Annotated in this window: 49 protein-coding genes and 2 pseudogenes (2 of these 51 running past the window's edge); 20 read left to right on the forward strand and 31 right to left on the reverse strand. The window is 71.7% G+C overall.

Translation table 11 applies throughout. The annotated features are described in order from the left end of the window. The 3 genes from pyk to V4Y04_RS08340 form a co-directional block, all read right to left on the reverse strand. A protein-coding gene (pyk, locus tag V4Y04_RS08330) for a pyruvate kinase (RefSeq protein ID WP_332426704.1) crosses the window boundary here: on the reverse strand, positions 1–168 show its 5' portion. It extends 1,269 nt beyond the left edge of the window; only the first 168 of its 1,437 coding nucleotides appear in the window; its start codon is at positions 166–168; its stop codon lies beyond the left edge, outside the window. Positions 169–383: 215 nt separating this feature from the next. Next, positions 384–2,927, reverse strand: coding sequence for an aminopeptidase N (gene pepN / locus V4Y04_RS08335; RefSeq protein WP_332426706.1), 2,544 nt, complete (start codon positions 2,925–2,927; stop codon positions 384–386). Positions 2,928–3,115: 188 nt separating this feature from the next. Further along, positions 3,116–3,490, reverse strand: a complete 375-nt coding sequence (locus tag V4Y04_RS08340; RefSeq protein WP_332426707.1) for a chorismate mutase — start codon at positions 3,488–3,490, stop codon at positions 3,116–3,118. A gap of 114 nt (positions 3,491–3,604) precedes the next feature. Between V4Y04_RS08340 and V4Y04_RS08345 the strand changes: the two genes are divergently transcribed. Beyond that, entirely contained in the window at positions 3,605–4,519 is a 915-nt protein-coding gene (locus V4Y04_RS08345; RefSeq protein ID WP_332426708.1) for a hypothetical protein, read from the forward strand. A gap of 251 nt (positions 4,520–4,770) precedes the next feature. On the opposite strand, the gene V4Y04_RS08350 is transcribed toward V4Y04_RS08345, so the two are convergent. Next, entirely contained in the window at positions 4,771–5,547 is a 777-nt protein-coding gene (locus V4Y04_RS08350; RefSeq protein WP_332426710.1) for a vWA domain-containing protein, read from the reverse strand. A 187-nt stretch (positions 5,548–5,734) separates the two neighbouring features. Here V4Y04_RS08350 and V4Y04_RS08355 point away from each other — a divergent pair, with 187 nt between their 5' ends. Continuing rightward, the gene (locus V4Y04_RS08355) at positions 5,735–6,664 is read left to right on the forward strand and encodes a rhomboid family intramembrane serine protease (RefSeq protein WP_332426711.1); all 930 of its coding nucleotides are present in this window, start codon (positions 5,735–5,737) and stop codon (positions 6,662–6,664) included. After that, entirely contained in the window at positions 6,661–7,566 is a 906-nt protein-coding gene (locus V4Y04_RS08360) for a chitosanase (RefSeq protein ID WP_332426712.1), read from the forward strand. Before V4Y04_RS08355 ends, V4Y04_RS08360 begins: the two co-directional genes overlap by 4 nt. Positions 7,567–7,744: 178 nt before the next feature. On the opposite strand, the gene V4Y04_RS08365 is transcribed toward V4Y04_RS08360, so the two are convergent. The 3 genes from V4Y04_RS08365 to V4Y04_RS08375 form a co-directional block, all read right to left on the reverse strand. Beyond that, complete coding sequence (locus tag V4Y04_RS08365; RefSeq protein ID WP_332426713.1) at positions 7,745–9,208, reverse strand: glutamate synthase subunit beta; 1,464 nt, start codon at positions 9,206–9,208, stop codon at positions 7,745–7,747. Continuing rightward, a complete protein-coding gene (gltB, locus tag V4Y04_RS08370) occupies positions 9,201–13,922 on the reverse strand; it encodes a glutamate synthase large subunit (protein WP_332426715.1) in 4,722 nt (1,573 codons plus the stop codon). Before gltB ends, V4Y04_RS08365 begins: the two co-directional genes overlap by 8 nt. A gap of 472 nt (positions 13,923–14,394) precedes the next feature. Then, positions 14,395–15,126, reverse strand: coding sequence for a VIT1/CCC1 transporter family protein (locus V4Y04_RS08375; RefSeq protein ID WP_332426716.1), 732 nt, complete (start codon positions 15,124–15,126; stop codon positions 14,395–14,397). Positions 15,127–15,435: 309 nt separating this feature from the next. Here V4Y04_RS08375 and V4Y04_RS08380 point away from each other — a divergent pair, with 309 nt between their 5' ends. The 6 genes from V4Y04_RS08380 to V4Y04_RS08405 are packed head-to-tail and all read left to right on the forward strand — an operon-like array spanning position 15,436 to position 22,710. Beyond that, positions 15,436–16,461: an ADP-ribosylglycohydrolase family protein gene (locus V4Y04_RS08380; protein WP_332426718.1), complete on the forward strand. Its 1,026-nt coding sequence runs from the start codon at positions 15,436–15,438 to the stop codon at positions 16,459–16,461. Beyond that, positions 16,458–17,933, forward strand: coding sequence for an ADP-ribosylglycohydrolase family protein (locus tag V4Y04_RS08385; RefSeq protein ID WP_332426719.1), 1,476 nt, complete (start codon positions 16,458–16,460; stop codon positions 17,931–17,933). Before V4Y04_RS08380 ends, V4Y04_RS08385 begins: the two co-directional genes overlap by 4 nt. A 7-nt stretch (positions 17,934–17,940) precedes the next feature. Beyond that, positions 17,941–19,122, forward strand: a complete 1,182-nt coding sequence (locus V4Y04_RS08390; RefSeq protein ID WP_332426720.1) for an ADP-ribosylglycohydrolase family protein — start codon at positions 17,941–17,943, stop codon at positions 19,120–19,122. Then, on the forward strand, positions 19,110–20,633 hold the full coding sequence (locus V4Y04_RS08395) for an ADP-ribosylglycohydrolase family protein (RefSeq protein WP_332426721.1): 1,524 nt from the start codon (positions 19,110–19,112) through the stop codon (positions 20,631–20,633). The genes V4Y04_RS08390 and V4Y04_RS08395 overlap by 13 nt, the downstream gene beginning before the upstream one ends. Continuing rightward, a complete protein-coding gene (locus V4Y04_RS08400) occupies positions 20,630–21,871 on the forward strand; it encodes a CaiB/BaiF CoA transferase family protein (protein WP_332426723.1) in 1,242 nt (413 codons plus the stop codon). The genes V4Y04_RS08395 and V4Y04_RS08400 overlap by 4 nt, the downstream gene beginning before the upstream one ends. Continuing rightward, positions 21,868–22,710, forward strand: a complete 843-nt coding sequence (locus tag V4Y04_RS08405) for an HpcH/HpaI aldolase/citrate lyase family protein (protein ID WP_332426725.1) — start codon at positions 21,868–21,870, stop codon at positions 22,708–22,710. The genes V4Y04_RS08400 and V4Y04_RS08405 overlap by 4 nt, the downstream gene beginning before the upstream one ends. A 249-nt stretch (positions 22,711–22,959) precedes the next feature. On the opposite strand, the pseudogene lgt reads toward V4Y04_RS08405, so the two are convergent. The 11 genes and pseudogenes from lgt to hisI form a co-directional block, all read right to left on the reverse strand. Then, positions 22,960–24,024: pseudogene (lgt, locus tag V4Y04_RS08410) on the reverse strand (prolipoprotein diacylglyceryl transferase); the annotation flags it as partial. 81 nt (positions 24,025–24,105) lie between these two features. Beyond that, positions 24,106–24,885 (reverse strand): DsbA family protein, encoded by a 780-nt coding sequence (locus V4Y04_RS08415; RefSeq protein ID WP_332426726.1) that lies wholly within the window; start codon positions 24,883–24,885, stop codon positions 24,106–24,108. Positions 24,886–25,061: 176 nt separating this feature from the next. Continuing rightward, positions 25,062–25,880 (reverse strand): tryptophan synthase subunit alpha, encoded by an 819-nt coding sequence (gene trpA / locus V4Y04_RS08420; protein WP_332426727.1) that lies wholly within the window; start codon positions 25,878–25,880, stop codon positions 25,062–25,064. Continuing rightward, a complete protein-coding gene (gene trpB / locus V4Y04_RS08425) occupies positions 25,877–27,163 on the reverse strand; it encodes a tryptophan synthase subunit beta (protein ID WP_332426729.1) in 1,287 nt (428 codons plus the stop codon). The genes trpA and trpB overlap by 4 nt, the downstream gene beginning before the upstream one ends. Before the next feature lie 134 nt (positions 27,164–27,297). Next, entirely contained in the window at positions 27,298–27,468 is a 171-nt protein-coding gene (gene trpM / locus V4Y04_RS08430; RefSeq protein ID WP_332426731.1) for a tryptophan biosynthesis modulator TrpM, read from the reverse strand. 20 nt (positions 27,469–27,488) lie between these two features. Continuing rightward, positions 27,489–28,298 (reverse strand): indole-3-glycerol phosphate synthase TrpC, encoded by an 810-nt coding sequence (gene trpC, locus V4Y04_RS08435; protein ID WP_332426733.1) that lies wholly within the window; start codon positions 28,296–28,298, stop codon positions 27,489–27,491. Between the two features lie 182 nt (positions 28,299–28,480). After that, complete coding sequence (locus tag V4Y04_RS08440) at positions 28,481–28,906, reverse strand: DUF2752 domain-containing protein (protein WP_332426735.1); 426 nt, start codon at positions 28,904–28,906, stop codon at positions 28,481–28,483. Between the two features lie 84 nt (positions 28,907–28,990). Beyond that, positions 28,991–29,242, reverse strand: coding sequence for an HGxxPAAW family protein (locus V4Y04_RS08445; protein WP_332426736.1), 252 nt, complete (start codon positions 29,240–29,242; stop codon positions 28,991–28,993). Between the two features lie 169 nt (positions 29,243–29,411). Next, positions 29,412–30,053 carry a TIGR02234 family membrane protein gene (locus tag V4Y04_RS08450; protein WP_332432757.1) on the reverse strand — a complete coding sequence of 214 codons (642 nt, stop codon included), beginning with the start codon at positions 30,051–30,053 and terminating at the stop codon, positions 29,412–29,414. A gap of 129 nt (positions 30,054–30,182) precedes the next feature. Continuing rightward, positions 30,183–31,676 carry an anthranilate synthase component I gene (locus tag V4Y04_RS08455; RefSeq protein ID WP_332426737.1) on the reverse strand — a complete coding sequence of 498 codons (1,494 nt, stop codon included), beginning with the start codon at positions 31,674–31,676 and terminating at the stop codon, positions 30,183–30,185. An 11-nt stretch (positions 31,677–31,687) separates the two neighbouring features. Further along, positions 31,688–32,098 (reverse strand): phosphoribosyl-AMP cyclohydrolase, encoded by a 411-nt coding sequence (gene hisI / locus V4Y04_RS08460; RefSeq protein WP_332426738.1) that lies wholly within the window; start codon positions 32,096–32,098, stop codon positions 31,688–31,690. A gap of 164 nt (positions 32,099–32,262) precedes the next feature. Here hisI and V4Y04_RS08465 point away from each other — a divergent pair, with 164 nt between their 5' ends. Both V4Y04_RS08465 and V4Y04_RS08470 read left to right on the forward strand, forming a co-directional pair. Further along, entirely contained in the window at positions 32,263–32,898 is a 636-nt protein-coding gene (locus V4Y04_RS08465) for a TIGR03085 family metal-binding protein (protein ID WP_332426739.1), read from the forward strand. Between the two features lie 95 nt (positions 32,899–32,993). Further along, entirely contained in the window at positions 32,994–33,392 is a 399-nt protein-coding gene (locus tag V4Y04_RS08470; protein ID WP_332426740.1) for a VOC family protein, read from the forward strand. Positions 33,393–33,444: 52 nt separating this feature from the next. Here the strand turns inward: V4Y04_RS08470 and hisF are convergent, their stop codons facing one another. From hisF to hisD, 8 genes and pseudogenes are all read right to left on the reverse strand, one after another. Further along, positions 33,445–34,203 (reverse strand): imidazole glycerol phosphate synthase subunit HisF, encoded by a 759-nt coding sequence (hisF, locus tag V4Y04_RS08475; RefSeq protein WP_332426741.1) that lies wholly within the window; start codon positions 34,201–34,203, stop codon positions 33,445–33,447. Between the two features lie 122 nt (positions 34,204–34,325). After that, positions 34,326–34,709 (reverse strand): annotated as a pseudogene (locus V4Y04_RS08480) (Rid family hydrolase); the annotation flags it as partial. Beyond that, positions 34,706–35,431, reverse strand: coding sequence for a bifunctional 1-(5-phosphoribosyl)-5-((5-phosphoribosylamino)methylideneamino)imidazole-4-carboxamide isomerase/phosphoribosylanthranilate isomerase PriA (priA, locus tag V4Y04_RS08485; RefSeq protein WP_332426742.1), 726 nt, complete (start codon positions 35,429–35,431; stop codon positions 34,706–34,708). The pseudogene V4Y04_RS08480 and the gene priA, both read right to left, overlap by 4 nt. Before the next feature lie 4 nt (positions 35,432–35,435). Next, entirely contained in the window at positions 35,436–36,083 is a 648-nt protein-coding gene (hisH, locus tag V4Y04_RS08490) for an imidazole glycerol phosphate synthase subunit HisH (RefSeq protein ID WP_332426743.1), read from the reverse strand. Continuing rightward, the gene (locus V4Y04_RS08495; RefSeq protein ID WP_332426744.1) at positions 36,080–36,238 is read right to left on the reverse strand and encodes a hypothetical protein; all 159 of its coding nucleotides are present in this window, start codon (positions 36,236–36,238) and stop codon (positions 36,080–36,082) included. The genes hisH and V4Y04_RS08495 overlap by 4 nt, the downstream gene beginning before the upstream one ends. Before the next feature lie 2 nt (positions 36,239–36,240). After that, the gene (gene hisB, locus V4Y04_RS08500; protein ID WP_332426745.1) at positions 36,241–36,834 is read right to left on the reverse strand and encodes an imidazoleglycerol-phosphate dehydratase HisB; all 594 of its coding nucleotides are present in this window, start codon (positions 36,832–36,834) and stop codon (positions 36,241–36,243) included. Continuing rightward, positions 36,831–37,970, reverse strand: a complete 1,140-nt coding sequence (locus tag V4Y04_RS08505) for a histidinol-phosphate transaminase (RefSeq protein ID WP_332432758.1) — start codon at positions 37,968–37,970, stop codon at positions 36,831–36,833. The genes hisB and V4Y04_RS08505 overlap by 4 nt, the downstream gene beginning before the upstream one ends. Before the next feature lie 23 nt (positions 37,971–37,993). After that, positions 37,994–39,316, reverse strand: a complete 1,323-nt coding sequence (hisD, locus tag V4Y04_RS08510; RefSeq protein WP_332432759.1) for a histidinol dehydrogenase — start codon at positions 39,314–39,316, stop codon at positions 37,994–37,996. A gap of 225 nt (positions 39,317–39,541) precedes the next feature. On the opposite strand from hisD, the gene V4Y04_RS08515 reads away from it, so the two are divergent. From V4Y04_RS08515 to ybaK, 4 genes are all read left to right on the forward strand, one after another. Beyond that, positions 39,542–41,119 carry an oxidoreductase gene (locus V4Y04_RS08515; protein ID WP_332426747.1) on the forward strand — a complete coding sequence of 526 codons (1,578 nt, stop codon included), beginning with the start codon at positions 39,542–39,544 and terminating at the stop codon, positions 41,117–41,119. Positions 41,120–41,282: 163 nt separating this feature from the next. Continuing rightward, positions 41,283–42,335, forward strand: a complete 1,053-nt coding sequence (locus tag V4Y04_RS08520) for a hypothetical protein (RefSeq protein ID WP_332426748.1) — start codon at positions 41,283–41,285, stop codon at positions 42,333–42,335. Positions 42,336–42,346: 11 nt separating this feature from the next. Next, positions 42,347–43,087, forward strand: coding sequence for an LON peptidase substrate-binding domain-containing protein (locus V4Y04_RS08525; protein ID WP_332426750.1), 741 nt, complete (start codon positions 42,347–42,349; stop codon positions 43,085–43,087). 70 nt (positions 43,088–43,157) lie between these two features. Then, positions 43,158–43,658, forward strand: a complete 501-nt coding sequence (ybaK, locus tag V4Y04_RS08530) for a Cys-tRNA(Pro) deacylase (RefSeq protein WP_332426752.1) — start codon at positions 43,158–43,160, stop codon at positions 43,656–43,658. A gap of 793 nt (positions 43,659–44,451) precedes the next feature. On the opposite strand, the gene V4Y04_RS08535 is transcribed toward ybaK, so the two are convergent. The 4 genes from V4Y04_RS08535 to V4Y04_RS08550 all read right to left on the reverse strand — a co-directional run bounded on the left by V4Y04_RS08535 (position 44,452) and on the right by V4Y04_RS08550 (position 48,619). Further along, the gene (locus V4Y04_RS08535) at positions 44,452–45,219 is read right to left on the reverse strand and encodes an AAA family ATPase (RefSeq protein ID WP_332426754.1); all 768 of its coding nucleotides are present in this window, start codon (positions 45,217–45,219) and stop codon (positions 44,452–44,454) included. An 80-nt stretch (positions 45,220–45,299) separates the two neighbouring features. Further along, positions 45,300–46,121 (reverse strand): ABC transporter permease, encoded by an 822-nt coding sequence (locus tag V4Y04_RS08540; RefSeq protein WP_332426755.1) that lies wholly within the window; start codon positions 46,119–46,121, stop codon positions 45,300–45,302. Between the two features lie 101 nt (positions 46,122–46,222). Then, positions 46,223–47,197, reverse strand: coding sequence for an ABC transporter ATP-binding protein (locus tag V4Y04_RS08545; protein WP_332432760.1), 975 nt, complete (start codon positions 47,195–47,197; stop codon positions 46,223–46,225). Between the two features lie 210 nt (positions 47,198–47,407). Further along, positions 47,408–48,619: an NYN domain-containing protein gene (locus V4Y04_RS08550; protein ID WP_332426756.1), complete on the reverse strand. Its 1,212-nt coding sequence runs from the start codon at positions 48,617–48,619 to the stop codon at positions 47,408–47,410. Between the two features lie 283 nt (positions 48,620–48,902). On the opposite strand from V4Y04_RS08550, the gene V4Y04_RS08555 reads away from it, so the two are divergent. Beyond that, positions 48,903–49,067 carry a hypothetical protein gene (locus V4Y04_RS08555; protein WP_095534346.1) on the forward strand — a complete coding sequence of 55 codons (165 nt, stop codon included), beginning with the start codon at positions 48,903–48,905 and terminating at the stop codon, positions 49,065–49,067. Between the two features lie 132 nt (positions 49,068–49,199). On the opposite strand, the gene dnaE is transcribed toward V4Y04_RS08555, so the two are convergent. Next, positions 49,200–52,739, reverse strand: a complete 3,540-nt coding sequence (gene dnaE / locus V4Y04_RS08560; protein ID WP_332426759.1) for a DNA polymerase III subunit alpha — start codon at positions 52,737–52,739, stop codon at positions 49,200–49,202. A 258-nt stretch (positions 52,740–52,997) separates the two neighbouring features. On the opposite strand from dnaE, the gene V4Y04_RS08565 reads away from it, so the two are divergent. The 4 genes from V4Y04_RS08565 to V4Y04_RS08580 all read left to right on the forward strand — a co-directional run. Beyond that, on the forward strand, positions 52,998–54,323 hold the full coding sequence (locus V4Y04_RS08565) for a DUF2252 domain-containing protein (RefSeq protein ID WP_332426761.1): 1,326 nt from the start codon (positions 52,998–53,000) through the stop codon (positions 54,321–54,323). A 101-nt stretch (positions 54,324–54,424) separates the two neighbouring features. After that, positions 54,425–55,135 carry a hypothetical protein gene (locus tag V4Y04_RS08570; RefSeq protein WP_332426763.1) on the forward strand — a complete coding sequence of 237 codons (711 nt, stop codon included), beginning with the start codon at positions 54,425–54,427 and terminating at the stop codon, positions 55,133–55,135. Positions 55,136–55,236: 101 nt separating this feature from the next. Next, positions 55,237–56,049, forward strand: coding sequence for a thioredoxin domain-containing protein (locus V4Y04_RS08575; RefSeq protein ID WP_332426765.1), 813 nt, complete (start codon positions 55,237–55,239; stop codon positions 56,047–56,049). Positions 56,050–56,189: 140 nt separating this feature from the next. Then, positions 56,190–57,671: the 5' portion of an alkaline phosphatase D family protein gene (locus V4Y04_RS08580; protein WP_332426766.1), read on the forward strand. Its footprint extends 204 nt past the window's final position; 1,482 of the gene's 1,686 nt are visible here — the first part of the coding sequence; the start codon lies at positions 56,190–56,192; its stop codon lies off the right edge, out of view.

A 57,671-nucleotide genomic window follows, 5' to 3' on the forward strand; every position in this document is an offset into this window, starting at 1 on the left:
TTCGTCGGCTGCTTTTCGGACCCGGCGGTATCGCTCCTCGTGTTCGGCGTGGCTGCCGTGGCTGAGGTTGAATCGGGCGATGTCCATTCCGGCGTCGACCAGGTCTTTGATCTGGTCGTATGTGTCGGTGGCGGGCCCCAGCGTGCAGACGATTTTTGCTCGGCGCATGGTGTGAGCCTAGGGCTTACCGACGGGTAGGGATTAGGTCACATGTGACCATTCGGCGGACTGGGTATGAATGCTTATTAACGAGTGTTGAATTGCGCGGTGAGGCGCTCCGATGAGCACACCGGATCGCCGGCTACGGCTTCTGTGCCGGGGCGCCGCGTGGTGGTGCGGCGCCCCCGGTTGTGTGGTGTGTCCGCCGGTTCGTTCCTGCCGGTTTACGCCTGCTGCTGTATGCGCAGTGCTCGGGCCAGGTCGTCGAGCTGGTCGACGAGTTTGCGGCGCAGGGCGGGGGTGGGGCCGGCCTTGCGGAGGCATTTCTGGCCGAGGCGGAGGGTTTCGGGGTCGACGGCGTGGGCGGGGAAGGCCCAGTGGCCGGCGGCTTCGGCGATGGCGGGGCCGCGGCGGGCGGCGAGGGTGACGGCGTCCTTGTAGTAGCGGGCGACGTAGGGGTGTACGAGGTCGGCTTGTTCGGGTTGCCAGAAGCCTTGGGCTGTGGCGGTGAACAGGTAGTTCGACAGGTCGTCGGTGTGGAACATGGTGTCCCAGGCGCGGGCCTTGGCGTCTTTGTGGGGCAGGGCGGCGCGGCAGCGGGCGGCGCCTTCCCGGCCGGTGGCGCTGGGGTCGTCGGCGAGTTCGGCGGCGATGGTGGTTTCGTCGATGGCGTCGAGGACGGCGAGGCGGGTGAGGATGCGCCAGCGCAGTTCGGGGTCGAGTTCGGGGCCGCCGGGGACGGTGCCTTCGGTGAGCCAGGCGGCGATGGTGTCGGGGTGGGCTGCGGTGTCGATGCGGTGGCGTACGGCGATGAGGCGCAGGCCGGGGTTGTCGCCGTCCTCGGTGCGGCGGATGAGGTCGCGGCACAGGTCGGTGAGGGTGGCGAGGGCGGCGGGCCGCTCGTCGGGGGTGATGTAGCGGTTGGTGATGTGGGTGCTGGCGAAGGCGAGGACGCCCCCGGCGAGGGCGAGGTCGGTTTCGTGGGGGAGGTGGGTGCGGGCGGTGTCGAGGTAGGTGGTGGGGGGGAGTTCGCCGTCGCGGACGGCGTCGCGCAGGGCGTTCCAGACGACGGCGCGGGTGAGGGGGTCGGGGAGTCCGGAGAGGCGGGTGCGGAGGGTGTGGGCGGACTCGTCGTCGAAGCGGATTTTGGCGTAGGTGAGGTCGCCGTCGTTGAGGACGAGGAGGGCGGGGCGGGGGCCGGGGGCGCTGAGGGTGGTGGTGCCGTGGGTGGTGGTGCCGTGGGTGGGGAGGTCGGCTTCCAAGCGGGTGCGGAGGGTCAGGCCGCGTGTGTCGTCGAGGTCGTGGTCGTAGAGGCCGAGGGTGATGCGGTGGGGGCGGCCGGTGGTGTCGCCGGTGGGGGGTGGGTTGTGGATGGTGAGGTGCCAGTGGCCGTTGTCGGTGTGGAGTTCGGGGGTGAGGGTGTCGACGCCGGTGGTGCGCAGCCAGGCGTTGGCCCAGGCGTGGACGTCGCGGTCGGTGGCGGAGGCGAGGGAGTCGATGAAGTCGGCGAGGGTGGCGTTGGCGAATTTGTGCCGGTCGATGTGGGTGTTGATGCCGGTGAGGAAGTCGTCCTCGCCGAGCCAGGTGACGAGCTGGCGCAGGGCGGAGGCGCCCTTGGCGTAGGAGATGCCGTCGAAGTTGAGGAGGGCGGAGGCGGTGTCCTGGACGTCTTCGGGGGCGACGGGGTGGGTGGAGGGGCGTTGGTCGGCGTCGTAGCCCCAGGGTTTGCGGGTGATGCCGAAGTCGGTCCAGGTGTCGGTGAAGCGGGTGGCTTCGGCGGTGGTCTGGTAGCCCATGTATTCGGCGAAGGACTCGTTGAGCCAGATGTCGTCCCACCAGGTGAGGGTGACGAGGTCGCCGAACCACATGTGGGCCATTTCGTGGGCGATGACCATGGCGCGGGTCTGCCGTTGGGTGTCGGTGACGGCGGACCGGAAGACGAATTCGTCGCGGAAGGTGACGAGGCCGGGGTTTTCCATGGCGCCGGCGTTGAATTCGGGGACGAATGCCTGGTCGTAGGAGTCGAAGGGGTAGGGCTGGGTGAATTTTTCGTGGTAGCGGTCGAAGCAGGCGCGGGTGATGTCGAGGAGTTCGTCGGCGTCGGTGTCGAGGTGGGGGGCGAGGGAGCGGCGGCAGTGGATGCCGAAGGGGAGGCCACGGTGTTCGGTGCGTACGGAGTGCCAGGGTCCGGCGGCGACGGCGACGAGGTAGGTGGGGATGAGGGGGGTGGTGGCTGCTTTCCAGTGGCCGTCGCCGAGGTGTTCGGTGATGCCGTTGGCGAGGACGGTCCAGGTGCGGGGGGCGGTGACGGTGAGGTCGAAGGCGGCCTTGAGGTCGGGTTGGTCGAAGGCCGCGAAGACGCGTTGGACGTCGTCGAGGAAGAGCTGGGTGTAGATGTAGGTTTCGCCGTCGGCGGGGTCGGTGAAGCGGTGCATGCCTTCGCCGGTGCGGGAGTAGTGCATGGCGGCGTCGATGTGGAGTTCGTGTTCGCCGGGGGTGAGGCCCTTGAGCGGCAGTCGGTTGCCGTTGAGGGTCTCGGGGTCCAGTGGGTGTCCGTCGAGGGTGACGGAGCGCAGCTCGGCGGGCTTGATCTCGACGAAGGTGTCCGTGTCATCCTGGTCCGCGAGGACGGTGAAGCGGATCAGGGTGCGGGAGTCGAAGGTGTCGTCACCGGTGGTGAGGTCGAGTTCGATCGCGTAGCGGTGGACGTCGAGGAGCTGTGCTCGGTTCTGCGCTTCGTCGCGCGTGAGTACGGACATGCGGGCCATGCTGCCTGATGCCGTTGGTGGGGCACAGAGGCGGATCGGTACATGGCTTATGTCCGGTCCGGTGCGGGCTCCCGGGTGTGCGCCCCTGTGTGTGGGGTGCGGGGTGTGCGTGCCGTCGCGTGGGGGCGGTGCCGGTGGGGTGTGGTGCCGGTCGTGGGTGTCCGTGCCCCCCGGAGGGGGCGGGGGGATCAGTCCGTGGTGGGTGTGGGGGTGCCGGTGGGAGCGCCGGTGGGGCTCTCGGTGGTGCCGTCGGCGATGTGTTCGTGGTGGCGGATGACCTCGGCGATGATGAAGTTCAGGAACTTCTCGGCGAAGGCCGGGTCGAGTCTGGCGTTCTCGGCGAGGGTGCGCAGCCGGGTGATCTGGCGGGCTTCGCGGGCCGGGTCGGCGGGGGGCAGCCGGTGTTCGGCTTTGAGGCGGCCGACCTGCTGGGTGCATTTGAAGCGTTCGGCGAGCATGTGGACGACGGCCGCGTCGATGTTGTCGATGCTGTCGCGCAGCCTGGCGAGTTCCTCACGGACCGCGGGGTCGACGTCACCGGTACCGGTGCTGCTGGTGGTCATGGGAAGTCAGCCTACGGGGCGGTGGCGGGGTGCCGGGTGTCCGCGGTCGGGAACAGGTGGTGGGGTGGGCTCGTACAGTGGAACCGGTTGTGGGGCGTCTTGGGGGGGTGAGGCGTGACGAGTGATGGGGCGGTGGAGCGGGGCTTTCCGCATCTGGAGACGGTGCGGTCGGCTGTGACCGCGCTGTACCGGCGTTTGTCGTACGACACGGTGCAGGCGTTCTCGGTGAGTGTGGCGCCTGTCGATGTGGCGTTCCGCGATACGGATGATCTTCATATGGGGGCGCAGCGGGTGGCGCGGGAGATGGTGCGGCACTATCGGTTGCCGGATGCGCGGTTGATCGTCAGTTTTCGCGATATGAAGTATGCGGCGCATGTCGAGCTGGCGGCGGGTCCTGAGTACTTCGTGGAGCTGAACGACCGGTTCCGGACGCATCGGCGGGATATAGGGGCGGCGCTGGCTCACGAGGTGATGCATGTCTATCTGCATCGTCTGGGGTTGTCGTTTCCCGGTACGCGCGACAACGAGCTGCTGACCGATACGGCGGCGACGTATCTGGGGGCGGGGTGGCTGCTGCTGGACGCGTTCCGTCAGGACGAGGTGTCGTCGCAGAAGCTGGGGTATCTCACGCCGGAGGAGTTCGGCTATGTGCTGGCGAAGCGGTCGCTGGTGTTCGGTGAGGACCCGTCGGTGTGGTTCACCAGCGAGCAGGCTCACAGCGCGTATGTGAGCGGGATGGAGTTGGCCCGGCTCGACGAACGGCAGCCGCCGCTGGCGGCCGCCGGCTGGACGGGGCGCCGGCGGTACGCACGGGAGCGTCGGCATGCCCAGGGGCAGCGCGGGCTTCTCTCCTTCCCGTCGGCCCGGACGGATGTGCCGTACAGCTTCACTCGGGGTGGTGGCCGTGAGGAGCCGCTGCGGGTGTCGTTCCCGTGTCCTACGTGTCATCAGCGGATCAGGGTCCCGGTGCGGGGGCGGGTGCGGGCGCGGTGCGCGTTGTGCCGGACGGTGCTGGAGTGCGACACGTAGGGGGTTCGGGGTGGGGGCAGGGAATCGGTGGTGGGCGTTCGGCGGCCCCTGCCGGGCTCCGTTCCCGGGCCCCCGGGCCCTCAGGGCCGTCGTTCAGGGCCGTCGTTTCGAAGTCGGAGGCGAGGTGCGGCGTCTCCCGTTCGGATCGGGCCGGGCTTGCGGGTTCTGTCCTGTCCGTGCGAAGGGTCCTGGAAGCGTTCTGAAGATCTTGACATCACGCTCGTCCTGCGCCGGTTCACGCCGATTGGCGTTTACTGGCAATCCGGCGTGAACCGGGCGGCCCGAGCAGGATCTTCAGCGGTCTTCCAGGGCCGCACGATGCCCCGCGCCCGCGCGTCCACGAGCCACTTGGGGAACTCGTCCAGCAGCCGGTCGTACAGCTCGGTGTCCGGCACCTTGCGGGGGTCTGCGCCCGCGTGGAAGAACCCCGCGTTGTCGACGATCCTCTTGTCCGGTACGGCCAGGTCGTCCAGCTTGCGCAGGTAGTCGAACTGCCGGCTGCCGGGGTCGCCGAAGCCGATGAACTGCCAGAACAGTGGCAGCCTCGCCGCCTTGCACAGGTATCGTTCCGCGGCGAGCCGGTTGATGGGGCCGCCGTCGGTCTGGAAGACGACGAGGGCCGGTTCGGTCGATCCGCTGTCGAGGTAGTGGTCGATGACGGCGTCCATGGCCAGGTGGTAGCTGGTTTTCCCCATGTGCCCGAGTCCGGCCGCGATCCGCTCGACGCGCCCTTCGTGGTCGGCGAGGGCGATGTCGGTGACGGCGTCGATGTCCGTGGAGAAGAACACCATCGGCACGATGCCGTCGTCGTCGAGGTGGGCGGACAGGCCCAGTACCCGGTCGGCGAGCGCCTGCACGCTGCCGTCCCTGTAGTACGGCTTCATGGAGCCGGAGTAGTCGATCACCAGGTAGACCGCGGCGCGCAGGCCGTCCAGTCCGTGTCCGGACAGCGCGTGTCCTGCGGTCTTGTACAGGCTGACCAGCTTGGGTGCGGTCTCCTCGATCTTGGTCAGGCTGATCGCGGCCACGCGCACTCCTCCCTCGGTAACCAGGACCGGCTGCCCGGTCACCGAAACCGGTCGTTCGGTCACCGAAACCGGTCCTGAGCGTACGGCACGCGCACCCCGCCTCCTCAACCCTCCACCGCCGTTCGCTATTTTGTTCGCCGCGGCCCTCAGCGGCTCGTCCGTCCTGTCCCTCGCAAGGAGCCGGCTCGTGGATTCCGAGGCCACCGTCACCACCTGTTACCGTCACCCCAAGGTGGAGTGCCATGTCCGCTGCGTGCGCTGCGACCGGTACATCTGCCCGGACTGCATGCGGGAGGCGGCCGTGGGCCACCAGTGCCCCGACTGCGTGAAGGAGGGCATGCGGTCGATACGGCAGGCCCGCACCGTGGTCGGCGGTCACGTCCGGGCGGTGCCGGTGGTGACATACGTACTGATCGCCGTCAGCGTGCTGGTGTATCTGGCGGAGCTGGCGCTGCCGGAGATCGTGGACCGGTTCGCGATGCTGGGCGCGGGGCTGGTCGGGCCGGACGGTGGTCACTACGTGTGGGTCGAGGGCGCGCACTTCGGGGAGTTCCGCCAGGAGGGTCTGGTGAACGGGGAGTGGTACCGGCTGCTGACCGGTGCCTTCCTGCATCTTCCGCCGACCGAGGGCACGTTCGGACTTCTGCACATCGTGATGAACATGATGGTGCTGTGGAACCTGGGCCGGGCCGTCGAGCCGATGCTGGGCCGTGTCCACTATCTCGCCCTGTACCTGTTGTCGGCGCTGGGCGGCTCGGTGCTGGTGCTGCTGCTGGCGCCGCAGGAAGCCGTGGTCGGCGCGTCCGGGGCGATCTTCGGGCTGGGTGCCGCGTACTACGTGGTGGCCCGTCGGATCGGTGCCGACATGCAAGCGGTCAACCGGTTCATGGCCGGGCTGCTGCTGTGGCTGGTGATCTCCGCGGTGGTGACGTCCTGGGAGGGGCATCTGGGCGGGCTGCTGGCGGGCGGTGCGGTGGCGGTGGCGTTCGCGTACGTGCCCAGGGGCAGGCGCCGGACGTTGCTGCAGGCGGGGGCTTGTCTGGCGCTGCTCGCACTGCTCGTCGTCCTGGCGGTGGCCAAGGTGTCGGAACTGACCGGTGGAGGAGTTTCCCAGTGAAACGTTCAGCCCTGCTGCTCGCGGCCGTGCCCGTGGTGGCGACGGCCGTGTACATGCTGATGCCCGCGGGGCCCGAGGGCGCGGCCGCCGGCGACGGACCGTCCGTGTCCGCCTCACCTAACGCGCGTGAGCAGACCAAGGAGCGCGCCGAGTCGCAGTCGGCCGAGGACGACGCGCTGGTGGCGAGCCGGCCTGCGGGCCTGGCCGACCCGGCGAAGAAGGAGCTCGCCCAGCAGATCCTGGCGAGCGCCGAGAACGCGACGCCGCGCTGGCGCGAGACCTACGGCTCCATCGAGGACGCCGGGGACGGCGACGGTTACACGGCCGGCATCGTCGGCTTCACCACCGGCACCCACGACCTGCTCACCCTCGTCGAACGCTATACGCGCAAGCACCCGGACAACGGCCTGGCGGGGTATCTGCCGGCGCTGCGCGAGGTCGACGGTACGGACTCGCACGAGGGCCTGGACCCGGGCTTCCCGGCCGCCTGGCAGGCCGAGGCGAGGACACCGGAGTTCCGTGCGGCGCAGGAGGCCGAGCGCGACCGGGTCTACTTCGATCCGGCGGTGCGCGTGGCCAAGCTCGACGGCCTCGGCACGTTCGGCCAGTTCGTGTACTACGACGCGATGGTCCGGCGTGGTCCCGACACCGGCCCCGACGGCTTCTACGGCCTGCGGGAGCAGGCCATGCGCAAGGCGAGGACGCCGGGTCAGGGCGGTGGCGAGAAGGAGTTCCTGGAGGCGTTCCTCGACGTGCGCCGCGCGGCCGTGCTGGCGAAGAAGCCGGATGCCGACACGTCCCGGATCGACACCGTCCAGCGCCGGTTCCTGCGGGAGGGGAACCTGGAGCTGTCCACGCCGCTGACGTGGCAGGTGCACGGGGAGACCTTCCGCGTTCCCTGAGGGTGTGAGCGTATGTGGCAGCGCCTGCCCGATTCGTCCGGTCGGGGACTGGCGGGCAGGCGCCACCTCTTGTTCCGTACGCCGTTGTACGGGACCTCTGTGGGGGACCTTCAGGTCCCGTTGTGTCCGGTCCTGACCGGCGGGGTCCGGACCGCGTGATGCTTTCCGGGGCGTCCGCTCACACCATCAGTGAGCGGTCGGTCGGGCGGACCGGTGCGGGCAGGTCGCTCGCGCCGGTGAGCCGGCGGTCGCAGCCGCGTGCCGCGGAGCGGCCCTCGGCGATCGCCCACACGATGAGCGACTGGCCGCGCCCGGCGTCTCCGGCGACGAAGACGCCGGGCACGCTGGTGTGGAAGTCGGCGTCGCGGGCGATGTTACCGCGTGCGTCGAGTTCCAGGCCGAACTGCTCGACCAGTCCGTTGTCGCGGTCGGTACCGGTGAAGCCCATGGCGAGGGTGACCAGCTGGGCCGGGATCCTGCGCTCGGTGCCGGGCTTCTGGGTGAGCCTGCCGTCGGTGAACTCGACCTCGGTCAGGTGCAGCCACTGCACGGTGCCGTCCTCGTCGCCCTCGAAGTGGGTGGTGGAGACGGAGTAGACCCGCTCGCCGCCCTCCTCGTGCGCGGAGGTGACCTTGTAGAGCATGGGGAAGGTCGGCCACGGCTGGGAGAGGGTGTCCCGGTCCTCGTTCGGGCGGGGCATGATCTCGAGCTGGGTGACGGAGGCGGCGCCCTGCCGGTGGGCGGTGCCCACGCAGTCGGCACCGGTGTCGCCGCCGCCGATCACGACGACGTGCTTGCCCTCGGCCGAGATGGGCGGGGCGACGTAGTCGCCCTCCTGCACCTTGTTGGCCAGTGGCAGGTACTCCATGGCCTGGTGGATGCCCTTGAGGTCGCGGCCGGGCACGGGCAGGTCGCGCGCGGTCGTCGCGCCGACGGCGAGGACGACGGCGTCGTAGCGCTTGCGCAGTGCGGTGGCCGGCATGTCCCGGCCGATCTCGATGCCGGTGCGGAACTTGGTGCCCTCCGCGCGCATCTGCTCGATACGGCGGTTGATGTGCCGCTTCTCCATCTTGAACTCGGGGATGCCGTAGCGCAGGAGGCCGCCGATGCGGTCGGCCCGTTCGTAGACGGCGACCGTGTGGCCGGCGCGGGTCAGCTGCTGGGCGGCGGCGAGGCCGGCCGGGCCGGAGCCGACGACGGCGACGGTCTTGCCGGACAGGCGTTCGGGGATCTGCGGGGCGACGTCGCCGGTCGCCCACGCCTTGTCGATGATGGAGACCTCGACGTTCTTGATGGTGACCGGCGGCTGGTTGATGCCGAGCACGCATGCCGACTCGCACGGTGCGGGGCACAGGCGGCCGGTGAACTCCGGGAAGTTGTTGGTGGCGTGCAGGCGCTCGCTCGCCGCCGACCAGTCCTCGCGGTAGGCGTAGTCGTTCCACTCGGGGATGAGGTTGCCCAGCGGGCAGCCGTTGTGGCAGAACGGGATGCCGCAGTCCATGCACCGGCCGGCCTGCTTGCTGATGATCGGCAGCAGCGAGCCGGGGACGTGGACCTCGTTCCAGTCCTTGACGCGTTCGGTGACCGGGCGGGAGGTGGCGACCTCGCGGCCGTGGTTCAGAAAGCCCTTCGGATCAGCCATGGGTCGCCGCCTCCATCATCTTCCGGTGGGTGTCGGGCTCGGAGAGCCCGGCTCGCTCGGCGGCGTCCTTGGCGGCGAGCACTGCCTGGTACGTGCTGGGGGTGATCTTGCTGAAGCGGGCGGCGCCTCCGTCGGGGCTGTCCCACTCGGCCAGCAGCTTGGCGGCGACGGTGGAGCCCGTCTCCTCCTGGTGCCGGCGCACCACGTCGTGCAGCCAGGCGCGGTCGGTGTCGTCGAGTTCGTGGACGGCGTCCAGGTGGCCGGGGTTGACGTTGTCCCGGTCGAGGTCGATGACGTAGGCGGTGCCGCCGGACATGCCGGCCGCGAAGTTGCGGCCGGTCTCGCCGAGGACGACCGCGTGACCGCCGGTCATGTACTCGCAGCCGTGGTCGCCGACGCCCTCGGAGACGACCAGCGCGCCGGAGTTGCGGACGCAGAACCGTTCGCCGACCTTGCCGCGCAGGAACATCTCGCCGCCGGTGGCGCCGTAGGCGAGGGTGTTGCCCGCGATGACGCTGTACTCGGCGAGGTGGTCGGCGCCCCGGTCGGGGCGGACGACGATCCGGCCGCCGGAGAGGCCCTTGCCGACGTAGTCGTTGGCGTCGCCCTCCAGGCGCAGCGTGATGCCGCGCGGGACGAAGGCGCCGAAGGACTGGCCGGCGGAGCCGGTGAAGGTGATGTCGACGGTGTCGTCGGGCAGGCCCGCGCCGCCGAACTTCTTGGTCACCTCGTGGCCGAGCATGGTGCCGACCGTGCGGTTGATGTTGCGGATGGCGACCTGGGCGCGTACGGGCTGGGCCTCGGTCGCGCCGTCGGCGGCGAGTGCGTCGGCGGCGAGCTTGATCAGCTCGTTGTCGAGGGCCTTCGCCAGGCCGTGGTCCTGGGGGACGGTGTGGTGGCGGGCGGCGCCCTCGGGCAGTTCGGGCACGTGGAAGAGGGGGGCCAGGTCGAGGCCCTGTGCCTTCCAGTGGGTGACCGCGCGGGTGACGTCGAGGGCCTCGGCGTGGCCGACGGCCTCCTCGATGGAGCGGAAGCCGAGTTCGGCGAGGAGTTCGCGGACCTCTTCGGCGATGAACCGGAAGAAGTTCACGACGTGCTCGGCCTTGCCGGCGAACCGGTCGCGCAGGACCGGGTTCTGCGTGGCGATGCCGACCGGGCAGGTGTCCAGGTGGCAGACGCGCATCATGACGCAGCCGGAGACGACCAGCGGGGCGGTGGCGAAGCCGAACTCCTCGGCTCCGAGGAGGGCGGCGATCACCACGTCGCGGCCGGTCTTGAGCTGGCCGTCGGTCTGGACGACGATGCGGTCGCGCAGGCCGTTGAGCAGCAGGGTCTGCTGGGTCTCGGCGAGGCCGAGCTCCCAGGGTCCGCCGGCGTGCTTGAGCGAGGTCAGCGGGGAGGCGCCGGTGCCGCCGTCGTGGCCGGAGATGAGTACGACGTCGGCGTGGGCCTTGGAGACGCCCGCGGCGACGGTGCCGACGCCGACCTCGGAGACCAGCTTGACGTGGATGCGCGCCTCGGGGTTGGCGTTCTTCAGGTCGTGGATGAGCTGGGCGAGGTCCTCGATGGAGTAGATGTCGTGGTGCGGCGGCGGGGAGATGAGGCCCACACCGGGTGTCGAGTGACGCGTCCTGGCGATCCACGGGTAGACCTTGGGGCCGGGCAGCTGGCCGCCCTCGCCGGGCTTGGCGCCCTGGGCCATCTTGATCTGGATGTCGTCCGCGTTGACCAGGTATTCGGAGGTCACGCCGAAGCGGCCGGAGGCGACCTGCTTGATGGCGGAGCGGCGGGCCGGGTCGTACAGGCGCTCCGGGTCCTCACCGCCCTCGCCGGTGTTCGACTTGCCGCCGAGCTGGTTCATGGCGATGGCGAGGGTCTCGTGCGCCTCCTGGGAGATGGAGCCGTACGACATGGCGCCGGTGGAGAAGCGCTTGACGATCTCGGAGACCGGCTCGACCTCGTCGAGGGGGACGGGGGCCCGGCCGGAGGTGAGGCCGAAGAGCCCGCGGAGCGTCATCAGGCGCTCGGACTGCTCGTTGACGCGGCCGGTGTACTGCTTGAAGACGTCGTAGCGGCCGGAGCGCGTGGAGTGCTGGAGGCGGAAGACCGTCTCGGGGTCGAACAGGTGCGGTTCGCCCTCGCGGCGCCACTGGTACTCGCCGCCGATGTCGAGCGCGCGGTGCGCGGGGGCGATGCCGGTGGCGGGGTACGCCTTGGCGTGGCGGGCGGCGACCTCCTTGGCGACGACGTCGAGGCCGACGCCGCCGATCTTGGTGGCGGTGCCGTGGAAGTACTTCTCGACGAAGGCCGCGTCGAGGCCGACGGCCTCGAAGACCTGGGCGCCTCGGTAGGAGGCGACGGTGGAGATGCCCATCTTGGACATGACCTTCAGGACGCCCTTGCCGAGGGCGTGGATCAGGTTGCGGATGGCCTTCTCGGACTCGATGCCGGGCAGGAAGGTGCCCGCGCGGACGAGGTCCTCGACGGACTCCATCGCCAGGTAGGGGTTGACCGCGGCGGCACCGAACCCGATGAGGAGGGCCACGTGGTGGACCTCGCGGACGTCTCCGGCCTCGACGAGGAGGCCCACCTGGGTGCGCTGCTTGGTGCGGATGAGGTGGTGGTGGACGGCCGAGGTGAGCAGCAGCGACGGGATCGGCGCGTGCTCGGCGTCGGAGTGCCGGTCGGACAGGACGATCAGGCGGGCGCCGTTGCCGATGGCGGCGTCGGCCTCGGCGCAGATCTCCTCGATGCGGGCGGCGAGGCTGTCGCCGCCGCCGGAGACCCGGTAGAGGCCGGAGAGGGTGGCGGCCTTGAACCCGGGCAGGTCACCGTCGGCGTTGACGTGGATGAGCTTGGCCAGCTCGTCGTTGTCGATGACGGGGAAGGGCAGGACGACGGTGCGGCAGGACGCGGCGTTCGGTTCGAGCAGGTTGCCCTGGGGGCCGAGCGCGCTGCGCAGGGAGGTGACGAGCTCTTCGCGGATCGCGTCCAGCGGCGGGTTGGTGACCTGCGCGAACAGCTGGGTGAAGTAGTCGAAGAGGAGCCGGGGGCGTTCCGACAGGGCGGCGATCGGCGAGTCGGTGCCCATGGAGCCGATCGGCTCGGTGCCGGACTTGGCCATCGGGGCGAGCAGGACGCGCAGTTCCTCCTCGGTGTAGCCGAAGGTCTGCTGGCGGCGGGTGACCGAGGCGTGGGTGTGGACGATGTGCTCGCGCTCGGGCAGGTCGGACAGCTCGATCTCGCCGGTTTCCAGCCACTGGGCGTAGGGGTGCTCGGCGGCGAGCTGGGCCTTGATCTCGTCGTCCTCGATGATGCGGTGTTCGGCGGTGTCGACGAGGAACATGCGGCCGGGCTGCAGGCGTCCCTTGCGGACGACCTTGGCGGGGTCGATGTCGAGGACGCCGACCTCGGAGCCGAGGACGACGAGGCCGTCGTCGGTGACCCAGTAGCGGCCGGGGCGCAGGCCGTTGCGGTCGAGTACGGCGCCGACCTGGGTGCCGTCGGTGAAGGTGACGCAGGCGGGGCCGTCCCAGGGCTCCATCATCGTGGAGTGGTACTGGTAGAAGGCGCGGCGCGCGGGGTCCATCGAGCCGTGGTTCTCCCACGCCTCGGGGATCATCATGAGCACCGAGTGCGGCAGGGAGCGCCCGCCGAGGTGCAGCAGTTCGAGGACCTCGTCGAAGGACGCCGAGTCGGAGGCGTCGGGGGTGCAGACGGGGAAGATCCGCTCGAGGCCGGCGGAGCCGCTGTGCCCACGGTCGGCGGAGCCGCTGTGCCCACGGTCGGCGGAGCCGCTGTGCCCACGGTCGGCGGAGCCGCTGTGCCCACGGTCGGCGGAGCCGCTGTGCCCACGGTCGGCGGAGCCGAACAGGTCGGAGGCCAGCTGGGACTCGCGGGCGCGCATCCAGTTGCGGTTGCCCTTGACGGTGTTGATCTCACCGTTGTGGGCGACGAAGCGGTAGGGGTGCGCGAGGGGCCACGACGGGAAGGTGTTCGTGGAGAACCGGGAGTGCACCAGCGCGAGCGCGGAGCCGAAGCGGCGGTCGGACAGGTCCGGGAAGAAGGGCTCGAGCTGACCGGTGGTGAGCATGCCCTTGTAGACGATGGTCCGCGCGGACAGCGACGGGAAGTAGACGCCCGCCTCGCGCTCGGCGCGCTTGCGCAGCACGAAGACCGTGCGGTCGAGGTCGATGCCCTGGGACGTGTGGTCCGTGACGAAGATCTGGCGGAAGACCGGCATCGTGGAGCGGGCGGTGGCGCCGAGCAGGTCGGGCGCGACGGGCACCGTGCGCCAGCCGAGGACGGTCAGGCCCTCGGCGGCGGCGATCTCCTCGATGCGGGCGACGGCCTCGTCGGTGGCGTCCACGGGGAGGAAGGCGGTGCCGACGGCGTAGGCGCCGGCCTCGGGCAGTTCGAATCCGGCCACCTCGCGGAAGAAGGCGTCCGGGACCTGGGAGAGGATGCCCGCGCCGTCACCGGAGTCCGGCTCGGAGCCGGTGGCACCGCGGTGTTCCAGGTTGCGCAGGACGGTGAGTGCCTGCTCGACCAGGGTGTGAGACGCCTCGCCGGTGAGGGTGGCGACGAAGCCGACGCCGCAGGCGTCGTGCTCGTCGCGGGGGTCGTACATGCCCTGCGGAGCAGGGCGAGCATCCATGAAGGACCAGTTCTGGCCATGCGCGGGATGCTGGGACGGCTGGCGCGTCATACGCATCGGCTCTTCCCGTCGTCGTCATGTGGCATGTGCAAAGTGCCGAGGGACGACGCTGGCCCTCTGCGTGACTGCAAAATTTCGTGCAGATTACACGATGGCCCGGTTCCCGGTAAGCGGGATTTTCCGTTCCGTCATGTGGACACCATGCAGGTCGCTTCGGGGATTCCGCGCCTGACGGGGAGAAGCTGGGGGACCGTGGCGGGCAGATCGATGTCCGTCGGTCCGGTGGCGGGGCCGGGCTTCTTCACCCACTCCCGCGGCTGCGTCGTGAGCCTCGTCGCTCATGGCGCTTTCGGCTCATGCCCCGTCGTCACGCGCTCGAAACCAACGAGTAACGGCTACTTGCGCGGTCCCTCGTACGGAAGCGGAGCCGAAGCGTCGGTGCCGCTCGTCCGCGCCGGGGCGCCGGGCCGGTGCCCCGGTCCGGGGCAGCCGTGTGGGGCCGTTCCGGGCCGGACCGTTCCGAGCCGGGTCATCCTATGGCCGTTCCGAACCATGTGCCCAGAGCGTATGTCACGCCGGCTGCCGCGCCACCGAGGGCGAGCTGTCGCAGACCGCTGTACCACCAGGTCCGCGCGGTCACCTTGGCGACCAGCGCGCCACACAGGAAGAGCCCCAGCAGCGCCAGCAGCACGGCGGGCCACAGCGTGCTCGCGCCGAGCAGGTACGGCAGTACGGGGAGCAGCGCGCCGAGCGCGAAGGCTCCGAAGCTCGAGACCGCGGCCACGGTGGGGGAGGGGAGGTCGCCGGGGTCGATCCCCAGTTCCTCGCGGGCGTGGATCTCCAGCGCCTGCTCGGGGTCCCGCGACAGCTGCCGGGCCACCTCGGCGGCGAGCTCCGGCTCGACGCCCCGGGCCTCGTAGAGGGCGGCGAGTTCGGCCTCCTCGTCCTTGGGGTGCTTGTGCAGCTCGCGTCGCTCGACATCCAGTTCGGCCTCGACGAGCTCGCGCTGGGAGGCGACGGAGGTGTACTCGCCGGCGGCCATGGAGAAGGCGCCGGCCGCGAGGCCCGCGAGGCCCGTGATGACGATGGTCTGCTGTCCGACCGAGCCGCCGGCCACGCCGGTCATCAGCGCGAGGTTGGAGACCAGGCCGTCCATCGCACCGAACACGGCCGGTCGCAGCCAGCCGCCGTTGACATCGCGGTGCGTGTGGTTGTCGCGGTGCGCCTCGTGCAGCGTCGCCTCGGTGTCGATGATCGCCATGCCGTCCCCCAGGGAGTTCGCGAAAGCGCCTGCAGAGCCGACGTCCCCGATGGCGGCCGCAGACCTCGTTCTAGACAAGTTCTACTTTTGAACAACACCCAATCTATGCTTCCTCATTCCCTTCCGCCAGCAAGGAAAGGCTGGGCTAACCTGCGGTTTTGTCGATTCCGCCGCTCGCCTGCGGGAGGGCCCGCGCAGATGTCGACCGGGTGACACCGGGGCCTGTGAGGCTGCACCGGACCTCACACCGGGGACAGTTCCGCAAAGGGCTTCGCGCCTCTCGGGGCGCCCCTGAGAGGAGAGCCGCGTATGGCATCGACCGCCTGCATCCCCTCTGCCCCGGCGCCCGGGGGCTCCCTCGGGCTCCGCGAACGGGCACGCGGCGCGCTGCTCGGCCTGGCCGTCGGCGACGCTCTGGGCGCCCCGGCCGAGAATTTGAAACCCTCCGAGATCCGCGCCCGGTGGGGCCGCATCACGGGATACGTGGCGGAGCACCCCGCGGGCACGGACGACACCGAGTACGCGATCCTGTCCGGCCTGCTGCTGGCCCGGCACGGATCGGCGCTCACCCCGGCGCAGGTCGGAGCGGCCTGGCACGAATGGATCGCGGACCGCGCCGAGGGGCGGTTCCGGGGCGCCGGATTCAGTGAGCGCGGCACCCTGGAGAACCTCCGCCGGGGGCTGGCCGCCCCCGTCTCCGCCCAGCACCGTCACGCCTGGAGCGACGGGCTGGCGATGCGGGCGGCGCCGCACGGCGTCTTCGCGGCCGGCCGCCCCGCCGAGGCCGCCCGGCTGGCCGCGATCGACGGCTCGGTCAGTCACGACGGCGAGGGCATCTACGGAGGCCAGGCGGTCGCGGCAGGCGTGGCGGCGGCGATGGCCGGGGCGCCGGTGGTCACCGTCGTGGCCACCGCGCTGGCCCTGGTGCCGGAGGACTCCTGGACCGCCCGTTCCCTGCGCCGCGCCGTCACCGTGGCCCACCGGGGCGAACGCGCGATCCGTTCCGCGGTAGTGATCGGCGGCTACCCCTGGACCGACCTGGCCCCCGAGGCCGTCGCCCTCGCCTTCGGCGCGTACGCGGCGGCGGACGGGGACTTCGAACAGACGGTGCTGACGGCCGTCAACATGGGCCGCGACGCGGACACCACCGCGGCGGTGGCGGGCGCCCTCGCGGGCGCGACCCTGGGCGCCGCCGCGATCCCGCAGGCCTGGGCGGCCGCGATCGGACCGGCCCGCGGCAGCTGCCTCCCCGCGATGGCGGGCCATCACGTCCTGGACATCGCGGACCTGCTCACTCCGGCACCGGCCGACAACCCCGCGGAGGCCCCGTCATGACCCTCTCCCCACCGGCGACGGCACCCCCATCCACACCACGGGACCGACCGCCGGAACATCCCCCGGCGTCCCCCGCCGAAAACCCCCCGCCGAGACCGCCCCCGCCCGGCCACGGGCCCCGTCCGCCCGACACGACCGCGCCCCGCCCTCCTGAAGCCGCTCCCGGGGCCGCCGACGGTGCGACAGCCCCACCGGGGCCACCCGCACCCGCACCCGCACCCGCACCCGCCCATGGAACCCGCCCGGGTGGTGCGGAGCGGAAACGCCGGGCCGAAGGCGAAGCCGAGGCTTCCGGCGACCGCCGGTCCGGGTCCGGCGACCACCGGCCCGCGACAGTACCCCTCACCCCGCCGCCGCAGGCACCCCGTATCGAGGGCCTCCTCCTCGGCCTCGCCGCCGGAGACGCCGCCGGCTGGCCCGCGGCACGCCACCGCGCCGCCCGGATGCCCGAGTGGACCCGGCGCCTCACCCGGGAGCTGGACACCTTCGCCGAGCAGAACGCGACCACCACCCTCCCCGTGCCCATCGCCCTCAACCAGCCCCCGGGCCCCCTGCGCCTGGGTCCCTCCGACGACGCCGAGTGGGCGGTGTTCGCCGCCGAGGCGGTCCTGCGGGCCGGCGACGACGGCGCGCTCGGCGACCTGAGCCGCGAACGCCGCACCCGGGCCGCCATCGACCTCACCTGGAACGCCATGGCCGGTGAGGTCGCCGCGGCCGCGGAACGCGCGCCCGAGATCGAGTCGGCCGTCCTGCCCCTGCGCGCCCGCATCTCCGTACGGGCCGGACTCGGCAACCTCGCCACCGGCCTGCGTCCGCCCGCCACCGGCCACGACAACCCGCACTACTTCGACGACGCGGCCTGCGTACGGGCCTGTGTCCTGGCCGTGGCCCACCCCGGCGACCCCGAGGGCGCCGCCGCGCTCGCCGAGTTCGACGCCCGCTACACCCAGGACGGCGACGGGGTGCACGGCGCCCGCGCGATGGCCGCCGCCATCGCCCTCGCGCTGGCCGGCGCGGACGTCGGGGCATGCGTGGCGGCCGCGGTGGCCGAGTTGCCCGAGGAGACGGAGATCGGCCGCAACGCCCGGCACGCGCTGCGGCTCGCCGCGGACATCGACGGCGCCTTCGCCCTCGTACCGCTCCTGGAGCACCAGATCGTCGACCACGTCTACAGCTACGGCATCGCCGCTGCCGAGACCGTCCCCGTGGCTCTCGCGCTGGCCACCGCCTCGCACGGCCGGATGGTGGAGGCGGTGCCCGCGGCGGCCTGTCTCTCCCGGGTCGCGGACTCCGCCCCCGCCCTCGTCGGCGCGCTGACCGGCGCGCTCGGCGGCGGCGCGGCGATCCCCGAGTCCTGGCGGGAGAGCTGCCGCATCCTCTCCGGCTGCACGCTTCCCCGGCTCACCGGCACCGACCTGGTGGAACTCGCCGGGCTCCTGGAAGCCGCACAACCGCCTCCCCCCGGAGGATGATTCGGGCATGACGCTCAAAGAGCACGAAAAGCGGGTTCGGGGTGCCTCCCTGGACGAACGGTTCACCGGCGCGCTGGTGGGAGCCGCCGTCGGCGACGCGCTCGGCGGCCCCGTCGAGGGGTACTCCCCCGAGCAGATCGTCGAGCGCCACGGCGGCCGTGTCCACGGCGTCGTCGGCCCCTGGAACGGTGACGCCTGGCGCACCGCCCGTCCGATCGCCCCGTACCACAAGGGCGACGGCCACGTCACCGACGACACCCTCATGACGCACGCCCTGGTCCGGGTGTACGCGCGGGTCCGGGGCCATCTGGACGCCCACGCCGTCGCCGACCACCTGGTCCCGGACCTGATGACGCACCCGCGCTGGATCCCGGAGCTGGAGGCGGAGGCGCTCCTGCTGCAGCGGGTCTTCCTCGCGGAGAAGTGGCTGGTGGCCCGGATCCACTACGGCCACGTCGATCCGCGCGAGGCGGGCGTCGGCAACATCGTCAACTGTGGTGCCGCGATGTACATGGCCCCGGTCGGCCTGGTCAACGCGGCCCACCCGGCGGGCGCCTACGCCGAGGCGCTGGACGTCGCGGGAGCCCACCAGTCGTCGTACGGCCGGGAGGCGGCCGGTGTTCTCGCCGCGGCGGTGGCGGCGGCGTGCGCGCCGGGAGCGACACCGGACTCGGTCGTCACCGCCTGTCTGTCCCTGGCGAAGGACGGCACGCGGACGGCGATCGAGCGGGTCTGCGAAGTGGCGTCCCGCCATACGGAGTTCGAGTCCGCGTTGCGCCCGCTGCGGGAGGCGGTGGCCCCGTACGACAGCGTGGGTCCCGACTACCGCGCTCCGTCGCTGGGTGCCCGCCGTCCCTCAAGGCTGCACGCGATCGAGGAACTCCCGGTCGCGCTGGGCATGGTGGTGGTGGCCGGCGGCGACTTCCGGCACGCGGTGCTGGGCGCGGTGAACTACGGCAGGGACTGCGACTCCATCGCCACGATGGCCGGTGCCGTGGCGGGTGCCCTCGGTTCGCCGGTTCCCGAGGACTGGGCGAAGACCGTGGCGGAGGCCAGCCGTCTCGACCTCCTGGAACCCGCGGCCACGCTGACGGAGGTGGCCCGCGAGGTCTTCGCACGCGATGTGTCCCGACGCCGCTCGCACGAAAGGGCGTTCGCCGAGCTGGGGGGCCCGGAATGCTCCGACTGACCTGGGTCCAGCCGGAGGACCTGATCGGGCACGAGCTGCGCCAGGCCGCCCAGGACGGCCGGTCGGCCACGGCCGTCGCCGCCGTCGCCGCCCGGTGGCGCGCGGCGGGCGGCCCCGAGGCCCCGCCCCGCGCGGGTGCCTCCCCGCGACCGGCGTCCCGCTACCTCCGGCTGCTGGCCGGGGACCTCCTGGACGAACTCGCCGACCTGCCCAGCGGCCTCGCGGACGATGAACCGACGGACCTCGGCGCCATCAAGTCCCTCTGCCCCGAATGGCCTTCACCTGTCGACACAGCTCCCCCGGCCTCCGACCACCCTGCCGCGGACCACCCTGACGCGGACCACCGCCGGGCCGGCCGTCTTGACGCGGACCGCAGCTGGACCGACCGTCCTGACACCGACCACCGCCGGAGCAGCCGTCCCGACACCGACCGCCTCGGAACCGAGCCTCTGGAAGCCGCCTGGCTCGGTCGTGCCGTCGGCTGCCTGCTCGGCAAGCCGGTGGAGAAGCTCCCCCTCGACGGCATCCGCCGACTCGCCCGGGCCACCGGGAACTGGCCTCTGAACTACTACTTCACCGCCCTCGGAGTCCCCGGGGAACTGGCCGCGCGGTACCCCTGGAACCGTCGCTCGGCGGCCACCTCGCTCGCCGAGAACATCGACGGGATGCCCGAGGACGACGACCTCGACTACCCGCTTCTCAACCTGCTGCTGCTCCAGCGGTACGGCAAGGGCTTCACCACCACGGACGTGGCCCGGCTCTGGCTGGACGAACTCCCGGCGGGCCGTTCCTTCACCGCCGAACGCGTCGCCTACCGCAACCTCCTCGACGGCGTGGAGCCTCCGCGCACCGCCCGCCACCGCAACCCGTTCCGCGAGTGGATCGGCGCCCTGATCCGTGCCGACGTGCACGGCTGGACCAACCCCGGCGATCCGGCGGGCGCCGCCGAGCAGGCCCACCGCGACGCCACCCTCACGCACACCGCGGGCGGTGTCCACGCCGCGATGTTCGGCGCGGCCGTCATCGCCACCGCCGCAGGCACAGGCGCAGGCGCAGGCGGCGACCGCCCGGACGTGCACGCCTGCCTGCGCGCCGGCCTCGCCGTCGTACCGCCCCGCTCCCGGCTCGCCCGCGCCGTGCGCGAGGCCGTCCGACTGGCACACGAGCACCATGACTTCACCACCGTCGTCGACCGGCTCCACGCCCTGCACGCCGGTGCCCACTGGGTGCACGCCGTCCCCAACACCGCCCTGATCGCCGCCGCCATCACCCACGCGGACGGCGACTTCACCGGCGCCGTCTGCCGTGCCGTGTCCGGCGGCTGGGACACGGACTCGAACGGCGCGACGGTGGGCGGTGTCACCGCCCTGCTCGCCGGTTCTCCCGCCGCCCTCCCCGAGCGTTGGACGGCCCCGCTGAAGAACCGGCTGGCCACCTCCGTCGGCGACTTCAACGGCGTCGGCTTCGACACCCTGGCCCGTCTGACCCGTCTGGAGGCCTCCCGCCCATGACCCGGCCCGTCACACCCACCGCCCCCTCCCCCGGCCCCTCCGCTCCCCCGCCCCCACCCCCTCTGACCGGCCTGCGGGTCCTGGACCTCGCCACCCTCTTCGCCGGGCCCCTCGCCGCGACGCTGCTCGGCGACTTCGGCGCGGAGGTCGTCAAGATCGAGCATCCGAGGAAGCCCGACCCCTCCCGCGGCCACGGCCCGTCGAAGAACGGCGTGGGGCTGTGGTGGAAGATGCTCGGCCGCAACAAACGGACCATCACCCTCGACCTGTCCACCCGCGGCGGCCGGGCGACCCTGCTGCGCCTCGCCAGGACCGCCGACGTGATCATCGAGAACTTCCGGCCCGGCACCCTGGAGAAGTGGGATCTGGGCTGGTCCGAACTGTCCGCCGCCAACCCCCGTCTCGTCCTGGCCCGGGTCACCGGCTTCGGCCAGTTCGGCCCGTACGCGCACCGGCCCGGCTTCGGCACACTCGCCGAGGCCATGAGCGGTTTCGCCGCCATCACCGGTGAGCCCGGCTCGCCCCCGACGCTGCCGCCGTTCGGCCTGGCCGACTCCATCGCGGGCCTGACCACGGCCTACGCGGTGCTGACCGCGCTCGCCGGGCGGGAGAGCACCGGCGAGGGCCAGGTCGTCGACATGGCCCTCATCGAACCGATCCTCACCGCGCTCGGACCCCAGCCGACCTGGTACGACCAGCTCGGCCACGTCCAGCCGCGCACCGGCAACCGCTCCCAGAACAACGCCCCGCGCGGCACCTACCTCACCGCCGACGGCACCTGGGTCGCCGTCTCCACCTCGGCCCAGTCGGTCGCCGAGCGGGTGATGCGGCTGGTGGGGAGGCCTGAGCTGATCGACGAACCATGGTTCGCCACCGGCGCCGGCCGCGCGGGGCACGCGGACGTCCTGGACGAGGCGGTGGGCGGCTGGATCGCCTGCCGCACCCGCGGAGACGTGCTCGCCGCCTTCGAGAAGGCCGAGGCCGCGGTGGCGCCCGTCCAGGACGTACGGGACGTGATGACCGACCCGCAGTACCGGGCCCTGAACACGATCACCACGGTCGACGACCCCGAGCTGGGCCCGCTGCGCATGCAGAACGTTCTCTTCCGCCTCTCGCACACCCCCGGCGCGATCCGCTGGGCGGGCCGCCCGCACGGCGCCGACACCCAGGAGGTGCTGACCGAACTGGGCCTCACCCCGGCCGAGCTGACGGCCCTGCGCGCGGAAGGCGCGCTGTGACGGTGGCCTCCCCGCTGACCTGGCTGTACGCACCGGGCGACCGGCCGTGGGTGGTGGCGAAGGCGCTCGTCTCCGGGGCCGACGTGGTGGTGATCGACCTGGAGGACTCCGTCGCCCCCGACCGCAAGGCGTACGCCCGGGCCGCCTGCGCCGAGCTGTTGTGCGACCCGCAGCCGGTCCCGGTCCACGTCCGCGTCAATGCCCTGACCGGTCCCTGGGGCGAGGCCGACCTCTTTGCCGTCGCCCCGGCCGGGGGCCTGGTGGGTCTGGCCGGTCTGCGGCTGCCCAAGGTGTCCTCGCCCGCCGACGTCGTCCGGGTCGCGCGGCGGGCCGTGTCCGCAGCCGGCGGCGCGCTCGGTCTGTACGCGCTGCTGGAGACGGCCCTCGGTATCGAGCGGGCGCACGACGTGGCCACCGCCCACCCGGCCCTGCGCGGTATCTCGATCGGTGAGGAGGACCTGCGGACCGACCTGGGCGTACGCGAGGACGCGGGCCTCGACTGGTCCCGCTCCCGCGTGGTCGTCGCCGCGCGGGCGGCGGGTCTGGCCCCGCCCGCCCAGTCCGTCCACCCGGACATCCGTGACCTGGACGGTCTCCGCGCCTCCTGCGCCCGTGGCCGTGCCCTGGGGTTCCTGGGCCGCGCCGCCATCCATCCGCGTCAGCTGCCGGTCATCGAGCGCGCCTATCTGCCCACCCAGGAGGAGATCGAGCGGGCGGAGACGGTCGTCAAGGCGGCGGCCGGCGAGCAGGGCGCCCAGGCACTTCCCGACGGCCGCTTCGTCGACGCGGCGGTGGTGACGGCCGCCCGGCGGGTCCTGTCCCTGGCCCACCGCATCTGAGGCCCCGCACACACGTCCGTGGGGCGCCCGGAGTTCCCGGGCGCCCCACGGCGTCGTTCAGGTACGACGGGCCGGCGGCGGGCCGGCAGACCGTCAGCTCTTCTTCGCCGACCCGGCCTCGTCCTTGGACCGTACGTCCCCGGACTCCGCAGCCCCGGAGTCCACGTCTGCGGAGTCCACGTCTGCGGAGTCCGCAGTCGCGGAATCCTCCTGGGCCTTCTCCGCCTCGGTGTCCTCGGCCTTCGCGTCACCCGGCTCGGCTGCGTCCTTGTCCGACGCTCCGCCGTTCCCCTTCGGGCTCGCGTCGGCCTTCGACCCGGTGTCCGGCTTCTTCGGCCCGGCTGCTTTCTTCGTCTCCGGGGAGTCCGCCTTGCCGCCCTTACCCGCGGTCTCCGGCTCGGCCGGCTCGGCCCCGGAACCGCTCCCGGCGTCGTCCGGGGCGTCGTCGCCTCCGGCGGAACCGCCTGTCGCGCCACCGGCCGTGCCACCGGCGGCAGCCGCGCCCGGTTCCACCACGGTCTCGCGTCCCGGGCGCAGCTTCGCCGACACCACGAAGTACACGACCGCGAGCACGAACACGATCATCGCGGTCCAGTTGTTCAGCCGCAGGCCCAGGATCTCGCGGGCCTCGTCGACGCGCATGTACTCGATCCAGAACCGGCCCGCGCAGTACGCGGCGACGTACAGCGCGAACGCCCGTCCGTGCCCGAGCTTGAAGCGGCGGTCCGCCCAGATGACCAGCAGGGCGACGCCCACGCACCACAAAAACTCGTACAGGAATGTCGGGTGGTAGTACCCCGGTACCCGGCCGCCCGCCGTGGACGTGATGTGCAGGGCCCACGGGAGGTCCGTCTCCCGCCCGTACAGTTCCTGGTTGAACCAGTTGCCCCAGCGTCCGATCGCCTGCGCCAGCACCAGACCGGGGGCCAGGGCATCGGCGTACGGCGGAAGGGCGATGCCCCGGCGCCGGCAGCCGATCCAGGCCCCCACAGCGCCCAGGGCGACGGCGCCCCAGATGCCGAGGCCGCCCTCCCAGATCTTGAAGGCGTCGACCCAGTTCCGGCCCTCACCGAAGTAGAGCTGGTAATCGGTGATCACGTGGTAGAGGCGACCGCCGACCAGACCGAACGGAACGGCCCAGAACGCGATGTCCCAGGCGGTTCCCTTCTGGCCGCCGCGCGCCACCCACCGGCGGTCGACGATCCAGAGGGCGACGAAGAGGCCGGCGAGGATACTGAAGGCATAGCCGCGGAGCGGAACGGGGCCGAGGTACAGCACCCCGCTCGACGGGCTGGGAATGTAGGCAAGTTCCATGGCAGGGTCGACGCTACCGCGCCGGACCGGTCCCACGGTGGGCGGCCCGGCTACGGGTCCATAACGGGAAGGCTCGCCCCCCTACTGCCGGTTGGCCTCCTCCACCATTTTCCTGAGCTTCGCCGGGGTCATCGTCCGGTCCTGGTAGATGTTCTTGTCGCCGAGCAGGACGGTCGGTGTGCCGGAGAAGCGGCCCTTCTGGAATGCCTCGTCGGACTTCGCGACCCAGCTGTTGTGCGTGCCGTCCTCCACGCAACTGCGGAAGGCAGGGGTGTCGAGGCCCTTGACCTTGCCGGCCAGCTCGATGAGCTCGGCGTTGTCGGCGAAGGCGTCGTCCGTCTCCGGGGGCTGGTTGTCGAACAGCACGTCGTGGTATTCGGCGAACTTGCCGGTGTCCTGGGCACAGGCGGCCGCGTTGGCGGAGTTGCGGGAGCCGGTGCCGCCCATGTTCCCGTCGATCAGCGTGACGAGGTGGTACTCGATCTTCAACTGGCCGGACTCGGTCAGCTCATGGAGGGTCGGCCGGTACGCCAGCTCGAAGGACTTGCAGGCGGGGCAGCGGAAGTCCTCCCACACGGTGAGGGTGGACTTGGCGCTCTCCTTGCCGACCGGGACGGCGAGACCGTCCTTGCCGAGCGCCCCCGAGGGCGCCACCACCGGGCCTGCCTCCTCACTACTGCCGTCGTCCTTGCCCGCGTTGGCGGCGACGACGCCGATCACCGCCGCGAGCGCCAGGACACAGACCACGCTCGCACCCACGATCAGGGTGCGGCGCCGTCTGTCCGCCGCCTTCTGCTTCTCACGCTCGACCACCAGCCGCTCACGGGCGGTGCGCTTTCCCTCACGGTTCTTCTCGCTCACACCCCGCAGAACGAACCGGGGAGGCGCAGCGCGCCTCCCCGGCCCCAGATCCACCCGTACGAGGGACTCGTATGACCAGCTGCGGAGCGTTTGCCGATGACGGGACCCGGCTCTGCCGTCCCGGGTCCGGCACGGCCGGGGCCGGTCACACCCGCTGTCACCGGCCCCGCACGCCGTCAGGACCGGCCGCGTACGCCCTCGGCCAGCTCGCCCGCGAGCGCCCGCACGGCCTGGAGGCCCGCGGCCGGGTCGGGGGCGTCCAGCAGCCGCTTGACGAAGGCCGATCCGACGATCACACCGTCGGCGAAGCGGGCGACCTCGGCGGCCTGGACGGCGTCGGAGACACCGATCCCGACGCACACCGGCAGCTCGGCGCGGCTCGCCCGGGCCCGTGCCACCAGGTTCTCGGCCTGCGCGCCGACCGACTCGCGGGTACCGGTGACGCCCATGAGCGAGGCGGCGTAGACGAAACCGCTGCCCGCCGCGGTGATCTCGGCGAGCCGCTCGTCCTTACTGCTGGGCGCGACGACGAAGACGGTGGCCAGACCGTGCTTGTCGGCGTGCTCCCGCCACAGCGCCGACTCCTGGACGGGCAGGTCGGGCAGGATGCAGCCGGCGCCGCCCGCCTCGGCGAGTTCGGCGGCGAACCGCTCGACGCCGTAGCGGTCGACGGGGTTCCAGTACGTCATGACGAGGATCGGCTTCCCGGTGGCCCGGTGGGCCTCCCGGACCGTGCGCAGCACGTCGGCGATCCGTACGCCACCGCGCAGGGCGATGTCGTCGGCGGTCTGGATGACGGGACCGTCGAGGACGGGGTCGCTGTGCGGCAGGCCCACCTCCACGACGTCGGCACCGCCGTCGATGACGGCCTTCACGGCGTCGATGCCTCCGTCGACGGTCGGGAACCCGGCCGGGAGGTAGGCGATCAGCGCGGCGCGGCCCTCGGACTTCGCCGCGGCGAGGGTGTCGTTCAGCAGCTTCACGTTCCCGCTCACTTGGCGTCCCCCTCGATCTCGGCGGTCTCGGTGTCCGCGTCGGCGGCGACGGTCCTGTCGGTGTCGTACAGGCCGAAGTAGCGGGCGGCGGTGTCCATGTCCTTGTCGCCCCGGCCGGACAGGTTGACGACGATCAGTCCGTCCTTGCCCAGTTCCCTGCCGACCTCCAGGGCGCCGGCCAGCGCGTGGGCGCTCTCGATGGCCGGGATGATGCCCTCGGTGCGCGACAGCAGCCGCAGGGCCCCCATGGCGGCGTCGTCGGTGACCGCGCGGTACTCGCCGCGGCCGGAGTCCTTGAGGTAGGCGTGCTCGGGGCCGATGCCCGGGTAGTCGAGCCCCGCCGAGATGGAGTACGGCTCGGTGATCTGGCCCTCGTCGTCCTGGAGGACGTAGGAACGCGAGCCGTGCAGGATGCCGGGCTCACCCGCGGTGAGGGTGGCCGCGTGCTCGCCGCTCTCGATGCCGTGTCCGGCGGGTTCGCAGCCGACGAGGCGGACCGAGGCGTCCGGGATGAAGGCGTGGAAAAGGCCGATGGCGTTGGAGCCGCCGCCGACGCAGGCGATCGCGGCGTCGGGCAGCCGTCCGGCCCGCTCCAGCATCTGGCGGCGGGTCTCGACGCCGATGACACGGTGGAAGTCGCGGACCATGCCGGGGAAGGGGTGGGGTCCGGCGACGGTGCCGAAGAGGTAGTGCGTGCGGTCGACGTTGGCGACCCAGTCGCGGAACGCCTCGTTGATGGCGTCCTTGAGGGTGCGGCTGCCGGACTTCACAGCGATGACCTCGGCGCCGAGCATGCGCATCCGGGCCACGTTGAGGGCCTGGCGCTCGGTGTCGATCTCGCCCATGTAGATGGTGCAGTCGAGGCCGAACAGGGCGCAGGCGGTGGCGGTGGCGACTCCGTGCTGGCCGGCGCCGGTCTCGGCGATGACACGGGTCTTGCCCATGCGCCGGGTGAGCAGGGCCTGGCCGAGCACGTTGTTGATCTTGTGGGAGCCGGTGTGGTTGAGATCCTCGCGCTTGAGGAAGACCCGGGCACCGCCGGCGTGCTCGGCGAACCGGGGCACCTCGGTGAGGGCGCTCGGGCGACCGGTGTAGTGGACCATCAGGTCGTCGAGTTCGCGGGCGAACTCGGGGTCGGCCTTGGCCTTGTCGTACTCGACGGCGACCTCGTCCACGGCGGCGACGAGCGCCTCCGGGATGAACTTGCCGCCGAACGCGCCGAAGTAGCCCTCGGTGCTGGGCACCTGGCCCTCGGGATCGGGGAAGAAGAACTGGCTGGGCATGCGGAAACCTCACGATGAGTGTGTGGACACGTTTCGCCGTGGGGGGGCAGGGCTCACCGGCCGGCTTCAGACCGTGTGCGGCTGGTTTCGCCGACGCGGCCGAGTGGCGCGCCGGTACTGCCCCGCGCCCCTTGTCAGGGGCGGTGCCATCGCAGTCCGTTGACCTGGCCGGGCTCGTTACCGATGTGGTAGCGCACCCTGCGGCCGAGCACGCGGCGCGCGGGGGCCCGGCAGCCGCGCGGGCGGCAGCCGCGGGCGAGGCGCGCGTACGGGTCCCTGGCCATCAGGGTGATCGGGAGGGTCATCAGTGCCAGCCTATCGGGCGTCAGCCGCGTCCGTGGCGCAGCGCCGGGTGCTCGCCGGCCGCCACCAGGTCGGCCACCGCGGTCTTCGGGTCGCGGCCGGTGACCAGGGACTCGCCGACCAGGACGGCGTCGGCGCCGGCGTTGGCGTAGGCGATGAGGTCGTGCGGGCCGCGGACGCCGGACTCGGCGATCTTGACCAGGTGGTCCGGGATCTCGGGGGCGACGCGCTCGAAGGTGCCCCGGTCGACCTTGAGGGTCTTGAGGTCGCGCGCGTTGACCCCGATGACCTTGGCGCCGGCGTCGACCGCGCGCTCGACCTCGTCCTCGTCGTGCACCTCGACGAGCGGGGTGAGCCCGATGGAGACGGCACGCTCGATCAGCGACTCCAGGGCCGGCTGTTCGAGGGCGGCGACGATGAGCAGCGCGAGGTCGGCACCGTGCGCCCGCGCCTCCCAGAGCTGGTACGAGGTGACGATGAAGTCCTTGCGCAGGACGGGGATGTCCACCCGCGCGCGGACCGCCTCCAGGTCGGCGAGGGAGCCGCCGAAGCGGCGCTGTTCGGTGAGGACGGAGATGACGGCCGCGCCGCCCGCCTCGTAGTCGGCGGCGAGTCCGGCCGGATCGGCGATCGCGGCGAGCGCGCCCTTGGACGGGCTGGAGCGCTTGACCTCGCAGATCACCTTGACGCCTTCGCCGCGCAGGGCGGCCGCGCCGTCCTTGGCCGCGGGAGCCTTCGCCACGCGCTCCTTGAGCTCGTCGAGGCTGACCCGTGCCTGGCGCTCCGCGAGGTCGGCACGGACTCCGTCGATGATCTCGTCGAGCACACTCACGCGAGGGGCCCCCTTCCAGACGGTCCGTCTTCAGTGCGTTCGTTTCCGTCCCTGGGGCGTTCCCCGTCCTCACGGACGGGTCGCCGGACGAAACCGGTGGTCATTGCGATGGTATCCGCAGCAGGGGGTACGCCTCACATCCGGTTGACGCCGGTCCCACTACCTGGACGTTCGCTGTTCGATCAAGGATGTAGCCAGCCGCCGAACGGCAGGTTCCGGACAACCGTGAAGACCAGCACAAACGTTCCCAGGGACCACAGGAGCACCGGTCGGGGGTCGATCCGGAGGGGTTTTCCGCGCACCGCGCGGACCACCCACACGGTCCAGAGGACGGCGAAGGCCGCGTAACCGAGGACGGCGGGCGCATTGGCCTGGAGAGCGGCCAGGAGGTCGCCGTGGGCGACGGCGTGCGCGCTGCGCAGTCCGCCGCAGCCGGGGCAGTACAGGCCGGTGAGGCGCAGCAGCGGGCAGGCGGGGTAGTGGCCGGGCTCGTTGGGGTCCACCGCCCCGACGTAGACGAAGGCTCCGGCGACGGCGGCGAGCGTTCCCGCGGGAAGGACGAGTCGGGCGGCGGTGCCGCGGGGCGCACTGTGGCTGACGGCGTTCACAGGGTGATTGTGCCCCCGCTCACGCGTCAGGGGCGGTTCCGGCACCCGTGTGCCGGCCGCCCCTGTCCGGAGTGTTCCCGGTGATCAGCTTTCGGCGCGGGCCGGCTCACGGCCTGCGGTCGGCGGGTTGAGGGGGTGGAAGTGCGGCTTCTGGCCCATGCCCATCTTGCTCATGATTCCGCCGACGACACCGCCGAGCAGCACGATGCCCATGCCGACCCAGAAGCCCACCGGTGAGCTCACCACCATGAACATGCTCGCGACGCAGAAACCGATGAACGAGATGATGACACCGGTCCAGGCGGCCGGGGTGTGACCGTGGCTGCTGCCCGCCATTGCTTGCTCCTCAGTGCTGTGTACGTGTCTGAGCAGGACGCTCGGATCAATTGTCCCGCACGCGCGCGCGTGCCGTGATCGGGGGTGCTCCTCCGCGCGGCGAACGCCCGTGGCCGGCTGCCCCGCGGAGGGGCCGGCTGCCCCGCGGAGGGGCCGGCTGCCTGGTGGTTCAGGCTCCGGTCGGGTCCTCGCCGCGGTCGAGGGCCTTCCACAGTTCCTCCGGCCGGTCGGGATCGCCGGCGGCGGCCGTGCGGCGTGGCCGCGGGGCGCCGCCGCGCTCGTAGCGGCCGGACATCGCGGGCCACAGCCTGCCGTAGCGCAGGGCGAGCGCGCCGGCCAGCAGGAGCAGCAGGCCGCCCACGGCCGCGACGTAGGGCCAGGCGGTGTGGCTGAGGGCTTCCACGGTGGCCGACGTGTCGCCGGAGACCTCGGCGGCCTTGTCGTCGAGCGCGGAGCTGTCGGAGGCGCCGAGCAGGGTGGCCGCGACGGTGCCCGCCCCGGACAGGGCGAGCAGCGCGGCGACGGCGAACCGGCCGGCCCGGCGGACGGCGAAGACGGCGACGAGGGCGGCCAGGCCCACCACGGCGAGGGCGGCGGGGACGCCGGTGACGTCGCTGCCGTTCGCGGTCAGGGGGAAGGAGCCGCCGGCCACGGTCGCGGTGCCCTGGGACCACTGCTGCCGGGTGGCGAGCAGGGCCACGGCCGCGCCCAGGGCGCCGCACAGCAGGGCGGCGGCGAGGCTGAGGCGGCCGGTCCGGGCGGAGCCGGCGGCCTCGGAACGGGGGTGAGGTACGGCAGTCACGTACTCCACTATCGCGTGAACCACGCGCGAACGGTCACCCGGGGCTCGTGCCGGTCGCATCTCACACGGTCCCGGGCGCATCTCACACAGCCCCGGGCGCGTCCCGCACGGTCCCGGGTGGGTGTCACACCGTGCGTGTCACCTCGCGCCCAGCCGGTTCGCCGTGTGGACGGCGCGCAGCACGGCGGCCGCCTTGTTGCGGCACTCGGTGTCCTCGGCCACCGGGTCGGAGTCGGCGACGATTCCGGCGCCCGCCTGGACGTACGCGGTGCCGTCGCGCAGCAGCGCGGTGCGGATGGCGATGGCGGTGTCGGAGTCACCGGCGAAGTCCAGGTAGCCCACGCAGCCGCCGTACAGTCCGCGCCGGGACGGCTCGAGTTCGTCGATGATCTGCATGGCACGGGGCTTGGGCGCGCCGGAGAGGGTCCCGGCCGGGAAGCAGGCGGTGAGCACGTCGAAGGCGGAGCGGCCGGGCGCGACCCGGCCGGTGACCGTCGAGACGATGTGCATGACGTGCGAGTACCGCTCGACGGACATGAAGTCGACGACCTCGACGGAGCCGGGCTCGCAGACCCGCCCGAGGTCGTTGCGGCCCAGGTCGACGAGCATGAGGTGCTCGGCGCGCTCCTTGGGGTCGGCGAGCAGTTCCTCGGCGAGGGCCTGGTCCTGCTGCGGGGTGGTGCCGCGCGGCCGGGTGCCGGCGATGGGGTGGACCATCGCCTGGCCGTCGTCGACCTTCACGAGTGCTTCGGGGGACGAACCGACGACGTCGAAGTCGTCGAAGCGGAACAGGTACATGTAGGGCGACGGGTTGGTGGCCCGCAGCACCCGGTAGACGTCCAGGGCGCTCGCCGTGACCGGGGTCTCGAACCGCTGGGAGGGGACGACCTGGAAGGCCTCTCCCGCGCGGATGCGTTCCTTGATGTCCTCGACGGCGGCCCGGAAGTCGGGGCCGCCCCACAGGACGGTGTGCTCGGGGAGTTCGGAGGGCGGGAGGACGGCCGGGGGCTGGGCCACCGCGCGGGAGAGGTCGGCCTCCATGGCGTCCAGGCGTGCCACGGCGTCGGCGTGGGCCTCGTCGACGCCGGTCTCCAGGTCGTTGTGGTTGATCGCGTTGGCGATCAGCCAGACGGAGCCCTCCCAGTGGTCCATCACGGCGAGGTCGCTGGTGAGCAGCATGGTCAGCTCGGGCAGGCGCAGATCGTCCCGCGCGCCGGGGCCGATCCGTTCGAGCCGGCGCACGATGTCGTAGCCGAGGTAGCCGACCATGCCGCCGGTGAAGGGCGGCAGACCGAGGTCGTGGGCGAGGTCGCGCGGGGTGTGCAGGGCCTCGAGTGTGGCGCGCAGCGTGGCGAGCGGGTCGCCGTCGGCCGGTACGCCGACGGGCGGGGTGCCCTGCCAGTGTGTCTGCCCGCCCTGTTCGGTGAGGGTGGCGGCGCTGCGGACGCCGACGAAGGAGTAGCGGGACCAGGACCGTCCGTTCTCGGCGGACTCGAGGAGAAAGGTGCCGGGGCGGTCCGCGGCGAGCTTGCGGTAGAGCGCGACCGGGGTGTCGCCGTCGGCGAGCAGTTTGCGGGTGACCGGGATGACCCGGCGGTCGGTGGCGAGCTTGCGGAACGTCTCGAGGTCCATGGCGGCAGACCTTACTGACCGGGGGCGTGCGCGCCGCTGCCCGCGTGGTCCGCGAGGGTGTCCGTGAGCAGCACGTCGGCGTCGAAGCAGGTGCGGGCGCCGGTGTGGCAGGCGGCGCCGGTCTGGTCGACCTTGACGAGGAGGGTGTCGGCGTCGCAGTCCAGGGCGACGGACTTCACGTGCTGGACGTGCCCGGAAGTGTCCCCCTTGACCCAGTACTCCTGGCGGCTGCGCGACCAGTAGGTGCAGCGACCGGTGGTCAGGGTGCGATGCAGCGCCTCGTCGTCCATCCAGCCGAGCATCAGCACCTCATGGGTGTCGTACTGCTGGGCGATGGCGGGCAGGAGGCCGTCGGGGCTGCGCTTGAGCCGCGCGGCGATCTCCGGGTCGAGCCGGCCGGGCCGGGACGTGCTGCTGGTCATGGAAACCATTGTGCCGTGCGGACGGGCGGCCCCCGGGCCGCGTCCACGGGTTGGGAAGGTACGAGGACGGGACGAGAGGCGGGGGCGGCGCGAAAGCGCCTCGTTCGGGGGTGGTGGTCGGGTGACGGGTGGGCGGACGGGGCGGGTCACCGTAGGCTGGCCGCATGTCGACCCATGCCAAGCGTGAACGACTTCTCCTGGCCGACCTGCTGGAGACCGCGGGCCCTGAGGCTCCCACTCTGTGCGAGGGCTGGCGCACCCGCGACCTCGCCGCCCATGTGGTGGTGCGCGAGCGCCGCCCGGATGCCGCCGGCGGGATGGTGGTCAAGCAGCTCGCACAGCGTCTGGAGCGGGTGATGGCGGAGTTCACCGCCAAGCCGTACGAGGAGCTGATCCAGCTGATCCGTACCGGCCCGCCGCGTTTCTCGCCCTTCAACCTCAAGCAGATCGACGAGTTGTCGAACGTCGTCGAGTTCTACGTCCACACGGAGGACGTGCGCCGCGCGCAGTCCGACTGGACGCCGCGTGAGCTCGACCCGGTGTTCCAGGACACCCTGTGGTCACGGCTCGAGTCCACTGCCCGGATGATGGGCCGCGGTGCCGCCACGGGCCTGGTGCTGCGCCGCCCGGACGGCCGGACGGTGGTGGCCCGCCGTGGCGCGCCGGTGGTCACGGTGACCGGCGAGGCGTCGGAGCTGCTGCTGTTCCTCTACGGGCGGCGCGAGGTGGCCAAGGTCGATCTGGAGGGCGACGCGGACGCGATCGAGAAACTGAACGCGTCCAAGCAGCTCGGTATCTGAATCCGAACGATCTCGGGGGCCGTCCGAGTACGGTCGTGGGTACCGGGGCCGGTCACCGGCCCCGGAAAGACTGCAAGATCGGAAAAAGAATCTCCATGATCAAGGTCGCCATGACCAGCGTGTACGTCGACGACGTGGCGAAGGCGCACGCTTTCTACACCGGCGTCCTCGGCTTCGAGACCCGCACCCGGACGGATCTGGGCGGTGGCACCCTGTTCGTCACGGTCGGGGCGGGCGAGGGGGCGCAGCGGGATCTTGAGCTGCTGCTGGAGCCGGGGCAGGGTCCCATCGCGGAGCCGTACCGCAGGGCGGTGCGCGAGGCGGGGCTGCCCGCCATCGTGTTCTCGGTGACGGACCTCCGCGCGGAGTACGAGCGGCTGCGCGGCGAGGGCGTGAACTTCGTCCAGGAGCCGCAGGATCAGGGCCCGGTGCTCACTGCCGTCCTGGACGACACGGTCGGCAATCTGATCCAGCTCGCCCAGCCGAAGGACTGAGCGAGCCGGCCGGGCCCCCGTCCGCCGGCCGGGCCGGCGCGCGGGGGGGGCCTCACCGCACCGGGTGGCCCGCTTCCCGCAGGGTCTGCTTGACCTGGCCGATGCGCAGGTCGCCGAAGTGGAAGACCGAGGCGGCGAGGACCGCGTCGGCGCCGGCGGCGATCGCGGGCGGGAAGTCGGCGAGCCGGCCCGCGCCGCCCGAGGCGATCACCGGGACGGTGACGTGCTTGCGGACGGCGGCGATCATGTCCAGGTCGTAGCCGTCCTTGGTGCCGTCCGCGTCCATGGAGTTGAGCAGGATCTCGCCCGCGCCCAGTTCCGCGGCCCGGTGGGCCCACTCGACGGCGTCGATGCCGGTGCCCCGGCGGCCGCCGTGCGTGGTGACCTCGAAGGAGTCGCCGGACCCGGTGCGGCGGGCGTCGACCGACAGGACGAGGACCTGGCGGCCGAAGCGCTCGGCGATCTCCCGGATGAGGTCCGGGCGGGCGATCGCGGCGGTGTTGACGCCGACCTTGTCGGCGCCCGCCCGCAGCAGTTTGTCCACGTCCTCGGGGGTGCGGACACCGCCGCCCACGGTCAGGGGGATGAACACCTGTTCGGCGGTGCGGCGCACCACGTCGTAGGTCGTCTCGCGGTTGCCCGACGAGGCGGTGATGTCCAGGAACGTCAGCTCGTCGGCGCCCTCGGTGTCGTACACCTTGGCCATCTCGACGGGGTCGCCCGCGTCACGCAGGTTCTGGAAGTTGACGCCCTTGACGACCCGGCCGTTGTCCACGTCCAGGCAGGGGATGACTCGGACCGCCAGGGTCATGAATCGTGCTCCTCTAGTGTCTGTTCGGTGTCCGCTGATCGATCTCGGTGTCCGCCGGCCGGTCCCGCCGACCGGCCCCGGTGGCCGCCGACGGCCTCGGTACCGGCCGGCCCGGTGGCGCCGAATGCCTCGACTTCCACCGCCACCAGTACGCGTGAGTCCATGAAGCCCTCCACCACCAGGAGGGTCGTGACCGGGCGCACCGTCTCGAACAGCTCTTTGTGGGCGCGACCCGCCGCGTCGATGTCCCGCGAGTGCGCGAGGTAGACGCGCGTGCGGATCACGGAGTCGACGCCGAGCCCGAATTCGGCGATCGCCTCCAGGGCACTGCCGAAGGCGGCCTTCGCCTGTTCGTACGGGTCGCCCTCCCCGTACAGGACGTCGCCCCTGAACGCGGTCGTGCCGGCCACCAGGACGCGGTCGCCCGCCGCCACGGCGCGTGCGGACCCGAAGGACTCTTCCCAGGGGCTGTCGCCCCGCACGCGCCGTACGGCTTCGGAGGTCATCGGGAGACAGCCTCCAGGGCCTCTTCCAGGGTGAACGCCTTCGCGTACAGGGCCTTACCGACGATGGATCCTTCGACACCGAGCGGGACGAGCTCGGCGATGGCCCGCAGGTCGTCGAGCGACGACACGCCGCCGGAGGCGACCACGGGGCGGTCGGTCGCGGCGCAGACGTTCTTCAGCAGTTCCAGATTGGGGCCCTGGAGGGTGCCGTCCTTGGCGATGTCTGTGACGACATAGCGCGCGCAGCCCTCCTTGTCGAGCCGCGCGAGGGTCTCGTAGAGGTCGCCGCCGTCGCGGGTCCAGCCGCGGCCGCGGAGGGTGGTGCCGCGGACGTCGAGTCCGACGGCGATCTTGTCGCCGTGCTCGGCGATGATCCCGGCGACCCATTCGGGGGTCTCCAGGGCGGCGGTGCCGAGGTTGACGCGCGTGCAGCCGGTGGCCAGGGCCGCGGCGAGCGTGTCGTCGTCGCGGATGCCGCCGGACAGTTCCACCTTGATGTCCATGGCGCCCGCGACCTCGGCGATCAGCGCGCGGTTGTCGCCGGTGCCGAACGCGGCGTCCAGGTCGACCAGGTGCAGCCACTCGGCGCCCGAGCGCTGCCAGGCGAGCGCGGCCTCCAGCGGGGAGCCGTAGGAGGTCTCGGTGCCGGACTCGCCGTGCACGAGGCGGACGGCCTGGCCGTCGCGGACGTCGACGGCGGGGAGGAGTTCGAGCTTGGCCATGTCGCTACAGGGTTCCGATCCAGTTGGTGAGGAGCTGGGCTCCGGCGTCGCCGGACTTCTCGGGGTGGAACTGCGTCGCCCACAGGGGGCCGTTCTCCACGGCGGCGACGAACGGCTTGCCGTGGGTGGACCAGGTGACCCTGGGCGCCCGCATCACCGGGTTGTCCACCTGGAGGGACCAGTCGTGGACGGCGTAGGAGTGCACGAAGTAGAAGCGGGCGTCCGCGTCCAGGCCGGCGAAGAGTTCGGTGCCGGTCGCCGCGTCGACGGTGTTCCAGCCCATGTGGGGCACGATGTCGGCCTGCAGCGGCTCCACCGAGCCGGGCCATTCGTCCATGCCCTCGGTCTCGACGCCGTGCTCGATGCCGCGGGCGAACAGGATCTGCATGCCGACGCAGATGCCCATGACGGGCCGGCCGCCGGACAGCCGGCGGCCGATGATCCAGTCGCCGCGCGCCTCCTTGAGGCCCTTCATGCAGGCCGCGAAGGCGCCGACGCCGGGAACCAGCAGCCCGTCGGCGTTCATGGCGGTGTCGAAGTCGCGAGTTATCTCCACGTCGGCGCCCGCGCGGGCGAGGGCGCGCTCGGCGGAGCGGACGTTGCCGAAGCCGTAGTCGAAGACCACGACCCGTTTGGTGGTGCTCACGGTCACACCTCCAGCCGGAGGATGCCCGCGGCCAGGCACATCGCGGCGCCGATGGCGAGCACCGCGATCACCCCCTTGGGCAACTTCTGCTTGGCGAACGAGACGACGCCGCCGACGAGGAACAGTCCGACGACGATCAGTACGGTGGACAGCCCGTTCATCCTTACAGGGCGCCCTTCGTGGAGGGCAGGATGCCCACCGCGCGGGGGTCGCGCTCGGACGCGTACCGCAGGGCCCGGGCCAGCGCCTTGAACTGGCACTCGACGATGTGGTGCGCGTTGCGTCCGTACGGCACGTGCACGTGCAGCGCGACCTGGGCCTGGGCGACGAAGGACTCCAGGATGTGCCGGGTCATCGTGGTGTCGTACTCGCCGATCATCGGCGCCATCTTCTCGGGCTCGGTGTGCACGAGGTAGGGGCGGCCGGACAGGTCGACGGTGACCTGGGCGAGGGACTCGTCCAGGGGGACCGTGCAGTTGCCGAAGCGGTAGATGCCCACCTTGTCGCCGAGGGCCTGCTTGAAGGCGGCGCCGAGGGCGAGGGCGGTGTCCTCGATGGTGTGGTGGGAGTCGATGTGAAGGTCGCCCTCGGTCTTCACGGTCAGGTCGAACAGACCGTGCCGGCCGATCTGGTCGAGCATGTGGTCGTAGAAACCGACCCCGGTGGAGATCTCCGTCTTGCCGGTGCCGTCGAGGTCGATCTCGACGAGAACCGATGTCTCCTTCGTCGTCCGCTGGACGCGTCCTACGCGGCTCATGCGCTCTGCTCCTTCGGGGGTGTGGGGGTGGCCCCCACGTAGCTGACCAGTTCACCGACCGCGTCGAGGAACGCGTCGTTCTCGGCCGGGGTGCCCGCGGTGACCCGCAGCCATCCCGGTACGCCGTTGTCCCGCACCAGGACGCCCCGGTCGAGGATCTTCTGCCAGACCACGTGGGAGTCCGCGAACGTGCCGAACTGGACGAAGTTCGCGTCGGACTCGGTGACGTCGTAGCCGAGGGTACGCAGTGCGGTGACCAGCCGGTCCCGTTCCCGCTTCAGCTGTTCGACGTACTTCAGCAGCGTGTCCGTGTGTTCCAGGGCGGCCAGCGCGGTCGCCTGGGTGACGGCGGACAGGTGGTAGGGCAGGCGGACGAGCTGCACGGCGTCCACGACGGCCGGGTGCGCGGCGAGGTAGCCGAGGCGCAGTCCCGCCGCGCCGAACGCCTTCGACATGGTGCGGGAGACGACGAGGTTCGGGCGGCCCTCGATCAGCGGCAGCAGGGAGGCGCCGTGACTGAACTCGATGTACGCCTCGTCCACGACCACCATCGACGGCCCGGCCGCCTGCGCGGCCTCGTACAGGGCGAGGACGGTCTCGGCGGGGACCGCGGTGCCGGTGGGGTTGTTGGGGGTGGTGACGAAGACGACGTCCGGGCGGTGCTCGGCGATCGCCTTCCCGGCGGCGGGCAGGTCGATGGTGAAGTCCTCGCCCCGGGGGCCGGAGACCCAGCCGGTGCCGGTGCCGCGCGCGATGAGTCCGTGCATCGAGTACGAGGGCTCGAAGCCGATGGCCGTGCGGCCGGGCCCGCCGAAGGTCTGCAGCAGTTGCTGGATGACCTCGTTGGAGCCGTTGGCGGCCCAGACGTTCTCGGGGCCGACGGGGTGGCCGCCGGTCTTCGTCAGGTATTCGGCCAGCCGGGTGCGCAGCTCGACCGCGTCCCGGTCGGGGTAGCGGTTGAGGTGGCGGGCGGCCTGGCGGACCCGCTCGGCGATCCGCTCGACCAGCGGTTCGGGCAGCGGGTAGGGATTCTCGTTGGTGTTGAGCCGTACGGGGACGTCCAGTTGGGGCGCGCCGTAGGGGGACTTGCCGCGCAGCTCGTCGCGTACGGGGAGGTCGTCGATGGTGACGTTCACGGGGTCGGTGGTGTTGATGGCGTTCACTTGTTCTCGGGTACCTTCCAGCCGAACCTCGCCTTGATCGCCGCGCCGTGCGCGGGCAGGTCCTCCGCCTCGGCGAGCGTGACCACGTGGTGCGCGACGTCGGCCAGCGCGTCCTCGGTGTAGTCGACGATGTGGATGCCGCGCAGGAAGGACTGGACGGACAGGCCCGAGGAGTGGCAGGCGCAGCCGCCGGTGGGCAGGACGTGGTTGGAGCCGGCGGCGTAGTCGCCGAGGGAGACCGGGGACCAGGGGCCGACGAAGATCGCGCCGGCGTTGCGCACCCGGCCGGCGAGCGCCGCGGCGTCGGCGGTCTGGATCTCCAGGTGCTCGGCGCCGTAGGCGTCGACCACGCGCAGGCCCTCGTCGAGGCCGTCGACGAGGACGATCGCGGACTGCCGGCCGACCAGTGCCGGGACGATCCGGTCGTCGATGTGTTTGGTGGCCTTGACCTGCGGTTCCAGTTCCTTCTCCACCGCGTCCGCGAGAGCGGCGGAGTCGGTGACCAGGACGGCGGCGGCCAGTGGGTCGTGCTCGGCCTGGCTGATCAGGTCGGAGGCGACGTGCACCGGGTCGGCCGTGTCGTCGGCGAGGATCGCGATCTCGGTCGGTCCCGCTTCGGCGTCGATGCCGATGCGGCCGGTGAAGTAGCGCTTGGCGGCGGCGACCCAGATGTTGCCGGGGCCGGTGACCATGGGTGCGGGCGGGCAGGACTCGGTGCCGTACGCGAACATGGCGACGGCGGTGGCGCCGCCCGCGGCGTACACCTCGTCGACGCCGAGCAGGGCGCACGCGGCGAGGATCGTCGGGTGCGGCAGTCCGCCGAACTCCTTCTGCGCCGGGGAGGCCAGGGCGATCGACTCGACGCCGGCCTCCTGGGCCGGGACCACGTTCATGATCACGGAGGACGGGTACACGGACCGCCCGCCGGGCGCGTACAGGCCCACGCGGTCGACCGGCACCCACTTCTCGGTGACGGTGCCGCCGGGGACGACCTGGGTGACGTGGGTCTCGCGGCGCTGGGCGCGGTGTACGAGCCGGGCGCGGCGGATGGACTCCTCCAGGGCCGCGCGCACGGCCGGGTCCAGCCGTTCCAGCGCGTCGGTGAGCGCCCGCGCCGGGACCCGGACGGATTCCAGGCGCACGCCGTCGAACCGTTCGGCGAAGTCGATCAGTGCCGCGTCGCCCCGATGATGCACGTCCTCGCAGATGGGCCGCACCTTCTCCAAGGCGGCCGCGACGTCGAAGTCGGCTCGGGGCAGCAGGTCGCGCAGGGCGGGGCCCTCGGGGAGGACGTCGCCGCGCAGATCGATTCGGGCCAGGAAGGAATGTTGCAGCACGTGTCCAATTCTCTCAGACCCGCGCCGGACGCCGTGCGGGCGTTCCAGTGGCTGATACGCGACCCCCTCGGTAACTCATTGTGCACATTCGAAAGATTTTTCTTACTTTCTGTGTTCGACGTGTCACTCGCTGGGCAGAACCGTTGTACGCGTACGAGTTGTACGAAGTGACGAACTCACGAGTATCCGGGGAAGGAGGGGAGGACCGTGACCGAGCGGGAGGCACGGCGCACCGGTGAGGTGCCGGCCGATCTGACGGCGACGGAGGCCGGCATGTGGCAGGCCTTCCGCAACGGCAGCGTGTACGACCTGAGCAGCGGGGACTCCGTCGTCGACGATCCGCACGGAGGGCATCCCTGGGGCCTCGGGCGGACGGTCCGGGCGCGGGTCGTGTGCTGGCTCCTGCTGGACGGTCCGCCCGCGCTGGCCGGCCGGGTCTCCTCTCTGAAGCTGGTCGGGGTGCTGATCAGCGGCGCGCTGGACCTCGCGGGCGGCACGGTGGTGCCGTACGTGGAGATGCGCGACTGCCGTTTCGAGCGGGACGTGCTGCTGCCGGAGGCCCGATTCACGACGGTGCGGCTGGTGGACTGCTCGGTGCCGCGGCTGGAGGCGGCCCGGTTGCAGACCGAGGGCGATCTGCACCTGCCGCGCTGCCGGTTCCTGGGGGGCATACGGCTGACCGACGCCCGGATCGGCACGGATCTGCTGCTCAACCAGGCGGTCGTGCACCGCGACCGCAGCGGCCGGTCGATAGCCGCGGACGGCATGACGGTCGGCCAGGACCTCCAGGCCGAGCTGCTGGAGTCGCACGGCGAACTGAGCCTGCGCGGCGCGACGATAGGCGTCTCGGTGAATCTGCGCGGGGCCCGGCTGGTCAACCCGTCCGCCCGGCTCGCGTTGAACGCGCCGCAGCTGACCGTCGAGCGGTCGCTGTATCTGACGCCCGCGGGGATCGGCGCCCAGGCGCGGAGCGGAATGACACCGGCGCGCGGGACGCGGATCCAACGGTTCGAGTGCCAGGGCGGGGTGCGGCTGGACGACGGGCGGTTCGGGGACGCGGTCGACTTCGAGCGGGCCCGGTTCACCCTGACCGATGATCAGGAGCTGTCGCTGCGTCGGGTGCAGACTCCGGAGCTGCGGTTCCTCGGGGAGCGGCCGGCCCGCGGGCGGGTGACTCTGTCGGGAGCGCGGGTGGTCAACCTGATGGACCGGGCGGACAGCTGGCCGGGGCCGGGCCGGCTGCACATGGACGGCTTCGCCTACGAGAATCTCGTGCCGCGCGGACCGTTCCCGCTGGCGGAGCGGCTGGAGTGGGTGGCCGCGGCGAGCGCCGAGTACGCCCCGGAGCCGTATGAGCGGCTGGCCGCCGTGCTGCGGGCGGGCGGCGAGGAGGAGGACGCCCGCGAGGTGCTGCTCGCCAAGCAGCGCGGGCGTCGCGAGAGCCTCCCCCTGGCGGCCAAGCTGTGGGGCTACGCCCAGGACTGGACGGTCGCCTACGGTTACCGGCCGGGGCGCGCCGCGGTGTGGATGGCGGTGCTGTGGGCGGGCGGCTCGCTGGCGTTCGCACACGCGTACCATCCGCCGATCAAGAGCGACGAGCATCCGGCATGGGACCCGGCCCTCTTCGTCCTGGACCTGCTGCTGCCGGTGATCGACCTGGGCCAGGTGGGGTTCTGGCAACTGCGTGGCGGCTGGCAGTGGCTCGCGGCCGCCCTCGTCCTGCTCGGCTGGATCCTCGCCACGACGGTGGCGGCGGGCGCGACCCGGACCCTGCGCCGCGGCTGACCGGCCCGGCCCTGCGCCCGGTCCACACCTGACCAGCGGTAACCGACAGCTCCCCGGCCCCGGAGGGCCCGGCTCCTTTTTTTACCCGGCCTTGAACGAAGGGCGTACAACCTTCCGTGACTTCCGTGAAGGGTCTGGCGCCGCTGTGACCTGCGGTCTTTCAATGGTCGACACCATGGCTCTGCTGCACGCGTTCACCCGTGTGTCCCGGGTGCGAGAAAAGCCGTCGGGCACCGTCCGGCCCGGCGTCCTCGTGCTGTCCGCGGACGCCGAGGTGCTGCTCGACGTCCCCGACGAGATGCTGGGCCCGGTCCTGGTCGGGGCCGCGGCCGGCGACCCCGCGCCCGCCGTCGGCCTGCTCGCCGCCACCCGGCACCGCGGGGCGTGGGAGCACCGCGACCGGTACGTGCGCCGGTTGGCCGTCTTCGCCCGCTCGCGCCCCGAGTGGCTGGACACCTGGCGCGCCCACGACCCGCACAACCCCGACGGGCTGCTCGTGGACGCCCAGCGGGCGGTGCACCACGCTTGGGACTCACCGGCCCGTGTCGAACTGTTGCGCGAGGTGAGCCCGCTGATCACGGCCGCCGCGTGGGCCGACCACCGTGACCCGGTGCCGTGGCGGCTCGCCCTGGACCACGCCCGCGGCGCCCGGGCCGGGCACCGGTACTTCCAGGAGCTGTGGGAGGCCGCGGTCCGCCGCGCCCCGCACCACTACGGCTGCCACGTGGCGGCCCTGCGCTACCTGTCGTCCTCCTGGCACGGCGCACACCTCGAGTGCTTCGACTTCGCCGACCAGGCCGCGCAGGACGCGCCGGACGACTCATTCACGCAGTCCCTGCCGCTGCGGGCCGCCTTCGGGTACATCACCGACGGCGGCGGCCCCGAGGTGCCGCGCGAGCGGCTCGACGCGGCGGCCGACCGCGCTCTGACCCTGTCCGCCCGGCTTCCGGCGGCCCACCCCCGGCCGGCCTGCCTGCGTAACCTTCTGGCGTACGTCCTGCTGCGCCTGGAGCGCCGGCCGGAGGCCCTGGAGCAGCTGCGGCTCACCGGCCCGTACGCCACTTCCACGCCCTGGGACCGGGAGGCGGAGGATCCCCTCGGCCGGTTCCTGGAGGTGCGCCGGAGCCTGTACGAGGCGGTGTCCGCCGGCCCCGCCACGGGCTCCCGGCATCCACGGAGTGAACGGGGCCGCCGGGCCCGTTCCGGCGACCATTAGGCTTTTACGTCGTGACCACCGCCCGGCTCCCGCTCTTTCCCCTGAACTCGGTGCTGTTCCCCGGGCTCGTGCTTCCGCTGAACATCTTCGAGGAGCGCTATCGCGCCATGATGCGCGAGCTTCTGAAGAGACCGGAGGACGAGCCGCGCCGGTTCGCCGTCGTGACGATCCGCGACGGCCACGAGGTCGCCCCGAGCGCCCCCGGCATCCCGGACCCGACGGCCGTACCCGAGCTGGGCCCCGCGGCGGGCTTCGGCCCCGACCCGCTCCGGTCCTTCCACAAGGTGGGCTGTGTGGCCGACGCGGCGACGATCCGGGAGCGGGCCGACGGCACCTTCGAGGTGCTCGCGACGGGGACGACGCGGGCACGGCTGCTGTCGGTCGATGCCTCCGGGCCGTTCCTGACGGCCGAGCTGGAGCCGGTGCTCGAGGCGCCCGGCGAGGAGGCGGGGGCGCTCGCCGAGGGGGTGCTGCGGGCGTTCCGCCAGTACCAGAAGCAGCTGGCGGGGGCGCGGGAGCGGTCGCTGGCGACCGGCGCGGACCTGCCGGACGAGCCGGGGGTCGTGTCCTATCTGGTCGCCGCCGCGATGATGCTCGACACGCCGACGAAGCAGCGTCTGCTCCAGGCGCCGGACACCGCGTCCCGGCTCCGCGACGAGCTGAAACTCCTTCGCACGGAGACGGCCATCATCCGCAACCTGCCGTCGCTGCCGTCGTCGGAGCTGACCCGCGGGCCGACGCACCTCAACTGACGCACGACCGTACGACTTCCCTGAGCGGGACGGGAACGGGACCGAGCACGGGGACAGGAACGGGGCCGGGATGGCGAAGAAGCCGAAGAAACAACAGTCGGGCGGTACGCCCGCGACGGTGGCACTCACCACGGCCGGGGTGCCGTTCACCGTCCACTCCTACGACCACGACCCCTCCCACCCGTCCTACGGCGAGGAGGCGGCCGAGGCGATGGGCGTCTCCCCCGACCGGGTCTTCAAGACGCTGGTGGCGGACGTCGACGGCGCGCTGACGGTGGCGGTGGTCCCGGTGGCGGGACAGCTGGATCTGAAGGGCCTGGCGGCGGCGGTCGGCGGCAAACGGGCGGCGATGGCCGACCCCGCCCTGGCGGAACGCACCACGGGCTACGTCCGGGGCGGTATCTCGCCCCTTGGCCAGCGCAAGCGGCTGCGTACGGTGCTGGACGACTCGGCCGGCCTGCACGAGACGATCTGTGTCTCGGCCGGCCGTCGCGGTCTGGAGGTCGAACTCTCCCCCGCCGACCTGGCCGAGCTGACCTCGGCGGTACTCGCCCCGATCGGGCGTGCCTGACCGTTCCTCCGGACCGGGCAGGAGCGGGCAGCAGGACCGGGCAGGACTGGACCGGACCGGGCAGGGCAGAACCGGGCAGGGCAGAACCGGACCGGACCGGACCGGACCGGGCAGCAGGACCGGACCGGGCAGCAGGACCGGACCGGGCAGGAGCGGGGCTGCTCCGAGCGAGAGCAGGGCTGCCCGATCCGGCCCGGGGCTGCTCCGAGCAAGAGCGGGGGCTGCTCCGGCCGCACGCCCCGAGCGGTCCTGGGCGTTCCCTCGCCGCCTCAAGGGCGTGGGAGGTGCCCCAGGCCCCCTGGCGTACCCGACCCCGGATCGGTGCCCGACCCCGGGGCGGTACCCGATCCCGGGGCGGCGACGCGCATCCGTACGTGGTCCGGGCCCGGGAAGCCGGTCCCCTGCGTGACCCAGCCGCATGAGGACGACCAGAGGCTACGGGGAGACCCCGGACCGGCACTCCGGTGAAACCGGCTCCCCGCTCGCCGATGCCGTGCCCGGCGTCCCGGACCGCACGCTCACGTCGACCCGGACGGGTCCACGACACCGCAAGCCCACAAGCCCGGACACCGCGAGCCCGCGAGCCGCCCCTCACACCACCGAGTCGAACCGCCCTCGCGCACGCTCCCGGCAAGCAGCCGGCGCCCCTCGACAAACCCCGCCTCTTCGGTTAATCAGAAAAGGTATGTCGAAGAGAACACGCAAACGCAAGTGGCGCACCAGGAAGGGCCGCGCGAACCATGGCAGGCGCCCGGCCTGACACCGCAACCGGGCCGGGGCCGTAGGGCAGGCCCTACGGCCCCGGGAATCCGCCGTGCGGCGGCTGCGGGACGTACGGGTCGGCCGGCGGGTAGGGGTAGGGGCCGGGATCGGGGTCGGGGTCACGGGGGCCGAACAGCGCGGTCAGGCCCAGGTGGACGACCAGCCCTGCGAACGGCCAGGCCAGCAGCGCCCCTTTGGCGCTCAGCTTCAGCGGCGCGTCGAACGTCACGCCCTTGCCGGCGTCCCTCGCCTGGGCGATGACGTCCTGGGCGGGCCCGAGCCACACCCCGAGCCGCCACGCCAGCAGTGATCCGAGTAGCCCGCCGACCCCGAGCGCCACCACCAGCGGCACACCCCCGCGCCGCCGCGCGAGGAACACGGCGAGCGCGCTCACCGCGCCGAACGCCAGCGCGAGCAGCGCGAACGTCCCGTCCACGCCGATGGCCTGCTCGCCCTCGGTGTCCTTGAGGTAGACGACCCAGTTGTCGCCCGCGACGTCGCCCACCAGCGGGACCCGCGGCGCCAGCCACCACCACAGCACCCCGAGCAGCACCCCGCCGAGCGCCACCGCCACCACGGTCACGGCGGCCTCGCGCAGTTCCGTCTTCATCCCGGGGCCGTCCTGTTCGTACCAGCCGTACCCTGCCCGGTCACCGTGCCCGGCGGACCCGGCGTCCGGGACTTCCGTGGCCGGCCCGTCGGCGGAGGCGGCGGCCACCTGCCCGGCGGACGGTGCCTGCCACCCGCCGTGCGGGGAGTGCTCATGCGGAGGCGGTGGTGGTGTCAGAGGTGCGCTCACCCTGACATCGTGCCAGGCCCGGCTGTGCGGCGTGACACGGACAGGTCACCGACACGTCACCGAACGGGGCGCCGTACGGGTCAGCGGACGGCTGCCCTGCGGTACGCCCAGGCCGCCACGGCCAGCGAGAACACTCCGACCACCCCGCACACCGCGAGGTCGCCGAGGACCAGTGCCCAGTCGGGATGCGGCGCGAAGGTCCGCGCGAGGGCCTCGACACCGTACGTCGACGGCAGCAGGTCCCGGACGACGCGTACCGCCTCCGGCATCCGTTCCGCCGGCAGCACGCCCAGCAGCAGCGCGGCCGACATGCCGAGCTGGCCGAGCAGCGTGGCGAACTCGGGACGCGGCGCGAGCAGCCCCAGGGCGGCCCCCAGCCCGGCGAGCGCGGCACCCGACAGCGGGATCACGGCGGCCAGCACCCACAGATGCGTCAGCGGCAGTCCGAACAGGACGCATCCGAAGGCCGCCGTCACCACCGTCCCCGGCACGGTGAACGAGGCGTAGGCGCCGGCCGCGCCCAGCACCACCGCGGCCGGCGGGACCGGCAGCGTCGCGTAGTGGTCGAGTCCACCGCTGGCCCGCAGCTGTCCGAAGTACTGCGCGAGCAGGTTGAGCGCGACGAAGGCGACGACCAGGACGGCCGATCCGGCCACCACCGCCCGTGCCTCCGAGCCGCCGTCCACGACCCCGCGCATCAGGATCATGATCCCGACGGACTGGAAGGTCGCCACGAACAGCAGCGGGATCCGCGCCACCCGCGCCCGGGAGAGCTGCGCCCGGTACACGGCCGCCAGCGACGGCCACAGCCGCGCCCGGGGGCCGAGCACGGCCGGCTGCGGCGCGGTCTCCTCCACGGCCAGGACGGCGCCCGGCAGGACATCGGCGGGTACGACACTCACGTCGCGCTGCTCCCCTTCGCTCGGAGGTTCGCCCGGATCCATTCCGGCAGTCGTCCTGTTCCGTACGGATGCGGCGCCCGGCGCACTCAGGGGCCCGCCGTTCATGCCTTCACCAGCCCCTGCCGTACGGCACCGCCCAGCGCCAGGTACACGTCCTCCAGAGTGGGCGTGGTGAGCGTGAAGTCGTCCAGGGCGGCGAAGGCGGCGCCGCCGGTGACCGTGGCGACGACGGCACGGGCCTCCTCCGGCCCGAGCCGCAGTGTCCAGCGGCGGCCGGACTCGACGGCGCGGTCCTGGAGCGCGGCGACCTCCGGTACGTGCAGGGGGGCCGTCTCGCGCCACACCAGGTCGACCCGGACCTCGCCCGCGACCTGTTCCTTCAGTCCGGACGGGCTGTCGCAGGCGATCACCCGGCCCTGGTCGAGCACGGCGACCCGGTCGAGCACGGTCTCGGCCTCGATGACGTTGTGGGTGACCAGCAGCACGGTGGCGCCCTGCTCGGCCCGGCGTCGGTCGACGGCGGACCACACCGCGCGCCGCGCGATCGGGTCCATGCCGACGGTGGGTTCGTCGAGCACCAGCAGGGGCCGCTCGCCGACCAGCGAGGCGGCGAAACAGGCCAGCCGGCGCTGGCCGCCGGACAGCTTCTTCAGGGGGCGCGCGGCGATCGGGGCGAGCCCGAGTTCGTCGAGGACGTCGTCCCGCTCCGCGCACGCCCGCTTCGCGTCGAGGCCGCGCAGCCGCGCGGTGGTCTCGACGGCGAGCGACACGGTCAGCTCGTCGAGGGCGGTGGACTCCTGCCCGAGGTAGGCGAGGATCCTCGCGGCCCGCTCGGGGTGGCGCACGATGTCGTGGCCGAGGATGTGGACGCTGCCGCGGTCGGGCCGCATCAGTCCGGTGAGCTGGCGTACGAGGGTGGACTTGCCGGCACCGTTCGGCCCGAGCAGTCCGAAGATCTCACCGCGCCGGACGTCGAGCGCGACGTCGTCGGTGGCCCGGATCTCGGGGGTCGCCGGCACTCCGCGGCGTCCTCGGGCCGCCGGATAGGTCTTGGTCAGCCCGCGCACCACGCACACGGTGTCACCGTCGTGCCGGAATGCCTGTACCGCGCGCGTACTCACAAGGCACGAGACTACGGGGTCCGCGCCCCCGTTCCACTTCCGGGTCGGCCGACCGCCCCGGATCCGCCGGTGGAACGACGAGCCCCCCGCAAGGCGCCGGCCCGTCCCGGCGCGGGGCCGTACGCGGCGGCGCCGCACGGTCAGCGCCCGGCCCGGGCATCGGGGTCAGTCCCCGACCGGGGCACGGTCCGTCCCCGTACGCGCGTCCAGCTCGCGCCAGAAGCCCGCCCGGATGGCGTACCGGTCGCGTTCGTCGATCTGGTCGTCCTTGTGGGCGAGCAGGCCGAAGCGGGCGGCGTAGCGCAGCAGCTCGCCGTCGACGCGGTGCGGGATGCGGGGGTACATGCCGGACAGCTTCTGGAGGCCGCCCTGGTCCCCCAGCCGCTCCACCCAGCGGCGGGCGAAGACCTGTCCCACCTCGAAGGGGTCCCCGCCGACCGTGGTGATGTCCTCCTCGCGGTCGGCCCACCGCTGCTCCGCCGTGGTCAGCTGGGCGAGCGTCGGCATGGAGGCCGCCTCGAGGGGCTCGGCGACGGGCCGGTCGACCCAGCCCTTGTCGGAGGACCAGCGCAGGGTGGCGGACTGCGGCGGGTGGGGGTGCGGGGGGCCGGGAGCGCGCAGGGCCGCCAGGTCCTTGGGCGTGGGTACGCCCTTGGCGGCGGGCGTCCGCTCGCCGGTGCCGTTGTGTCCGGCGGCGGCCGGGTGCGGCGGCTCCTGGGCGGCCGGTTCCTCCCCCGGGGCGGGCGCGGACTCCGGCAGCGGGGCGGAGAGGATCGCGGCGATCTCGGAGCGTGCGGCGGGGGGCGGCGCGCACACGCCGGAATGGTCCTCCTTGGCGCGCACCGCCTTGGTGATCCAGGCACGGTCCAGCACCCGGCGTTCGTCGGCCTCGGCGACCAGGTCCTCGGACTGGTTGTAGTCGCCGTCGGCGGCCTGGACGGCCCACAGGTGGACGGCGACACCGTGCTCCTTGGCCGCCATCATGCCGGGCAGCAGGTCGCCGTCGCCGGTGACCAGGACGATGTCGGAACAGGCGCGGTTGCGGGCCAGCTCGGTCAACTCGGCGTGCATGGCGGCGTCGACGCCCTTCTGCGCCCAACGGCCGTCGCTGCGGGTGAGCGCGCCCAGCCGGACGGTGACCCTGGGCATGACCCGAAGCCGGCGGTGCTCGGGCTGCGGCACCCGGTCCGGGGCGCCGTCGAACCAGTAGATGCGCAACAGGGGCCGGCCCGTGTCGGACTCGGCCCGGTCGCGCAACCCCTGGATGAGGGCGGCGTGATCGACGGTGATCCGGGACCGCGAGGGCTCCCCGGCGAGGAGACTGGCGGCGGCCCCCAGCAGATACCCGGCGTCCACCAGGACGATGCAGCGGTCCACGCGATCCACCCTCTTTCCGGGAGGTTTGCTTCGGGCTTGCTTCGAGTCTGCCCGACCACGCCGGGGTTAACGGCCCGAACTCGATCTTCGGCGTGGCGTTTCCACACTTCCTTCGCCGACTCACCCTGTCACACACGGTAATTGTCCGACATGCGACGATCCTTCCGCCATGTGAGTCTGGTCCCGGTCCTGGAACCAGGGTGCCTCGTTCGGATCGGGCCGGGCCCCGCGAGCCCGGCGGGATCCGAACGAGGGGCCCTACATCCCCACAGGAGGCATCACCATGGCCAAGAACAAGAACCGTGAACGAAAGCAGCCGCAGACCGCACGCGCCCAGCAGACGGCGCAGCATCCCTCGGCGGAGCCGCAGACCGAGCAGCACGGCCCGCAGATCACGCCCGGAGATGTCGCCCGCAAGGGCAGGGAGAAGCGCTTCGGCCACAACTGACGCCCGCGCGGTGGACTTGTGAGCCACGCGCACGGCATGTGCAGAGGGGTGTGCCCGTCACCGGGCGCACCCCTCTTGGCCGTCGGTCTCGGCCGTCTCGCCGGTCGCCCGGCCCGCGATCCGCCGGGCCGGTCAGCCCGCCAGGCAGGACGGGCCGAGGAGGACCTTGAGGTCGCCGAACAGGGCGGGGTCCGGCTTCACCCGGTGCCGGTCCAGGCGCAGCACCGTCGTCTTCGTCGGCCCCTGGAGTTTGATGCGGACCTCGCTGTCGCCCTTGTGGTGGCCGAGGATCTCGCCGAGGCGGCTGACCATCGGGGGGGTGACCCTGGTCGCCGGGATGGTGAGCACGACGGGCGCGTTGGTGCCCGCGTTGGACAGGTCCGGCACCTGGAGCTCCATGGCGACCAACCGCGGCACGTCCTCGCGCTTGTCGAGCCGGCCCTTGACGAACACCACGGCGTCCTCGACGAGTTGGGTCGAGACGAGCTGGTAGGTCGCGGGGAAGAACATGCACTCGATGGACCCGGCGAGGTCTTCCACGGTGGCGATCGCCCAGGCGTTGCCCTGCTTGGTCATCTTGCGCTGGAGGCCGGAGATGATGCCGCCGATGGTGACCACCGCGCCGTCGCCGAAGTCGCCGCCGGTGAGCTGGGAGATGCCCGCGTCGGCCTTGTCGGACAGGACGTGCTCCAGCCCGAACAGCGGGTGGTCGGAGACGTACAGTCCGAGCATCTCCCGCTCCTGCGCGAGCAGGTAGGTCTTGTCCCACTCGTCGTCGGTGAAGGTGACGTCGAGGCCGAAGCCGGGCTCGCTGGTCTCCTCCTCGCCCATGCCGCCGAAGAGGTCGAACTGTCCCTCGGCCTCCTTGCGCTTGACCGCGACCACGTTGTCGATCATCGGCTCGTACTGGGCGGTGAGGCCCTTGCGGGTGTGCCCCATGGAGTCGAAGGCGCCCGCCTTGATCAGCGACTCGGTGGTCCGCTTGTTGCAGACGACCGCCTCGACCTTGTCGAGGTAGTCCGGGAAGGAGTCGTACTTCCCCTTGGCCTTGCGGCTCTTGATGATCGACTCGACGACGTTGGTGCCGACGTTGCGGACCGCGGACAGGCCGAAGAGGATCACGTCGTCGCCCTGCGCGGCGAAGTTCGACTCCGACTCGTTGACGTTCGGCGGGAGCACCTTGATGCCCATGCGGCGGCACTCGTTGAGGTAGACGGCCGACTTGTCCTTGTCGTCCTTGACCGAGGTGAGCAGCGCGGCCATGTACTCGGCCGGGTAGTTCGCCTTGAGGTAGCCGGTCCAGTACGACACCAGTCCGTACGCGGCGGAGTGGGCCTTGTTGAACGCGTAGCCGGCGAAGGGGACCAGTACGTCCCACAGGGCCTGGATCGCCTCGTCGCTGTAGCCGTTCCCGCGGGCGCCCTCCTGGAAGAGGACGAAGTTCTTCGCCAGCTCGTCGGGCTTCTTCTTGCCCATCACGCGGCGGAGGATGTCGGCCTCGCCGAGCGAGTAGCCCGCGATGATCTGGGCGGCCTTCTGTACCTGCTCCTGGTAGACGATCAGGCCGTAGGTGACCGACAGCACCTCCCGGAGCGGCTCCTCCAGCTCCTTGTGGATCGGTGTGATCTCCTGGCGGCCGTTCTTGCGCTCCGCGTAGTTGATGTGCGAGTTCATGCCCATCGGGCCCGGCCGGTAGAGGGCCGAGACGGCGGAGATGTCCTCGAAGTTGTCGGGCTGCATCTGGCGGAGCAGCGAGCGCATCGGGCCGCCGTCGAACTGGAAGACGCCGAGGGTGTCACCGCGGCAGAGCAGTTCGAAGGTCTTGGGGTCGTCCAGCGGGAGGGCGAGCATCTCCAGGTCGATGCCCTTGTTGGCCTTCACCATCTTGATGGCGTCGTCCATGATCGTGAGGTTGCGCAGGCCCAGGAAGTCCATCTTCAGGAGGCCGAGCGACTCGCACTGGGGGTAGTCCCACTGTGTGATGGTCACGCCGTCGGTGTGCCGCGTCCAGAGCGGGGCGTGGTCGACGATGGGTTCGCTGGACATGATCACGCCGGCCGCGTGCACGCCCATCTGCCGCACGAGGCCCTCGACGCCCTTGGCGGTGTCGATGACCTTCTTCACGTCCGGCTCGTTCTCGTACATCGCGCGGATCTCGCCGGCCTCGTTGTAGCGCGGGTGCGAGGGGTTGGTGATGCCGTCGAGGTCGATGCCCTTGCCGAGGACGTCGGCGGGCATGGCCTTGGTGAGCCGGTCGCCCATGGCGTACGGGTAGCCCAGTACGCGCGCGGAGTCCTTGATGGCGTTCTTCGCCTTGATCTTGCCGTAGGTGCCGATCATGGCGACCTTGTCGGCGCCGTACTTCTCCGTCACGTACCGGATCACCTCGACGCGCCTGCGCTCGTCGAAGTCGATGTCGACGTCGGGCATGGAGACGCGTTCGGGGTTGAGGAACCGCTCGAAGATCAGGCCGTGCGGGATCGGGTCGAGGTCGGTGATGCCCATGGCGTACGCCACGATCGAGCCGGCCGCGGAGCCGCGGCCGGGGCCGACCGCGATGCCCTGCTTCTTGGCCCACATGATGAAGTCGGCGACGACGAGGAAGTACCCGGGGAAGCCCATCGAGATGATGGTGTCCATCTCGTACTCGACCTGCTTCATGCGGTCGTCCGGGATGCCGCCCGGGAAGCGGCGCTCCATGCCGCGCATGGTTTCCTCACGGAACCAGCTGACCTCGGTGTATCCCTCAGGGATATCGAACTTGGGCATGAGGTCGCGCTTCTCGAACATGCCCGTGGTGTCGACCATGTCGGCGATCAGCCTGGTGTTGGCGCAGCCCTGCTGCCAGGCGTCGGAGGAGTCGATGGCGTACATCTCGTCGGTGGACTTGAGGTAGTAGCCGGTGCCGTCGAACCGGAAGCGGTCGGGGTCGGAGAGGTTCTTGCCGGTCTGGATGCACAGCAGTGCGTCGTGGGCGGTCGCCTCGTTCGCGTACGTGTAGTGCGAGTCGTTGGTCACCAGGGGCGGGATGCCGAGTTTCTTCCCGATCTCCAGCAGCCCGTCACGGACCCGGCGCTCGATCTCGATGCCGTGGTCCATCAGCTCCAGGAAGTACCGCTCCTTGCCGAAGATGTCCTGGTAGTCGGCGGCCGCCTTCAGCGCCTCGTCGAAGTGGCCGAGGCGCAGCCTGGTCTGGACCTCGCCGGAGGGGCAGCCGGTGGAGGCGACCAGCCCGGTGGACCACTTGGAGATGGTCTCCTTGTCCATCCGGGGCCACTTCTGCAGCCAGCCCTCCGCGTACGCGTCGGAGGAGAGCCGGAAGAGGTTGTGCAGGCCCGTGCTGTCGACCGCCCAGATGGTCTTGTGGGTGTAACCGCCCGAACCGGAGACGTCGTCCCGCTTCTGGTGCGGCTGACCCCACTGGATCTTGCGCTTGGTGCGCCGCGACTCGGGCGCGACATAGGCCTCGATCCCGATGATCGGGGTGACTCCGGCCTTCTGCGCGGTGTGGAAGAAGTCGTACGCGCCGTGCAGGTTGCCGTGGTCGGACATGGCGATGTGGCTCATGCCCATCTCGTTGCAGGCGTTGAACATGTCCTTCAGCCGCGCGGCACCGTCCAGCAGGGAGTACTGGGTGTGGACGTGCAGGTGCGTGAACGGCGTCTTCGACACGGTTCGGCCTCCGAGGATGAATGCTGCGGCGCGGAGCGCCCCGTCCAGAGGGGTGGTCGGGTGGCGGGTGGACACTCGGCGACGGGCAGGCGGACAGTCTGGTGGTCAGCGTCGAAGTCTATGCCCCGGCACTGACACGCGAGGCTCCCCGGGACGTACCTTCGGGCGAGCCGCACGGGCACTCAGGTGACGTGCCGCACGTTGACTCGGGGACGGATCAGCCGTCCCCGAATATCCCGTACCAGGAGGCACTCAGCGATGTCGGTCCCGCAGCTCGACGACGAGCACCGCGGCGAGGAGATCCTCGCCGTTCTCGACACCGCCTTCGGCGAGCTCCTGGCCGCCGACCCGGCCGCCTTCCGTGTGAAGTTCCGGAAGATGGCGGCCTCGGCGTTCGCGTTCTACCGAGGCACGGCGTGTCTCTTCTACCACGATCTGGACGCCGAGAAGCGCGGCGGCCCGTACCTGGACGACCGGACGTCCCGGGTGTGGATCCACGGCGATCTGCACGCGGAGAACTTCGGCACGTACATGGACTCCAACGGCCGTCTGGTCTTCAACGTCAACGACTTCGACGAGGCCTACGTCGGCCCCTTCACCTGGGACCTCAAGCGCTTCGCCGCCTCCATGGCGCTGATCGGCTACGCGAAGGCGCTCAGCGACGAGCAGATCACCGAGCTGGTGCGGATCTACACGGCCGCGTACCGGGAGCGGATCCACGCGCTGGCGACCGGCGTGAAGAGCGACGAGGTGCCGCCGTTCACGCTGGACACCGCGCAGGGTCCGCTGCTCGACGCGCTGCGCGACGCCCGCTCGCTGACCCGGTTCGGGCTGCTGGACTCGATGACCGTCATCCGTGACTTCGAGCGCCGCTTCGCCTCCGGCGGCGGCGCGGTCGAGCTCGACGCCGCCACCCGCTACAAGGTCCTCGCCGCTTTCGACGGCTACCTGGAGACGCTGCCGGACGCCTCGCTGGCCCGTCCGGACTCCTACCGGGTGAAGGACGTCGTGGGCCGCCGGGGCGTGGGCATCGGCTCGGCCGGGCTGCCGTCGTACAACATCCTGCTGGAGGGGCACAGCGACGCCCTGGAGAACGATGTGGTGATCTACATCAAGCAGGCGCAGACGCCGGCCGTCTCCCGGCACATCACCGACCCGTCGATCCGGGACTACTTCCAGCACGAGGGCCACCGCACGGTGATCTCCCAGCGCGCCCTGCAGGCGCACGCGGACCCGTGGCTGGGCTGGGCCGAGCTGGACGGCGCGGGGCAGCTGGTCGCGGAGGTCTCGCCGTACGCGGTGGACCTGGACTGGGGCGACATCGACGAGCCGGAGGAGATCGCGCAGGTCGTCGCCGACCTCGGCCGGGCCACGGCCACGATGCACGCGGCGGCGGACGACACGTCCGGCGAGTCACTGGTGCCGTTCTCCACCGAGCGCGCCATCGACGCGGCGATCGCGGCCGACGAGGAGGGCCTGGAGCCCCTGCTGGTCGACTTCGCGCACAGCTACGGCGCCCGTGCGCGCGGCGACCACCAGATCTTCCTGGACCTGTTCCGCAACGGCAGGATCCCGGGACTGTGACCTTCCGCCCGCCCGGGGAATGCCCGGGCGGGCGGGGAAATCCTGCCGAACGGAACCCTTTAGGGATCCCTTACCGGAGCGCATGACAGACTCGGCCCACCATGGACATATCCGGAACCCCGTTCAGAGCCGTGCGCGCGGTGCTGTTCACGACCGTGGTCGTGACCCTCAGTACCGCGTCGCACGTGCTGCTGTCCGGGGCTCCCCTGCCGTTGAGCACGGTGACGGTGATCGCCGTCGCCGTGTTCGTCCTGGCGTACGCCCTCGCGGGCCGGCAGCGCTCCTTCGGGCGGATCGCCGCCCTGCTGGTCCCGCTGGAGCTGGCCGCCGACACCGTCTTCACCACCGGCCAGCACGTCTGTTACGGCCGGATGGGCGGCCCGGTCGCGGGCCCGCTGCGCTCGGTCGGCTTCGACGTGCTGTGCGGTCAGGGCAGCGGCGTGGGCGCCTCGCTGACGCAGGTGACCGGCACCGCGGTCCACGGCGACGACCGGTTCACCGGGCTGCTCGCCCAGGCCGACCCGGCCACCGCGTGGCTGCTGCTCGGCGCGCACATCGGCGTCGGTCTGCTCGCCGCCGCCTGGCTGCACCGCGGCGAGCGGGCGCTGGCCCAGTTGCTGGGCGTGGTGACGGCCACGGCTTCGACGGCGGTCCGGCCGCTGCTGCTGGCGGTCGCCGTGGTGACCGTGCGCCGCGCCCCGAAGGTCCGCCGGCCGGCTCTCCCGGACCACCGGACCACCACGGCCGTGGACCGGTTCCTCGTGCGCTCCCTGGGACGGCGTGGACCGCCGTGCTCCCTCGCCCTCGCCTGAGACGGCTCAGCCCTCGGCGTCGGCACCCTGTCCGAGCATCCGTAGTCCCCCTACACATCCCGCACACAGCGCTGTGCGCGTCCCCAGTGGAGAGCATCACCATGAGCAAGCGGAACAGCCAGACGGCGAAGACGGCGGCCCGTGAGCGTCTGCGCGTCGAGCGCGAGCGCGAGGCCAAGAAAGCCAAGATCAAGCGTCAGCTGGTCGTCGCCGGAACGATCGTCGGCGTCCTGGCGATAGCCGGCGGCATCGGCTACGCCGTCATGCAGGCCAACAAGCCCAGCGCGTGGGAGGCCGCGGCGGACGCGAAGCTCGTCAAGCCGGCCAACTCCAGCGGCGAGAACGGCACCACCGTCGTCATCGGCAAGGCCGACGCGAAGAAGACCCTGGAGCTGTACGAGGACCCGCGCTGCCCGATCTGCGCCACGTTCGAGCAGGGCGTCGGCGAGACGATCGAGAAGGACGTCGCGGACGGCAAGTACAAGGTCCAGTTCATCGGCGCCTCGTTCCTCGACCGCAACCTGACCGGCGAGGGCTCCAAGAACGCCCTGAGCTCCCTGGGTGCCGCGCTGAACGTCAGCCCGGAGGCGTTCCTCGCCTACAAGGCCGCGCTCTACTCGGCCGAGTTCCACCCCGAGGAGAGCCAGGACAAGTTCAAGGACGACGCCTACCTGATCAAGGTGGCGAACTCCGTCGAGGAACTGAAGGGCAACAAGAAGTTCCAGGCGGCCGTGGAGAACGGCACCTACGACAAGTGGGCGCTGGAGATGTCCGACAAGTTCGACGACAGCGACGTCAATGGCACCCCCACGCTGAAGATGGACGGCGAGAAGCTCACCGGGTCCGACGGGCAGAACGCACCGATGACGGCCCCCGAGTTCACGGCCGCGATCGAGAAGGCCCTCAAGGCCTGATCCGGGGACCTCGTCCGGGTCCGGATCCAGGGGTCCGCGGCCGGGATTCGGTCACGGCCGGCCGACCGCGCACTGAAGAGCGGGCGAACTTTGGCGAGTTCGCCCGCTCTGGCATGTACCGATCAGTAATCTGGTCGGCTGTGACCACTCGACACAGATCGTCCGAGAGCGCCGTATCCGCCACCGCGGGCGCCAACGCCTTCGCCCCCCGCCGCCGTTCGGTCGTCAAGGCGGCCGCCGCGACCGCGGTCCTCGCCGCACCGCTCACCGCCGCGCTGCCCGCCCGCGCCGCCACCGCCGTGGCCCCCGTCTTCCTGCACGGGGTGGCCTCCGGCGATCCCCTGCCGGACGGCGTCCTGCTGTGGACGCGCGTGACGCCGACGCCGGAGGCCATACCCGGCTCGGGCCTCGGCCCCGACACCGAGGTCGGCTGGACCGTCGCCCGCGACAAGGCGTTCACCACCGTCGTCGCGAAGGGGTCGATCCGCGCCACCGCAACCACCGACCACACCGTCAAGGCCGACGTCCGCGGCCTCGCGCCGGCCACCGACTACTGGTTCCGCTTCTCCGTCGGCACCACCGACTCCCCCGTCGGCCGCACCCGCACCGCCCCGGCCGCCGACGCCGCCGTGACCGGTCTGCGCTTCGGCGTGGTCTCCTGCTCCAACTGGGAGGCCGGTCACTTCTCGTCGTACCGCCATCTCGCGGCCCGCGGCGACCTCGACGCCTGGCTGCATCTCGGCGACTACCTCTACGAGTACGGCACCGGCGAGTACGGCACGCGCGGCCGGACCGTCCGCGCGCACGCGCCCGCCCACGAGATCGTCACCCTGGCCGACTACCGCCTGAGGCACGCGACGTACAAAACCGACCCCGACCTCCAGGCGCTGCACGCCAAGGCACCGGTCGTCGCGATCTGGGACGACCACGAGATCGCCAACGACGCCTGGTCCGGCGGCGCCGGTAACCACACCGAGGGCGAGGAGGGCACCTGGGCCGCGCGTCAGGCCGCCGCCAAACAGGCCTACTTCGAGTGGATGCCGGTACGTCCCGCGCTGGCCGGCACGACCTACCGCCGGCTGCGCTTCGGCAGGCTCGCCGACCTCTCGCTGCTGGACCTGCGCTCCTTCCGCTCCCAGCAGGTCTCCACGGGCGACGGCGCGGTGGACGACCCGGACCGTACGCTGACCGGCCGGGCCCAGCTCGACTGGCTGAAGTCGGGGCTGTCGGCGTCCGACACCGCCTGGCGGCTGGTGGGCACCTCGGTGATGATCTCGCCGCTCGCGATCGGCTCGCTCCCGGCCGGTCTGCTGAAACCGGTCGCCAAGCTGCTCGGCCTGCCGCAGGAGGGCCTCGCCCTCAACACCGACCAGTGGGACGGCTACACCGACGACCGCCGGGAACTCCTCGCCCATCTGCGGACGAACGCCATCCGCAACACGGTCTTCCTCACCGGCGACATCCACATGGCGTGGGCCAACGACGTGCCGGTGAACGCGGGTACGTACCCGGCTTCCGGCTCGGCGGCCACCGAGTTCGTCGTGACCTCGGTCACCTCGGACAACCTCGACGACATCGTCAAGGTCCCCGAGGGCACCGTCTCCGCGGTCGCCTCCCCGCTG

The organism is Streptomyces sp. P9-A2 (assembly GCF_036634175.1).
In the GTDB taxonomy this organism is placed as follows: domain Bacteria; phylum Actinomycetota; class Actinomycetes; order Streptomycetales; family Streptomycetaceae; genus Streptomyces; species Streptomyces pratens.

Coding starts and splice junctions, on each gene's coding strand:
- V4Y04_RS08495 (WP_332426744.1), bottom strand. CDS start 36,238: ATGAACGGGCTGTCCACCGTACTGATCGTCGTCGGACTGTTCCTCGTC.
- V4Y04_RS08395 (WP_332426721.1), top strand. CDS start 19,110: ATGCTCCGACTGACCTGGGTCCAGCCGGAGGACCTGATCGGGCACGAG.
- trpB (WP_332426729.1), bottom strand. CDS start 27,163: ATGCCCAGCCAGTTCTTCTTCCCCGATCCCGAGGGCCAGGTGCCCAGC.
- V4Y04_RS08340 (WP_332426707.1), bottom strand. CDS start 3,490: ATGACCACCAGCAGCACCGGTACCGGTGACGTCGACCCCGCGGTCCGT.
- gltB (WP_332426715.1), bottom strand. CDS start 13,922: ATGCGTATGACGCGCCAGCCGTCCCAGCATCCCGCGCATGGCCAGAAC.
- V4Y04_RS08455 (WP_332426737.1), bottom strand. CDS start 31,676: ATGGACCTCGAGACGTTCCGCAAGCTCGCCACCGACCGCCGGGTCATC.
- V4Y04_RS08375 (WP_332426716.1), bottom strand. CDS start 15,126: ATGGCGATCATCGACACCGAGGCGACGCTGCACGAGGCGCACCGCGAC.
- V4Y04_RS08465 (WP_332426739.1), top strand. CDS start 32,263: ATGTCGACCCATGCCAAGCGTGAACGACTTCTCCTGGCCGACCTGCTG.
- V4Y04_RS08385 (WP_332426719.1), top strand. CDS start 16,458: ATGACCCTCTCCCCACCGGCGACGGCACCCCCATCCACACCACGGGAC.
- V4Y04_RS08520 (WP_332426748.1), top strand. CDS start 41,283: ATGGTCGACACCATGGCTCTGCTGCACGCGTTCACCCGTGTGTCCCGG.
- V4Y04_RS08400 (WP_332426723.1), top strand. CDS start 20,630: ATGACCCGGCCCGTCACACCCACCGCCCCCTCCCCCGGCCCCTCCGCT.
- hisI (WP_332426738.1), bottom strand. CDS start 32,098: ATGACCAGCAGCACGTCCCGGCCCGGCCGGCTCGACCCGGAGATCGCC.
- ybaK (WP_332426752.1), top strand. CDS start 43,158: ATGGCGAAGAAGCCGAAGAAACAACAGTCGGGCGGTACGCCCGCGACG.
- V4Y04_RS08470 (WP_332426740.1), top strand. CDS start 32,994: ATGATCAAGGTCGCCATGACCAGCGTGTACGTCGACGACGTGGCGAAG.
- trpM (WP_332426731.1), bottom strand. CDS start 27,468: ATGACCCTCCCGATCACCCTGATGGCCAGGGACCCGTACGCGCGCCTC.
- V4Y04_RS08445 (WP_332426736.1), bottom strand. CDS start 29,242: ATGGCGGGCAGCAGCCACGGTCACACCCCGGCCGCCTGGACCGGTGTC.
- V4Y04_RS08365 (WP_332426713.1), bottom strand. CDS start 9,208: ATGGCTGATCCGAAGGGCTTTCTGAACCACGGCCGCGAGGTCGCCACC.
- V4Y04_RS08575 (WP_332426765.1), top strand. CDS start 55,237: ATGAGCAAGCGGAACAGCCAGACGGCGAAGACGGCGGCCCGTGAGCGT.
- V4Y04_RS08555 (WP_095534346.1), top strand. CDS start 48,903: ATGGCCAAGAACAAGAACCGTGAACGAAAGCAGCCGCAGACCGCACGC.
- hisF (WP_332426741.1), bottom strand. CDS start 34,203: ATGACCCTGGCGGTCCGAGTCATCCCCTGCCTGGACGTGGACAACGGC.
- priA (WP_332426742.1), bottom strand. CDS start 35,431: ATGGCCAAGCTCGAACTCCTCCCCGCCGTCGACGTCCGCGACGGCCAG.
- V4Y04_RS08565 (WP_332426761.1), top strand. CDS start 52,998: ATGTCGGTCCCGCAGCTCGACGACGAGCACCGCGGCGAGGAGATCCTC.
- V4Y04_RS08390 (WP_332426720.1), top strand. CDS start 17,941: ATGACGCTCAAAGAGCACGAAAAGCGGGTTCGGGGTGCCTCCCTGGAC.
- V4Y04_RS08570 (WP_332426763.1), top strand. CDS start 54,425: ATGGACATATCCGGAACCCCGTTCAGAGCCGTGCGCGCGGTGCTGTTC.
- V4Y04_RS08380 (WP_332426718.1), top strand. CDS start 15,436: ATGGCATCGACCGCCTGCATCCCCTCTGCCCCGGCGCCCGGGGGCTCC.
- pepN (WP_332426706.1), bottom strand. CDS start 2,927: ATGGCCCGCATGTCCGTACTCACGCGCGACGAAGCGCAGAACCGAGCA.
- hisB (WP_332426745.1), bottom strand. CDS start 36,834: ATGAGCCGCGTAGGACGCGTCCAGCGGACGACGAAGGAGACATCGGTT.